Source organism: Streptomyces sp. NRRL S-37, from assembly GCF_000721605.1.
Taxonomy (GTDB): Bacteria; Actinomycetota; Actinomycetes; order Streptomycetales; family Streptomycetaceae; genus Streptomyces.
The window spans coordinates 110,845-165,572 of sequence record NZ_JOIZ01000011.1; the positions used below are offsets into that span (position 1 = coordinate 110,845).

Here is a 54,728-nt window from a genome sequence, read left to right on the forward strand (position 1 = left end):
ACACCCCCGGCAGGCGGTCCGGATCGACGTGGACCGCACCCGCCCCGACACAGCCCGAAGCGAGCACCGCCACGGCCGCGAGGAGCACGGTGACGAACCCGCCTCCGACCCCGCCCCTCGTCCTCACGGTTCTGCCCCCCATGTCCCCACACCCCGTCCCTGTGACCGGACGGCGGGTCCGCCGCCGAGCCCTTATTTGAACATGCTCAAAAACCAGGATGCTCCTCGGGGCCCGGCAGAGCACCGGCCCGGCGGGTACGGCACGAACCCGGCGCCGGGCCCGGCCTCGCTCGACGAAGCCGTTGCCCGCCCTGCCCGACGCCCCGGTGCGGCCTCACGTGACCTTCGCGGCCGTAAGGTCGATACTTCTCCCATGGGGGCTCCCCTCGGCACGCGGCCGACCCACCGGAGGAGATCCGACACCGCGTCACCGAAGCCGGCGTCAGTACCACGGGGGCCCGCCCGCGGCCGCCGTGGACCGCCAGGACCGATGCCTTACCGTACCCATTCCGACCAGCGACAATGCAGGTCGACGACCCACTTGCCGGCCTTCCCAGGAGGTACCCGTGAAGATGCTGATCAATGTCCCGGAGACCGTGGTCGCGGACGCGTTGCGGGGGATGGCGGCGGCCCATCCCGAGCTGGCGGTGGACGTGGAGAACCGGGTGATCGTACGCAAGGACGCGCCCGTGGCCGGGAAGGTGGGCCTGGTCTCCGGCGGGGGGTCGGGGCACGAGCCGTTGCACGGCGGGTTCGTGGGGCCGGGGATGCTGTCGGCGGCCTGTCCCGGCGAGGTGTTCACCTCCCCGGTGCCCGACCAGATGGTGCGGGCCGCGGCGGCCGTGGACAGCGGGGCCGGGGTGCTGTTCATCGTGAAGAACTACACCGGTGACGTGCTCAACTTCGACATGGCCGCCGAACTGGCCGAGGACGAGGGCATCCAGGTCGCGAAGGTGCTGGTCGACGACGACGTGGCGGTGACCGACAGCCTGTACACGGCCGGCCGGCGGGGCACGGGCGCGACCCTGTTCGTGGAGAAGATCGCGGGCGCGGCGGCGGACGAGGGGCAGCCGCTGGAGCGGGTGGAGGCGATCGCCCGGCAGGTGAACGAGAACTCCCGCAGCTTCGGGGTGGCGCTGAGCGCCTGCACCACGCCGGCCAAGGGCAGCCCCACCTTCGACCTGCCCTCCGGTGAGCTGGAGCTGGGCATCGGCATCCATGGCGAGCCGGGCCGGGAGCGGCGGCCGATGATGACGTCCGGCGAGATCGCCGAGGTCGCCCTCGACGCGATCCTGGAGGACCTCACGCCGCGCAACCCCGTCCTGGTCCTGGTCAACGGCATGGGTGCCACCCCGCTGCTGGAGCTGTACGGCTTCAACGCCGAGGTGCAGCGGGTGCTCGGCGAACGCGGGGTCCCCGTGGCCCGGGTCCTGGTCGGCAACTACGTCACCTCCCTCGACATGGCGGGCGCCTCGGTCACCCTGTGCCAGATCGACGAGGAGCTGCTGCGGCTGTGGGACGCGCCGGTGCGGACTCCGGGACTGCGCTGGGGCATGTGAGGGACGCTGAGGACATGACCACACGAGGAGTTCCCGTGCTCGACGCCGACTTCTTCCGCCGTTGGATGACGGCCACCGCCGCGTCCGTGGACCGCGAGGCGGAGCGGCTCACCGCGCTCGACTCGCCGATCGGGGACGCCGATCACGGCAGCAACCTGCAGCGCGGGTTCCGGGCGGTGAGGGACGCGCTGGACAAGGAGCCGCCCGCCACGCCGGGAGCGGTGCTGACCCGGGCCGGGCGGCTGCTCATCTCGACGGTGGGCGGTGCGTCCGGTCCGCTGTACGGGACGCTGCTGCGCCGCACCGGCAAGGCGCTCGGTGACGCCGCCGAGGTGGACGGGCGGCGACTGGCCGAGGCGCTGCGCGCGGGCGTCGACGCGGTGCGGCAGCTCGGCGGTGCGGCACCGGGCGACAAGACGATGATCGACGCGCTGGTGCCCGCGGTGGACGCCCTCGGCGACTCCTTCGCCGCCGCGCGCGACGCCGCCGAGGAGGGTGCCGTGGCGACGACTCCGCTGCGGGCGCGCAAGGGCAGGGCCAGTTATCTGGGTGAGCGCAGCATCGGGCACCAGGATCCGGGGGCCACGTCGGCGGCGCTGCTGATCGCCGCGCTCGTGGACGCGGAGGCCGGCGGTGAGTGACGAGAAGCCGGTGGGGATCGTGCTGGTGTCGCACAGCGCGGCGGTGGCCGCGTCGGTGGCGGAGCTGGCGCGGGGGCTGGCGGGCGCCGGCGGGGCGGTTCCCGTGGCGCCGGCGGGCGGCACCGAGGGCGGCGGGCTGGGCACGAGCGCCGAGCTGATCGCCGCGGCGGCCGCGTCCGTGGACCGCGGGGCGGGGGTGGCCGTGCTCGCCGATCTGGGCAGCGCGGTGCTCACCGTGAAGGCGCTGCTCGCCGAGGGTGACGAACTCCCCGAGCACACCAGGCTGGTGGACGCGCCGTTCGTGGAGGGCGCGGTGGCCGCGGTGGTCACGGCCGCCACGGGGGCGGACCTGGCGGCGGTGGAGGCGGCGGCCGTGGAGGCGTACACGTACCGGAAGGTGTGAGGAGGGCGGCGGCACCCGGCCGGTTCAGCCGTCCGCGTCCACGAACCGCCGGGCCAGCCGTTCCCCCGCCGTCACCGCGGCCCGGTGGTCCTCGATGGGGGTCACCCGGCTGTTCCTGAACACGATGTAGGTGACGCCGGAGGGGGTGCCGCCGCCGCGCGGGTCGGGGTCGATGCCGAGCGACTCGGCCATGGCGTAGGACGCCTCGCCGATGACGTCGGCGGGGCCGGTGTCGCCGACGACCCCGTAGCGCACGCGGTCGCGGTACACCACCGCCACGACCGATCCGCCGCGCACGCCGTGGGACCGGTGGTTCCACACGGTGCTGGGCGCGGGCACCACCACGTAGGGGGTCTCCTCGGAGCTCAGCGGGCGTCCGTCGGACTGGACGAAGGCCGTGGAGGAGGAGAAGTACGGGTCGGTGCGGGCGTTGCAGCGGGGACCGGGACGGCCGTCGCAGTCGATGTCCATGTCGGCCTTCCAGAACACGGCGTCGCGGGTGCCGCACACCGGGACGGTGGCCTTGGCGCCGTGGTCCTCGCGGTAGCGGCCGCGGGAGACGGGGACGCAGGTGCGCACCTTGGCCAGCAGGTCGGCGGCGGAGACGGGGGCCGTGCGCCGTGCGGCCGGTTCGCCGGCGGGCGCCTCGGCCGGCGTGGTGGCGGCGGGGGCCGGATCCGTGAGCCGTGCGGCCGGTTCGGTGCGTGTCCCGGCCCGCGTGGTGGCGGCGGGGGCCGGATCCGTGAGCCGTGCGGCCGGCTCGTCGGTGGGCGCCCCGTCCGGCGTGGTGACGGCGGAGGGCGGGGTCACGTGCCGCGGGGCCGGATCCGTGCGTGCCCCGGCCGGCGCGGCGGGGGTCGGGGCCGTGCGTCGTGCGGCCGGTTCGGTGCGGGGCTGGGGTGCGGTGGTGGGGGGTGCCGAGGGGGCCAGCAGGGCGACACCGGCCATGGCCAGGGTGAGCGACTGGACACGGGACACGATCAAGGGGGGCCTCTCGTCGGGGTCACGGGCGCACACTCACGGGCACTTTGCACCATTTCGTCCCGATATAGGGCCATGACGGCCTCGACAGGGCCGGACGGAGCACGATCGCACCAGCGACCGCGACAAGGGGCCGGGGCCCGGGTCCGGGTCGACCCGGGCCGTCCGGCCACCCGCGCCGGCGCGGGATCTGCGACGACAGCGGTCCGCGCCACGGGCCCGAACTCTCCTGCGGCAAAAGGCGGTTCGGCCCGTTCGGACTTCAGCATACGTAATGCGCGCGACCACTCCCCCACCCCACCCTCTTGATGTGATCGCGTCACCCCGGCCATATTGGTACGGACCATTGTCCGAGCGGTTTCGTGTACCGCCCCGGGAGGCAGAGTCGTGCGTGGCGTTCCCCCAGCCGTGTCCCCCCGTCGCCTCCTCGCGCTCGGCGGGGTTCTCCTGCTGCTCACCTCCTGCCGCTGGGGAGGCTCGGACGACCCCGGTGCCGGTGAACGGCCGCCCGGAGCGCCGACCGGGGTCACGGCCGAGGCGGGCAGCGCCACCAGCGTGCACGTCATGTGGAACGCGGTCGCCGCCGCCGACGCCGAGGTGAGCCGGTACGAGGTGTACCGGGGCACCACAAAGGTGAAAGAAGTGCCCGGTGCCGAGCACATGGTGGACGTCACCAGGCTCCGCCCCGCGACCACCTATGTGTTCACGGTACGGGCCCGGGACGCGGACGGACGGCTCGGACCGCGCAGCCGGGAGGTCCGGGCGACGACACCCGGGGCGACCACGGCCGACGTCACCGCCCCCACCCGCCCGGCGGAGCTTCGGGGCCGGACCGCCGGGAACCGGGCGGTCCAGTTGTCGTGGTCCGCCTCGAAGGACGACCGGGGTGTGGTGTCGTACACCGTCTACCAGGGCGGAACGAAGATCCACAGTGTGAGCGGGAACCAGACGGCCGCCGTGGTGACGGGGCTGCGGCCGGGCACCCGCTACTCCTTCACGGTCCGGGCCCGGGACGCGGCCGACAACCTCTCCCCGGCCGGCGCCGCCGTCCGCCTCGCCACCGCGGGCGGCGCGGACGGCCCGACCGGCGCTCCCACCGGTTTCCGGGCCACGAGCGAACGGTCCGACGGCGCCTACCACATCGTCCTGCACTGGGTGCCGCCGCGCGTCGACGGGGTGGTCACCGAGTACGAGGTGCGCCTGGACGGCCGCACCGCCACCTCGCTCGTCTACGGCGGTGACGCGCCGCGCGACCGGGCGACGTACCGCTTCTACGCCGGCCGGGAGGCCGGGGTCACCCACCGGGTGCGGATCCGGGCGATGCTGCCGGACGGCACCTGGGGCGGCTTCTCGGCGGAGCGCACGGTGACGACGGGCACCGGGCGCTGACCCGGCCCCGGGGTCGGCCGCCCGGAGGAAGCCGTCACCTGCCCGGATGCCGCCGGAGTGCGCGCCGGTCCGGGTGCCCGTTGGCTTGCCTCGTGGCAGCACGGGCGCTCCCCGACCTCGGCGGCGCAAGGGATGTACCGCCGGCCGTGCCGCCGGAAGGCAGTCCACATGCGCACCTCGAAGCCACTGCTCCGCTCCGGTCCGGTCGCGGCCGCCGCCGTCGCGCTCGCGCTGACCCTGGCCGGGCCGGCCGCCGCGGCCGGGATCTCCGTCAGCACCACCGGGTCGACGGTCTCGGTGAGCACCAGTTCGTGCACCCAGGTCAACGGCCACTGGGGCACCGCCTCGCTGCTCAGCAGCGGCCAGACGAGCTTCTCGCAGGGCCGTCAGGTGGCGCTGTCGGGGAGCGCTTCGGGACAGTCCGCCGCCTGGTCGAATGTCGCCCCGGGCACGTACACGGTGGTCGTGGTGTGCTCGAACGGCAGCACCGCGGGCACGCAGTCCGTCGTCGTCTCCACGGCTCCCAGCCCGTCGGTGTCGCCCACGGCCTCGCCGTCCCGCGGGGTGATGGGCGGCATCGGCGGCGGTTCGACGGACTACGGCACGGTCACGCTGGTGGCGGGCGGCGCACTGGTCGGTACGGGGATCGCCGCCACGGCCTGGTACCTGCGCCGCCGCGGCACCCCGCGCCACTTCTGACCGCGGGCGTGTGTCAGACACCCCCTGGACCCGGCGCCGGCCGCCGTCACGTCCGACGCGCTCCGGACGGGCGGCCGGCGTCGACCCCGCGGTGTCACGCCTCCCGTGCGACCGGGTCCCCGGGGCCGCCGGCGTCCGGCAACCGGGCGAACTCCGCCAGCGCGTGGTCGAGCCACTGGGTCCAGAAGGTCTCCAGGTCGATGCCGGCCCGCAGCACCAGATGGCGCAGCCGGTCCTCCGGTCCGTCCTTGCCGGGCGGGAAGTCGCGCCGCTCGATCTCCCGGTACTCCGCCAACTGGCGTTCGTGCAGCTCCCGGTGGCGCCGCAGGTCGGCCGCCAGGCCCGCGGTGCCGACCACGGCCGCCGCCCTCAGCCGCAGCAGCATCGCGTCGCGGTGCGGCTTGGGGTCCTGGGACGCGGAGGTCCAGCGGGCCAGTTCCGCGCGTCCCGCCGGCAGGACCTCGTACGCCTTCTTCTGCCCCCGGGCCGGCTGCTCGGAGGGGAGGGCCCGGATCAGGCCCTCGGCCTCCAGTTTCCCCAGCTCGCGGTAGATCTGCTGGTGCGTCGCGGACCAGAAGTAGCCGATCGACCGGTCGAACCGGCGGGTCAGCTCCAGCCCCGACGACGGCTTCTCGAGCAGGGCGGTGAGGATCGCGTGCGGGAGTGACATGGGCTCATCCTAGGGACGGGCCGCGCCCGGCCCGGACGCCGCCGGGCGGGCGGAACACCGGCGGCAGGGCCTACAGCGCCGCCGCCAGCTCGGTGCCCTGTTTGATGGCACGCTTGGCGTCCAGTTCGGCGGCCACGTCGGCGCCGCCGATCAGGTGGACGGGCCGTCCGGCGGCGACCAGTTCCTCGTACAGGTCGCGGCGCGGCTCCTGGCCGGTGCACAGGACGACGGTGTCGACCTCCAGGACGGTGCTCTCGCCGTCGACGGTGACGTGCAGTCCGGCGTCGTCGATCCGGTCGTAGCGCACGCCGGGGACCATGGTGACGCCACGGTGGCGCAGTTCGGTGCGGTGGATCCAGCCGGTGGTCTTGCCGAGTCCGGCGCCGACCTTGGAGGTCTTGCGCTGGAGCAGGTGGACGGTGCGCACCGGGGCGGGCCGTTCGGGAGCGGCGAGGCCGCCGGGGGCGCGGTAGTCGAGGTCGACGCCCCACTGGCGGAAGTACGTCTCGGGGTCCTCGTGCGCCTTGTCGCCGCCGTCGGTGAGGTACTCGGCGACGTCGAAGCCGATGCCGCCGGCGCCGAGGATCGCGACCCGGTCGCCGACGGGGGCGCCGTCGCGCAGGACGTCGAGGTAGCCGAGGACGCTTCTGTGGTCGACGCCGGGGATGTCGGGGACGCGCGGGGTGACGCCGGTGGCGACGACGGTCTCGTCGTACCCGGCCACGTCGTCGGCGGTGACGCGCGTGTCGAGGCGTACGTCGACGGCCAGTTCGGCGAGGCGGGTGCGGAAGTAGCGCAGGGTCTCGTCGAACTCCTGCTTGCCGGGGACCTTGCGGGCCACGTTGAGCTGGCCGCCGATCTCGCTCGCGGCGTCGAACAGGGTGACGTGGTGGCCGCGTTCGGCGGCGCTCACCGCGCAGGCGAGGCCGGCCGGGCCGGCGCCGACGACGGCGACGCGCTTGCGGCGGCGGGTCGGGGAGAGGACCAGTTCGGTCTCGTGGCAGGCGCGCGGGTTGACCAGGCAGGAGGTGATCTGCCCGCTGAAGGTGTGGTCCAGGCAGGCCTGGTTGCAGCCGATGCAGGTGTTGATCGCCTCGGGGCGGCCGGCGGCGGCCTTGGCGACGAAGTCGGGGTCGGCGAGCATCGGGCGGGCCATCGACACCATGTCCGCGCGGCCCTCGGCGAGCAGTCGCTCGGCGAGTTCGGGGGTGTTGATGCGGTTGGTGGTGACGAGCGGGACGGACACCTCGCCCATGAGGCGCTCGGTGACCCAGGTGTAGGCGCCGCGCGGGACGGAGGTGGCGATGGTGGGGATGCGGGCCTCGTGCCAGCCGATGCCGGTGTTGATGATCGTGGCGCCGGCGGCCTCCACGGCCTTGGCGAGGGTGATCACCTCGTCCAGGGTGGAGCCGTCGGGCACCAGGTCGAGCATGGAGAGCCGGTAGACGACGATGAAGTCCTCGCCGACCGCCTCGCGCACCCGGCGGACGATCTCGACGGGGAAGCGCATGCGGTTCTCGTAGGAGCCGCCCCAGCGGTCGGTGCGGTGGTTGGTCCGCGCGGCGGTGAACTCGTTGATCAGGTAGCCCTCGGAGCCCATGATCTCGACGCCGTCGTAGCCGGCCCGCCGGGCGAGGCGGGCGGCGCGGGCGTAGTCGTCGACGGTGCGCTCGACCTCGGCGTCGGTGAGCTCGCGGGGCGGGAAGGGGCTGATCGGCGCCTGGAGGGGGCTGGGGGCGACCAGGTCCCGGTGGTAGGCGTACCGGCCGAAGTGCAGGATCTGCATCGCGATGCGCCCGCCCTCGCGGTGCACGGCGTCGGTGACGGTCCGGTGCCGGTCCGCCTCGGCCTCGGTGGTGAGCTTCGCGCCGCCCTCGTAGGGCCGTCCCTCGTCGTTGGGGGCGATGCCGCCGGTGACGATGAGGCCGACCCCGCCGCGGGCGCGGGCGGCGTAGAACTCGGCCATGCGGGAGAAGCCGCCCTCGGCCTCCTCCAGGCCCACGTGCATGGAGCCCATGAGGACCCGGTTGGGCAGGGTGGCGAAGCCCAGGTCGAGGGGGGTCAGCAGGTGGGGGTAACGGCTCATCGGGCCCTCCGTGCGCGGTGTCGTGCCTGTAGTTGTAAGGCACGCGCACCGCCTTATGCAACTAGTTGCATAAGAGACGGAGGGCACACGGGGCCGGGAACGTCACCGGCTTTCGAGGCGTACGTGCAGCTCCTTCTCCTGGTCGCCGGGGACCGTGCTCAGGTCGTGCACCGTGAACAGGGAGCCCAGGGTCGTACGGAACCGGTCGATCGCCCAGTAGCCGCCGTGCGCGTCGGCGTCGACCGACGAGGCCAGCCGGACCTCGGGCCGGGCGCCCTCGTGCGCGTCGGCGACGTCGAAGGTGCCGAGCCAGACCGTCGGGCGGGTCTCGGAGAACTCCTCCGGTACGTCGTCGGAGCACCGGTCGGACGTGAAGCACGCGCACAGCGTGTCGAACACGATCCGGGCGTCGTCCTTGCTGCATCCGCTGATCTCGACCGAGACGGACTCCGGGTGCGGTCGCTCACTGCCCATCGTGATCGCTCCTCTCGTGGCCCACGCGTCCCCCGCCCCTCACTCAGCAAAGCACCACCCGGCGAAGAGCACTACCCGCGCCGCCGCCGCCGCCGCGGGACGGCTTCACGGGCGCCCGTCCCGATGGTGGGAGAAGCTGGAACCGGACGGCGGGAGCGGCGGAGAATCAGCCCCGCGCGCGGTAGAACAAGGGGTGGCGGCACGGTGACGACGTGCCGCGGGAAATCGGTGAAGGCGGGGCGTGCGATGAGTGCAGCGGGGTCACCCCCGGCCGACGGCGACGGGCCGGTGCGCGGGCCGGTGCGTCCCAGCGGGCTGCTCGACGTACTGCAGGTGGCCTCGGTGGTCCTGGACGCCGAGGGGCGGATCGTGCTGTGGAGCCCCCAGGCCGAGGAGCTGTTCGGGTACGGCGCACGGGAGGCGCTGGGCCAGTACGCCGCCCGGATCATGGTGCACGAGGAGCACCTGGACCTCGTGGTGAAGCTCTTCGCCGACGTCATGCGCACCGGACGGAGCTGGGCCGGGGCCTTCCCGATCCGCCGCAAGGACGGCGACACCCGGTTGGTGGAGTTCCGCAACATGCGGCTGCTGGACGTCCGGGGGAACGTGTACGCCCTCGGTCTGGCGGTGGACCGGTCGATCGTGCGCCGGCTGGAACAGGACGTGGCCCTGTCGTCCCGGATCGTCGCCCAGTCCCCCATCGGGCTGGCCGTGCTGGACACCGGTCTGCGCTACGTGTCGGTGAATCCGGCGCTGGAGCAGATCAACGGCATCCCGGCCGAGGAGCATCTGGGCCGCACGGTCCGCGAGGTGCTGCCGCTGGTGGACTCCGGGGAGCTGGAGGCCGGTGCGCGCCGGGTCCTGGACACCGGCCGGCCCGTCGTCGACCGGCCCATGACCGGCCGTACCCCGGCCGATCCGGACGAGGACCACGCCTGGTCGGTCTCGCTGTACCGCCTGGAGAACGCGCTCGGCACGGTGCTGGGCGTGGCCGTGTCGGTGGTGGACGTCACCGAGCAGCGCCGGGCGAACGCCGAGGCCGAGACCGCGCGGCGGCGGCTCGCCGTGATCGCCGACGCCACCGCCCGGATCGGCACCACCCTGGACCTGGACCGTACGGCCGGTGAGCTGGCCGACGTGGCCGTGCCGGAGCTGGCCGACGCGGTGGCGGTGGATCTGCTGGACGCGGTGGTGCGGGGCCGTCGCAGCACCCTCGGTCCCGCCGAGCCGGCGGTGATCCGGGCACTGGCGGTGCGCGCGGTGGACGAGGCGGCCGAGGTGCTGACGGCGGCCGACCCGCCGGGCCGGGTGACCCGGTACGCGCCGGACCGGATGATCACCGAGTGCGTGCGCACCGGGCTGCCGGTGATGGTGCCGCGGACCAAGGACGAGGACCTGGCGCGGATCGCCCGTTCCCCGGAGGCTGCCGCGCTGCTGGCGCGGGCGGGGGTCCACTCGTATCTGGCCGTGCCGCTGATCGCGCGCGGGGAGGTGCTGGGCGCCCTCGACCTCATCCGCACGCGCAACCCCCACCCGTTCGACGAGGACGATCTGCTGCTCGCGCGGGAGCTGGCCTTCCGCGCGGCCGTGCAGATCGACAACGCCCGCTGGTACCAGAACGCCCGCGACACCGCCCTCACCCTGCAGCGCAGTCTGCTGCCGAGCCACCCGCCCGTGACGGGCGGCCTCGAGGTCGCCTCCCGCTACCAGCCGGCGGGCGCCACCAGCGAGGTCGGCGGCGACTGGTTCGACGTGATCCCGCTGGAGGACGACAGGACGGCCCTCGTCGTGGGGGACGTGATGGGCAGCGGCATCCCCGCGGCGGCCACCATGGGGCGGCTGCGCACGGCCACCCACACCCTCGCCTCCCTCGGCCTCGATCCGGCCGTCCTCCTGGAGCACCTGGACCGGATCACCGGCGGCCTGGACCAGGCGATCGCCACCTGTGTCTACGTCGTCCACGATCCCCGTGAGCGGCGGTGCGCGATCGCCAACGCCGGGCACCTGCCGCCGGTCCGGGTGCGGGCCGGCCACGCGCCCGAACTGCTCGACCTGCCCACCGGCGTGCCGCTGGGGGTGGGCGGGGTGCCCTTCTCCACCACCGTCGTGGAGCTGGAACCGGGCGACCTGCTGGTGCTCTACACCGACGGTCTCGTCGAGACGCGCCGGCATCCGCTGGACGAACGCCTGGACCGGCTGCTGGCCCTGCTGGACCGCCCCGGCCACTCCCTGGAGGAGGTCTGCGACCTCCTCCTGCGCACCCTGCACGAACCCGACAACTTCGACGACGTGGCCCTCCTCATCGCCCGCGCGACGACACCGGGTCCCTGAGCGGTCCCGGGTGCCGTTCGGACCGGGCCGGCTCCGGTGGCCGGGGTCCCTTCCGCGCCCTTCGGTCGGTGGGGAGCTTCGCGGAGCCCCGGCGCCCGACGGCGACACGGTGAGGTGCGGTGCCGGGGCCCGCGCCTCCGGCAGGATCCAAACAACACCCCTGCTAAGACCTCACACCGATCACGACATGGGCGTACCGCTCGTCGGAGACGGCCAGGCGGGTCCGCAGGCCGGCGGCGGTGAAGGCGCCGACGGCCGCGGGGGCCTGCCGGCTGCTGGTCTCCACCAGGAGGCAGCCGCCCGGCGCGAGCCAGCCGGGCGCCCCGGCGGCGACCCTGCGCAGTACGTCGAGGCCGTCCGCGCCGCCGTCGAGCGCGACCAGCGGCTCGTGGTCGCGGGCCTCCGGGGGCAGCAGGCCGATCTCGTCGCTGGGCACGTACGGCACGTTGGCCGCGAGGATGCCGACGCGGCCCCGCAGCTCGCCGGGGAGCGCCGTGAACAGGTCGCCGGTGTGGACCTGTCCGCCGAGTCCGGCGACGTTGCGGCGGGCGCAGCGCACGGCGGCCGGGTCGATGTCGGCGGCGTGCAGCTCGACCGCGCCGAGTCCGGCGGCCAGGGCCGCGCCGACGGCACCGGAGCCGCAGCACAGGTCCACGACGACGGACGCGTCCGGCGCCTGGGCGAGTGCCTGTTCGACGAGGAACTCGGTGCGGCGGCGGGGCACGAAGACACCGGGTTCCACGGTGATGCGCCGGCCGTGGAACTCGGCCCAGCCGACGACGAGTTCGAGGGGCAGTCCGGCCGCCCGGCGCTCGGTCATCGGGGCGATGTCCTGGGGGGTGGGTGCGGCGGTGAGGATCAGCTCGGCCTCGTCCTCGGCGAAGACGCAGCCGGCGGCACGGAGCGCGGCCACGACGGCGTCCCGGGACGGGGGCGGCGGGACGGCGGAGGAGGAGGGCGACGGAGACGGCATGTGCGACAAGAGCGTTGAGCCTTTCGGGAGCCGAAGGGCGCTCTCGCGGTCACCTACTGGCGGTGGTCCGCGTCGCTTCGAGGGGAGAGCACCCGACCTGACACAGCGGTAATGGGTCTCACCTCCTCGGCGTCTTCCGGCTGGGGCGGTCCGCAGCCGGACGGCCACACTACCCGACGATCACCGCCGCCGTACGGCGTTTCCGGGTGCCGGGACCGGCCTGGCACCGCGCCGGTCGCGGACACCGCGTACGGTTGAACGCGGAAAACACTTGAGCACCAGTCGCAACGGAATCGCCGATCACGTGAACATCACCCGAGGCTTCACCGGCCGCCCCCGCGTGCACAACCCCGGACTGCCGCCGGGTCAGTACGACGCGGGCGACGAATGGCCCGTCCTGTCCGCCGAGGTCACGCCCGACCTGGCGCCCGCCGACTGGACCTTCCGGATCGACGGGCTGGTGGCGGAGCCCCGCACCTGGGACTGGAAGCAGGCGCACGCGCTGCCGGCCTCGGCGTACGAGGGGGCCATCCACTGTGTGACGAGCTGGTCGAAGTTCGGGGTGCGGTTCGGCGGCGTCTCCCTGGACGCGTTTCTCGACGTGGTCCGGCCCCATGGGTCGGCGACCCATGTGGTCGCGTACGCGCACACCGGCTACACCACCAGCCTGCCGCTCGCGGACGTGACCGGCGGCCGGGCCTGGATCGCCTGGGAGTACGACGGCCGTCCGCTGCCTCCCGAGCACGGCGGCCCGGCGCGGCTGATCGTGCCGCACCTGTACTTCTGGAAGAGCGCCAAGTGGATCGCGGGGCTGCGGCTCCTCGACCACGACGAGCCGGGCTTCTGGGAGGGCAACGGCTACCACGCGCGCGGCAACCCCTGGGAGGAGCAGCGGTACTCCGGTGACTGAGCGGACGACATCGATGACACCCATGGCACCGGCGTCACCGGCCGCACCGGGGCGCTTCACCCCACCGACGCGGTTCGCGGTGCCCGGGCGGATCGGCGTGAACGAGCAGACCGCGTCCGTGTGGCGGACGGCGACCCTGACGGAGATCCGCCGCGAGACCCCGCGGGCGTCGACCTTCCGGTTCGCCGTGCCCGGCTGGCCGGGGCATGTGCCCGGCCAGCACCTGCTGCTGCGGCTGACCGCCGAGGACGGCTATGTGGCCCAGCGCCACTACTCGATCGCGTCGGCGCCGGACGACTCCGGGCACCTCGAGCTGACCCTGGACCGGGTCGAGGGCGGCGAGGTCTCGGGCTGGTTCCACACCGTGGCCCGCCCCGGTGACCGGGTCGAGGTGCGCGGCCCGCTCAGCGGCTTCTTCGCCTGGCCGGGCGACCGGCCCGCGCTGCTGGTGGGCGCCGGCTCCGGAGTGGTCCCGCTGATGTCGATGGTGCGGTATCACCGGACCCGGGACATGAGGCTGCCGCTGCGCCTGCTGGTGTCGGCCCGCAGCCCCGAGGAGCTGATCTACGCGCGGGAGTTCGGCGCGGAGACGACCCGGGTGTTCACGCGCAGCGCCCCGGAAGGTGTGCCCGTGGGACGTATGGCGGCCGCACATGTGGCACCGCTCCTGGCCAAGCAGCCTCCTGGTGGGTGGGAGGCCTATGTGTGCGGCTCCAACTCCTTCGCCGAGCACGCCTCCAGGCTGCTCGTGGCGGCCGGCCAGCCCGTGGAGCGCATCCGTATCGAGCGCTTCGGCTGACCGGCGGCGTCCCCGCCGGGGCGGCCGCCGTTTCGCACAGCCCCGGCCGGACATCCGGCCGGGGCTGCTGCGTGGGTACCGCGCGCCGCGGCGTCCGAGCCGACGCCCCCCCTTCCCACCCCCTGAGGGCAACCGCTTTCCATGCCCACCACCTGGGACTTTCCCCGGAGCCTCTGGCGATGGCGCCGGTGATCCACGTACGGTGTCATCGCTTCGCACTGTCTCTTCACGAAGGCGGTCCTTGATGGCCCTGTTCGACCTCCCCCTCGACGAACTGCGCGGGTACCGCAGCGCGTCCACCGCGCCCGAGGATTTCGACGCGTTCTGGTCCAAGACGCTCGACGAGGCACGCGAGCACGATCTGGACGCCCGTTTCGAGCCGGTCGACACGGGGCTGTCGACGGTGCGCGTCTTCGACGTGGCGTTCGCCGGGTTCGGAGGCCACCCCGTCAAGGGCTGGCTGACGCTGCCCGCCGACGCCGACGCCGACACCCCGCTGCCGCTGGTGGTGGAGTTCATCGGCTACGGCGGTGGCCGCGGGCTGCCGCACGAGCACCTGCTGTGGGCGTCCACGGGCCGGGCCCACTTCGTGATGGACACCCGGGGCCAGGGCAGCGCCTGGGGCGCCGGCGGCGGTACGGCGGACCCGGTGGGCGGCGCTCCGGCGTACCCCGGTTTCATGACGCGCGGCATCGACGCCCCCGAGAACTACTACTACCGCCGGGTGTTCACGGACGCCGTACGGGCGGTGGAGGCGGCGCGGTCGCACCCGCTGACCGACGCGAGCCGTACGGTCGCCGTGGGCGCCAGCCAGGGCGGGGGCATCGCCATCGCGGTGGGCGGGCTGGTCCCGGACCTGGCCGGCGTCGCGCCGGACGTGCCGTTCCTCTGCGACTTCCCGCGCGCGACGACGCTCACCGACCGGCAGCCGTACCGGGAGATCGGCTCCTACCTCAAGACGCACCGCGGCCGCTTCGAGGACGTCCTGCACACGCTGTCCTACTTCGACGGCGTGCACTTCGCCGCCCGCGGCAGCGCGCCCGCCCTGTTCTCGGCGGCCCTGGAGGACCAGACCTGCCCGCCCTCGACGGTGTTCGGGGCCTTCAACGCCTGGGCGCACGACGACAAGGCGATCGAGGTGTACGACTTCAACGACCACGAGGGCGGCGGCCCCTTCCAGGAGGCGGCCAAGCTGCGCTGGATGCGCTCGTACGCCTGAGGGGACCGTACGGTTCCGGCCGAACTGCCGGACCGTTCTTCCCTGCTGGTGTAGACCAATGATAGGTGTGGTGGCCCAACGAGCCCGCACGGCTACGGACCGTCACCCACAGGAGGCGCGGCATGGCCCGCACCACCCCGCACGACCACTCGCCCGCCGAAGGGGAGCCCCTCTACCGGAGGATCGCCGCGGAGTTGCTCGGCGAACTGCGGGACGGAACGATTCCGCCCGGCGAACGCCTTCCCGGCGAGCGACGGCTGGCCGAGCACTTCGAGGTCAGCAGGGAGACCGTACGGCAGGCGCTGCAGGTGCTGCGCCGTGACGGACTGGTCGCCACCGACCGGCGGGGCAGCCACGCCACGCTGCCCGGCCCGCCGGTGGAGACGCCGGCGTCGTCCGGTTTCCCGCTCGGCGCGTGGTGCGCCGAGCGGGGCGCGACGACCAGGGCCACCGTGACCTGGGAGGCCCCGCCGCCCGGGCACGCCGAGGCCCTGGGAGTGGCCCCGGCCCGGCCGACGCTGGTGCACCGCTACCGGTCGGCGTCGGCCGACGGGCGGGAGCTGCGGACGGCGGTGACATCGTTCTCCGCCGTTGCGCTCGCGGAGGTCGAGGAGCTGGGCCGCTACCGCGCCCGGGCCGACGGCGCCGGTGCGGCGGAGCTGCGGCGGGCCTACGACTGGATGCGCCGGGCGGGCCTGACCCTGCATCACCGCGACACGATCACGCCGGTCGCGGGGACGCCGTCGGTCCGGGTCACCCGGCGGGTGCACGACCAGTACGCCCGCCCGCTGGAGATCACCGAACTCGTCATGGACGCCCGGGAGGATGCCCTGGTCTACGAGTTCACGGTCCCGGCGGCGGTCTGACCGGGCCCGGGGCGTCCGGCGACGACCAGCCGGACCCGCGGGCTGCCGTCCCGGCGCCGTCCGAACCCGGGCAGGGCCCACGACTCCACCCGGAACCCTGCCCGGGTCAGCTCGCGCCGCACGGCACCGAAGCGGAAGGCGCGGTAGTACATGACGAACGGCGGGCGCCACACCGCGTTGCGCACCCGCATCACGGCGTCGAAGCCCAGCAGCATCCCGTACGTGAGCGAGCCCGGCCGGGGCGGCGCGACCACGGGGAAGACGAAGCGTCCGCCCGGCCGGAGCACCGAGTGGACCTGGGCGAACAGCCCGGGCAGTTCACGCGGCAGGAAGTGGCCGAACGCGCCGAAGCTGACCACGAGGTCGAAGACCGGGCCGAACGGCAGTGCCCGCGCGTCCGCCCGCACCCAGCCGGTCACCGGCCCCGGCGGCCGGACGCGTTCCCGCGCGACGGTCAGCATGCCGGTGCTGAAGTCCACTCCGGTGACGCTCCCCCGGCACACCTGCCGCAGCACGTCGACGCCCGCGCCGGTGCCGCAGCACAGATCGAGCCCGGCCCCGAAGGGCCCTGCCCGCCGCAGCGCCTCCGTGGTGGCGTCGAGCACCGAGTCGGGCGTGCGGAAAGGGGTGTGGTCGAACTTCGGCGCGAGGAGGTCGTAGCCGTGTTCCACGGACGACAGCGCCTGGACGGCGAGTTCGCGCAGCCGAGGGCCTTCGGGACCGAACATCCGGTCAGCCTAGGGGAGCACGGCCGCGCACCACCGTCAGCACTCGCTCGCACCAGCGCAGGTTCTCCTCCTCGAAGGCGATTCCGCCCAGCAGGGTGAGGTACGGGCCGACCCGGTCGGCCTCGCTCAGGTACTGCTCCTCGGAGCGGCCGTCCAGCAGGCGTTCGCGCACGCGCGCGTAGCGGGCGAGTTTGCCGCGTGCCCACGCCATCCGTTCCTCGAGCAGCGCGGCCGTGGCCCCGGGGTCCGTACCGTCCATGGCCTGGATCTTGATCAGGAGTTCGTCGCGGATGGCGGTGGGCCGCCGGGGCGGCTCGGCGGCGAAGGCGCGCAGATCGTCGCGGCCGGCCTCGGTGAGGGTGAACATCCGCTTGTCCGGGCGCCGTTCCTGCCGTACCACCCGGGCCTCGACGAGCCCGTCCCCCGCCAGCCGCTCGAGTTCCCGGTAGAGCTGCTGGGGCGTGCAGGCCCAGAAGTTGGCGAACGAGACGTCGAAGATCTTGGACAGCTCGTAGCCCGAGGCCTCGCCCTCCAGGAGGGCGGCCAGGACGGCGTACTTCAGGGACATGTGGACACGTTAGCAGCGAGTGATTATTGTCATCCGCACCTATTCAACAAGTTGACTATGGGAGTCGCGATGCGCGCATTCCGGGAGGCGGTGGAGGCCCATGACCTCGACGCCGTCGTGGCGCTGCTGGCGGAGGACGTCGTCTTCACCAGCCCGGTCGTGTTCAAGCCGTACACCGGCAGAGCGGTCACCGGGGCGATCCTGCGCGCGGTGGCGGAGGTCTTCGAGGACTTCCGGTATGTACGCGAGATCGGCGACGCCGACGGCCGTGACCACGCGCTCGTGTTCACCGCGCGGGTGGGTGACCGCCGGATCGACGGCTGCGACTTCCTCCACGTCGACGACGAAGGACGCGTCGACGAGCTGACCGTGATGGTGCGTCCGCTGTCGGGCGCGCAGGCGCTCGCGGCGGCCATGGGGGCGCGGTTCGAGCGGATCGCCCAGGAGGCGCGGGAGAACCCCGCCTGAACCCGCACGGGAGCGAGACCCCGACACGGGCCCGCCGGTCGTCACCGGCGGGCCCGTCGTCCGTACGGACCGCGCTTTTCCGCATCCACCACCGCACCGGGTGGTACGGTGTAGTCAGCACCCGTGTTACGCCCCCTCTTGTCCGGGCGCCGGTGCCAGTTCTTCCTCGCACATCACTTCGGTTCGCCGCTTCCGCCCGTCGTGTCCGACCGGCGTACGGCTTTCCCGCACCACCCCGTCGGCAGGGTCTCCTCCCGCCGTGACCGGGGTGCTGTTCTCCGCCGCCCGGAGGCGCGTGTCCGCCCTCCCCACGCGGTTCCCCTCCTTCCCACCGCATTCCCGTCCGTCGTCCGCGAAAGGACCGGCCCCCATGACCACCACCGCACTCGACCACCCTCCCGTACGGCAGCGGCCCCAACTCGTCACCGGTGTCCTGGACATCGACGCAACCGGGAAGGGGTGGCTGCGCGCCGAGAGCTGCCTGCCCTCCCCCTCCGACCCGTCCGTCTCCCCCGCCCTGCTGCGCCGCCACGGCCTGCGCAAGGGCGCCCTCGTGGAGGGCGTGCGCGGCGACCGGCGCGCCCTGACCGAGGTCACCCGCGTCGAGGGCCGCACCCCCGGCGCACCGCACGCCCGGCGGCACTTCCGCGACCTGACGCCGCTTCATCCGCACCGGCGGCTGCGCCTGGAGCACCCGGCGTCCGGCCTCGCCGGGCGGGTCGCCGATCTGCTCACGCCGGTCGGCAAGGGGCAGCGCGGACTGCTCGTGGCGCCGCCCAAAACCGGCAAGACCGTCCTGCTCCAGCAGCTCGCGGCGGCCGTCGCCGGCAACCACCCCGAGTGCCGGCTGATGGTGGTGCTGCTCGACGAACGCCCCGAGGAGGTCACCGACATGCGGCGCTCGGTGCGCGGCGAGGTGTACGCCTCGACCTTCGACCGGCCCGCCAAGGAGCACATCGCGCTCGCCGAGCTGGTGATCGAGCGGGCCAGGCGGCTGGTCGAGGCGGGCGAGGACGTCGTCGTGCTCCTCGACTCGCTGACCCGGCTGTGCCGGGCGTACAACAACGCGGCCGCCTCCGGCGGCCGCACCCTCAGCGGCGGGGTCGACGCCTCCGCGCTGCTCGGGCCCAAGCGGTTCTTCGGCTCCGCCCGGCAGGCCGAGGAGGGCGGCTCGCTCACGATCCTCGCCTCGGCCCTGGTGGAGACCGGCTCCCGGGCCGACGAGTTCTATTTCGAGGAGCTCAAGAGCACCGGCAACATGGAGTTGCGGCTGAGCCGCGAGGCCGCCGCGCGGCGGCTGTTCCCCGCCGTCGACATCACGGGATCGGGCACCCGGCGCGAGGAACTGCTGCTCACTCCGGCCGAGTTGGCCGCCGCACGGGGACTGCGGCGCGCGCTGCGGTCGCGGGACGGGCTGGCCGATCTGGAGACCCTGCTGGGCCGGATGCGCGAGACCCCCGGCAACGCGGCGTTCCTGCGGCGCGTCCAGCCGACCCTGCCGGGCGGCTGAGGCGCCGTCGGCGTGCGGCATCCGGGTGCTCGCGGGCGGTCCCCGGCCGGGGCAGCACGGTGTCCGGGGGGTCCCTTCCTACGTTTGCGGTATGACTATCGGATTTACTTCGCGGGCTACCGTGTCGGCCTGCGTGCTCTGCGCGGCGGGCCTGCTGGTGACGGCGCCCGCCGCGGCGATCGCCGGCGTCGACCCCGGGCCGCGGGTGAGGGCCGGGGCGCTGCTGTACCGGCCCGGCACACACGTCCGCCCGCTCCCGGGGGCGCCCGAGGTCCCGGATCCGTCCGCCCTGTCGTGGCTGGTCGCCGACGCCCGCACCGGCGACGTGCTGGCGGCGCACGACGCGCACCGCCGGCTGCCGCCGGCCAGCACGCTCAAGACGCTGTTCGCGCTCACCGTGCTGCCGATCCTCCCGGCCGGCATCCGGCACCGGGTCGACGAGGAGGAGCTGGCGGACATCGGCCCCGGCAGCAGCCTCGTCGGGGTCGCGGAGAACCGTACGTACCGGGTGTCCGACCTGTGGAACGGGGTCTTCCTCAGTTCCGGCAACGACGCCGTGCGCGTGCTGGCCGCGCTCAGCGGGGGCTGGCGGGCCACCGCCGAGCGGATGCAGGCCAAGGCCCGCGCGCTGGGCGCCCGCGACACCCGGGTCAGGTCACCCGACGGCTACGACGCACCCGGTCAGGTGTCGTCGGCGTACGACCTGGCGGTGTTCGGCCGGGCGGGGCTGCGCAACGACGAGTTCGCCCGGTACTGCGCCCGGCACGAGGCGCTGTTCCCGGCCCGCGACGGCGGCTCGTACGGCATCGTGAACACCAACCGGCTGCTCACCGGCGCGGACGGCGTCGAACCCTACGAAGGGCTGATCGGCATCAAGAACGGCTACACCAGCGACGCCGGCAACACCCTCGTGGCCGCGGCACGCCGGGACGGCCGCACCCTCGTGGTGACGGTCATGAACCCCCGGTCGGGCGGCGGCCACGCGGTGTACGAGGAGGCCCGCACGCTGCTGGACTGGGGCTTCGAGGCGGCCGGGCACGTGACCCCGGTGGGCTCCCTGGACGCCCTGCGCCCCGGCCCGCCGGCCGGCCCGGAGGCGGAGCCCGTCACGGCCCCCGTGGCCCGGAGCCACGACACCCCGGGCCGCCCGGTCACCTGGACCATCGCCGGCGCCGCCCTCCTGGGCGCCGCGAGCGTGTCCCTGTACCTGCGCCTCAGATGGGGCCCGGTACCGACGGATCAAGGGTGACGAGAGCGCCCCGAGGGGGCGCGGGGAACCGCGCGGACACCTACACCCAGGCCGGTGAGGTCACAGACTCCAGCGCACGAACGACCCGCACTTCCCCGACCGGCCGCCCACCCCCGAGCAACATCTCACCCTCGAACCCCTTGAGCAGGGAGGCATCCACCCCCGCCCGCACCAGCGCCGCCGCGGCGACCGGCACCCGCGCCCGCCCCGCCCCGTCCGCGATCTTCACGGCGACCGCCCGCCCGTCGGGCAGCGCGGCCACCTGAACGCCCTCGAATCCGTCCTTCGCGAGCAGCCCCGGCACCGCCCGCATCAACGCGGCCACGTCCCGGCCCGATCCGGAGGCCATCTCCGCGTGCTCCCGCATCGCGTCGGCGACGCGCGCCTCCGGGGTGCCGGACGCGGCGGTGGTGATCCGCGCGGCGGCACGGGCGAGCCCCCGCAGGGAGACCGCGAACAGCGGCGCGCCGCAGCCGTCGACGGTGACCGTGGCAACGCGCTGCCCGGTGAGGTCCTCGACGATCTCGGCGATCGCCTGCTGGAGGGGGTGGGCGGGGTCGAGATAGTCGTCGAGGGACCAGCCGTTCAGCCGGGCCGTGTACAGCATGGCGGCGTGCTTGCCGGAACAGTTCTGGGCGAGCCGGGACGGCGGGCGGCCCTCGCGCACCCAGGTGTCCCGGACGACCGGGTCGAACGGCAGGTCGGGGACGTTGCGGAGGTCGTCCTCCGTCAGCCCGGCGAGTTCGAGGATGCGCCGGACGCCGGCGAGATGGCGTTCCTCGCCGGAGTGGCTGGCGGCGGCGAGCGACAGCAGTTCGCCGTCGAGCGGGAGCCCCGCGCGGACCATCGCCACCGCCTGGACGGGCTTGAGCGCGGAGCGCGGATAGCAGGCGGCCTCGATGTCGCCGAGCTGGAAGCCGGCCTCGCCGTCGGGGCCGAGGACGACGACGGAGCCGTAGTGGACGCCTTCGACGACCCCGCCGCGTATCAGGTGGGCGACGGGGGCGTGGAGGGGCTCGCGGATCAGAGGGGTGTCCGCGGGGATGGTGCTGTACATCACACTGCCTGGGGGGAGTCGTGGGCCGGCGTGCGCACGGAGCGCACGATGTCGGTGAGGGTGGTCTCGACGCGGTCGAGGTGGTGGGTCATGGCCTGGACGGCGTCGTGCGCGGAGCCGTCGGCCAGTGCCTCGACGATCGCCCGGTGCTCGCGGTCGGACTGCTCACGGCGTCCGCCGAGTTCGTTGAGGAAGGCGGACTGGCGGGCCAGCGCGTCCCGGATCTCCTCGATGACCCGGCGGAAGACCGGGTTCTGGGAGGCCTCGGCCACGGCGAGGTGGAAGAGGGTGTCCATCGCGACCCACGCCGCGGTGTCGGTCTCGCGCTCCATCCGGTCCAGCAGCCGGGTCAGCCGGTCCAGGTTCTCCGGGGTGCGGCGCTCGGCGGCGTACCCGGCGACCGGGATCTCGACGTGCCGGCGCACCTCGAGCAGGTCGCCGGCCGCGTAGTCGCCGAAGGTGGGGTCCTCGACGGCGTCGGCGACGACGAAGGTGCCCTTGCCGGTCCTGGACACGGTCAGGCCCATGGTCTGCAGGGCCCGCAGCGCCTCGCGCAGCACGGGCCGGGAGACCTCGAGGGCGCGGCACAGCTCCGCCTCGGAGGGCAGCTTGTCGCCGATCGCGTACTCGCCGCGCTCGATGGCGTCGCGGAGGTGGGAGAGGACCGCTTCCATCGCACTGACGCGCCGCGGACCCGCACCACCTGTCTGGCTGTCTGACAGGTTCACGGGGCGATGGTGCGGGGGTGGCGCGGGCACTGTCAAGCGGAGGGCCCGCGCCGGGAGGGTGGGGCCAGCCACACCCCCCGTCGGGGGGGTCCCCGCCACTCCCCTCCGGGGGCCAACGCCATTCCGCCCCGCGGAAATCGTTCACATACTCAAGAACATGGCCAATCCGACGGTACTCACCGCTGTCCCGCCCGCGCCCGCACGCGAAAAGGGAAGCGACTTTTCCGAATTGTCACGGCGCATAGCCGAAGCGGGTCTGCTGCGACGCCGCCCCCTCTATTACACGGTGCGTTTCGGGGCCGTGGGAACGGCGCTCGCCGGCGGTGTCACCGCTTTCCTCGTCCTGGGTGACAGCTGGAGCCAGCTGTTCGTCGCCGCCGCTCTGGCCCTGGTGTTCGGGCAGCTCGGACTGGCGGCGCACGATCTGGCCCACCGCCAGGTGTTCTCCCGCCGGCGCCCCAGTGAGACCGGCGGGCTGCTGGTGGCCAATGTGCTGCTGGGCATGAGCTACGGCTGGTGGATGAACAAGCACACGCGCCACCATGCGAACCCCAATCACGAGAAGAAGGATCCGGATGTCGCTCCCGACATCATCGTGTGGTCGCGGCGTCAGGCGAAACAGGCGAAGGGGCCGGCGCGATTCATCGGAAAGCACCAGGCGGCGCTTTTCTTCCCCCTGCTGACCCTGGAGGGCCTCAATCTGAGTTTCAGCAGTTTCAAGGCGCTGCGCAGCCCGTCGATGAAACGGCCGGTGCTGGAGGGAACGCTGCTCGTCGCCCATTTCGCCGTGTACTTCGGCGGTCTGTTCCTGGTCCTCTCCCCCGGCAAGGCGCTCGCGTTCATCGCCGTCCACCAGGGACTGTTCGGGATCTACCTGGGTTCCGTGTTCGCCCCCAACCACAAGGGCATGCCGATGATCGAGGAGGGCACCGAGCTGGACTTCCTGCGCCGCCAGGTCCTCACCTCCCGCAACGTCGACGGCGGGGTGTTCACCGACGTGTTCATGGGCGGGCTGAACTACCAGATCGAGCATCACCTGTTCCCCAGCATGCCGACGCCGGCCCTCGGCCGGGCCCAGGTCATCACCGAGCGGTACTGCGCCGAGCTGGGCATCCCGTACTGCCGGACGGGTCTGCTCGCCTCGCACCGCCAGGCCCTGCGTCACCTCAGGCAGGTCGGGGAGCCGCTGCGCGAGAAGCGCTAACCCCACACGGCGTGGGCGAGGGCCGCGCCGGCGAAGGCCGCGCCCAGGCCGGCGGTCACGCTCGCCGCCACGTTCACGGCGGCGTAGCCGCGTGCGCCGGTCTCGGCCAGGCGGAGGGTCTCGTAGGAGAAGGTGGAGTAGGTGGTCAGGGCGCCGCACAGGCCCGTGCCGAGGAGCAGCTGGAGGCGGGGGCCGGCCGCGCCCGCGGCCACCGCGCCGGTGAGCAGGCCCAGGACCAGGCTGCCGGCGACGTTGACCGTGAAGGTCCCCCAGGGGAACACCGAGTCGTGCCGGGACTGCACCGCACGGTCGGTGAGATAGCGCAGCGGGGCGCCGGCCATGGCGCCCAGCACCACGTACAGCCAGTTCACCGCGTCCCCTCGCCACGCAGGTGCCCGACGGCCTCGCAGCGGTCGAGGAGGACCAGGCCCTCGCCGACCAGCCCGTCGAGCTCCGGCAGGAAGGCCCGTACGCGCTCCTCGGTGTCGACCACGACGACCGCCACCGGCAGGTCCTCGCTGAGGGACAGCAGCCGGGAGGTGTGGACGACGGAGGAGGCGCCGAAGCCCTCGACACCGCGGAAGACACTGGCCCCCGCGAGCCCGGCCGCACGGGCCCGGTGGACGATCTCCGAGGAGAGGGGCCGGTGGTGCCAGGTGTCGTTCTCGCCGACGTACACGGTCAGGCGGAGGACGGTGCCGGTCAGCCGGGTCATGGCTGCCTCCTGGTCAGAACACGGCGGGTCGCCGAGGCGGCCACCCACACGGCGGCGAGCGCCGCGAGCGGGGTCACCGCGAGGTAGACGAGTCCGGCGCCCGCCTCGCCGCCGTCGAGCAGGGTGTGGACGTCGACGGCGTACGTGGAGAAGGTGGTGAAGCCGCCGAGGACACCGGTGCCGAAGAACGGGCGGAGCAGGGGGTGGGCGGCGCGGACCTCGGTGATGATCACCATGAACACGCCGATGACGGCGCAGCCGGTGACATTGACCCAGAGGATCGTCCAGGGGAAGCCGTGCGCCGGCCACCACAGGGAGGCCGCGTACCGGGCCGCCGCCCCCGCTCCCCCGCCGAGCGCGACGGCGGCGACGACGGGGGCCCGGTCGCGGAAGGCGGGGCGGGCCCGAGGGCTCTCGGTCTCCGTGGCTGTCACCGTCGTACGTCTCCCACTCGCTCGGAATCAGCGTAACGTCCCGGAACGCGGCGGGCCGCGCCACGGCCCCGCGCGCTACCAGCCCTTCTCGAACAGCCGTGCCACCTCGGCGATCCGCGCCTCGTCGCGCCGGTAGCGCGCGCGGGCGCCGGAGCCGTCGGTGTGCAGCAGGCCGAGGGCCGTGAGCAGCCGCAGGTGGGTGAGGGCGGCCGGACGGGGCAGACCGAGCCGTGCGGCGACGGCCTCCGCGGTCAGGCCGCCGCCCGCCGCGTCCTGTTCCCTCAGCAGCGTCAGGACGCGCAGTCGTGTCCCGTCGACGGGGGTCATCGGCATCTCGTGCACCTCCGCGCCGGGCCTCGCGCTCCGGAGCCCTTCCACTCTGCCGTGAGCGGGGGCTCCGTGTCCCGGTCCGACGGCGCCTTGTCCGGGACCCAACGGCCCTGCGGCCGAAGGCCGTTCGGCCCCGCCCCGGTCCGCGGGGCGGGGCCGGCGGGCTCAGCGGTGGCGGAACCAGGCCGTCGCGGGCAGCGCGCGGTCGTCGTAGCCGAACAGCGCCTGGTTCTCCCAGCCGTTGCCGGAGGACGGGTCGGCGGGGTCCCAGCCGTTGCCGGCGCGAGCGGTCCAGGTGGCCTCCCAGTAGAAGACGCCGAGTCCGCGGCCGTTCGGGACGGCCTCCACGATGCTCGCCACGTCGTTCATCCAGCGGGTCTGCCCGGTGGTGGACGCCGGGTAGCCGGGGACGAGTTCGGTGTCGAGGTCGATGATGTTCTCGAGGCCGTCCTCGCTGTCGAGGCGGAAGGGGTAGGCCGTCTCGGCGACGAAGACGGGCTTGCCGTAGCGGCCGGCCGCGTCGTCCAGGGTCGTCTGGAAGTCGTGCAGCGTGCCGTGCCAGTAGCCGTAGTACGACAGGCCGATGGCGTCGAACCTCACGCCGTGGGAGACCGCGTTGTCGAACCACCAGCGGGTGCCGTCGAGGTCACCGCCCTCGGCGAGGTGCAGCGCGGCGACCGTGGACGGGCTGACCGCCTTGACGGCGTCGTAGCCGGAGTTGAGCAGTCCGGCGAGCTGGGGCCAGTTGTCGGTGGAGCCCTCGTTCCACAGCGTGCCGCCGTTGATCTCGTTGCCGACCTGGACCATGTCGGCGGTGGTGCCCTGCCTCTTGAGGGCGTCGAGGACGTCGTAGGTGTGGTCGTGGACGTCCTTCTTCAGCTGCTCGTAGTCGTGTCCGGCCCAGGCGGCGGGCTTGTTCTGCTTGCCCGGGTCGGCCCAGGAGTCCGAGTAGTGGAAGTCGACGAGCAGCTTCATGCCCTGCGCCTTGATCCGTTTGGCCAGGGCGAGGACGTGCGCCTTGTCGTTGTAGCCGTCGGCCGGGTTCACCCAGACCTTCAGGCGGGCGTAGTTCATGCCGGCGGACCTCAGGATGGCGACCGGGTCGCCGGCGGTGCCGGACGCGGTCCGGTAGACCCCGCCCCTGGCCTCGCTCTTGGGCAGGGAGGAGATGTCGGCGCCCTTGACCGGCAGGCCCGAGGTGCCCCGGGTGAGGGTCAGGTCGTCGACGTTGATCCAGTTGCCGGCGTTCGCGTCGCTGGTGACGCCGACCGTACACCGGCCGCCGGTCACGCGGACCGGCACGACGATCCGTATCCATCCGGTGTCGGAGACCGGCAGGTCGGTGCGCTGTTCGGCGCCGCCGCAGTTCTTCAGGGCGAGGTACGCGGCGTTCTGGCCGCCGCCGGAGCGGACCCAGGCGGTGAGCCTGTAGTCGCCGCCCGCCAGGCCGGACAGGTGCTGGTACGTCTCCACCTTGTAGGCGGAGGACGACCAGTGGGAGAGGCGGTGGCCGCCGTCGCGGCCGCCGGGCTCCGTGTACGAGGCGGCCGTGTCGCCGTGTTCGGACCAGCCGGCCGGGGTGGCGGTGCCGGAACCGTCGTTCTCGAAGCCGCCGTTGGTGAGGGTGCTCGCGGCCGTCGCGCTCTGGGCGGGCAGGGCGGTGAGGGCGAGTCCGGCCACGAGCGGCGGCAGCAGGGCGCGGAGTGTGCGTCCGGGATGGAACATGGGCGTTCGTCGTCCCTTCGACGTGGGGAGGGGGCGCCCCGCGCCCGGAGGGCGGGGGCGGGGCCCCTCCGCCCGCGGCTGTGCGCTCGCGCGGGCGGAGGGGAGTCGCGGCTCAGCCGTCGAGCCGGACGACCCGGACGGCTCCCGCCGGGACCGCGAGGCGGCCCGCGGCGCGTTCACCGGTCAGCAGCTCGGTACCGGGGGTGTCCAGCGGCACCTTGGCGTCGGTGGCGGTGTGGTTGATCGCGAACAGGAAGGTGCCCGGCTCGCCCGTGCGGCGCACCACTTCGACGTCGCGGGGCAGGTCGGCGCGCGGGGCGATCCGGGCGTCCTCGGCGGCCCGGCCGAGCAGGAGGGCGAGGCCCTCGGCGCCGAGCCGGGTGGAGACGTACCAGGCGGTGCCCTCGCCGAGGCGGTGCCGGGTGACGGCCGGGCGTCCCCCGGTCAGGCCGTCGGCGTACGTCCACACCGTCTCGGCGCCGCGCGGCACCACGAACTCCGTCCACACGTCGGCGTCGAGTTCCGCGCCGTCGGGGCCGGTCAGGCGGACCCGTTCGCCCTGGAGCAGGGGGGAGAACTCCTCGACGGTCAGGCCGAGGACGTCGCGCAGGGCGCCCGGGTAGGGGCCCTCGTGCACGGCGTCGTGTTCGTCGACGATGCCGGAGAAGTACGACACCACGAGGGTGCCGCCGTTCTCGACGTACTCCCTGAGGTTGTTCCCGGCCGTCTCCGTCATCAGGTACAGGGCCGGTACGACGACCAGGGGATACCTCGACAGGTCGGCCTCGGGGTGGGCGAAGTCGACGGTGAGGTGGTGGTCGTAGAGGGCCTCGTACCAGGCGTCGGCGCGTTCGCGGGCGTCGTGGTCCTGGCTGGGACGCCAGTCGAGGTTCTGCGCCCACCAGGAGTGCCAGTCCCACAGCACGGCGGCGTCGGCCTCGGTGCGGGTGCCCCGGATCGAGGCCAACGAGTCGATCGCCGCGCCGAGTCCGGTCACCTCGCGGAAGACGCGGGTCTCGGTGCCGCCGTGCGGCAGCATCGCGGAGTGGAACTTCTCGGCGCCGCGCCGGGACTGGCGCCACTGGAAGAACATCGCGCCCTCGGAACCGCGGGCCACGTGGGCGAGGGAGTTGCGGGCCATCTGGCCGGGGGCCTTGGCGGGGTTGCGGGGCTGCCAGTTGACGCCCGAGGTGGAGTGTTCGAGCAGCAGCCAGGGGGCGCCGCCGGCGACGGAGCGGGTGAGGTCGGCGGCCATGGCGAGGTTGACGTGGGTGCGGCGGCCGTCGGTGATCAGGTAGTGGTCGTTGGTGACGAGGTCCACCTCGCGGCCCCAGGCCCAGTAGTCGACGGAGTCGCACTGACTCAGCGCGGTCATGAAATTGGTGGTGACCGGGACGCCGGGTGAGAGGCGGTGCAGGATGTCCCGCTCGGCGGTGAAGTTCTCGCGCATGGTGGCGTCGGCGAACCGCCGGTAGTCCAGCGCCTGGGCCGGGTTGCCGGCCGTCGGGGTCCGGCGCGGCGGGTTGATCTCGTCGAAGGCGGCGTAGCGCTGGCCCCAGAAGGCGGTCCCCCAGGCCTCGTTGACGGCGTCGACGGTGCTGTACTCCCGCTCCAGCCAGCGGCGGAAGTGAGCGGCGCAGGAGTCGCAGTAGCAGGCGGAGACGGGGACGCCGTACTCGTTGTGGACGTGCCACATCGCGAGCGCGGGGTGGTCGCCGTAGCGCTCGGCGAGTTTCGTGGTGATGTTCGCGGCGGCGGCCCGGTAGTCGGCGTTGCTGTGGCAGATGGCGCCGCGGGAGCCGAACTCCAGGCGTACGCCGTCCTCGGTGACGGGCAGCGCGTCGGGGTGGGCGCGGTAGAACCAGGCGGGCGGCGCCACGGTGGGCGTGCCGAGGTCGACGCGGATGCCGCCCGCGTGGAGCAGGTCGAGGCTGCGGTCGAGCCAGCCGAAGTCGTACGCGCCGGGCGCGGGTTCCAGCAGGGCCCAGGAGAAGATCCCGGCGCTCACCATGGTGACGCCGGCCTCCCGCATCAGCCGGACGTCCTCGTCCCAGACGCTTTCCGGCCACTGCTCGGGGTTGTAGTCCCCACCGAAGGCGAGCCCGGTGAGGCCCCTGGGGGTGGTCTCCGGCATGGATTCTCTCCCGATGTGTCGATCTTCTGGGAACGTGCACACACGTTTTCGGCGGCGCGGAGCCAACATAACCGCACAGCAACAAGCATTGACAAGTGTCCGGGATGTTTCTCTACTGTGAACGCTCACAGATGCATGGCTGGTCTTCGCAGCAGGCGAGGGCCCCAGGTCAGGGGAGAGTTCCATGCCGTACACGAAGCGCCGTCGCCTCGTGAGTTCCGCCGTCGCCGTCACGCTCGGCGCCACCGCGCTCGCCGCCTGCGGCTCGTCGTCCGACGACGGCGAGGCCCAGTCGGGCCCGGTCTCACTGACGTACTGGGCCTGGGCCCCCGGCATGGACAAGGTCGTCGACCTGTGGAACAAGGGGCCGGGCAAGAAGGAGCAGATCACCGTCACGGTGAAGAAGCAGGCGTCCGGCGACACGCTGGTCACCAAGATCCTCACCGCGCACAAGGCCGGCAAGGCGCCCGACCTGGTGCAGGCGGAGTACCAGGCACTGCCCACGCTGGTCAGCAATGACGCGCTCGCCGACATAGCGGACACCGTGGGCGACGCGAAGAGCAAGTTCGCCGAGGGCGTCTGGCAGCAGACCACCCTCGGCACGGACGCCGTCTACGCGGTCCCGCAGGACATCGGACCGATGATGTTCTACTACCGCGCGGACCTGTTCAAGGAGTACGGGCTCTCCGTCCCGGCCACCTGGGAGGAGTTCGCCGAGACCGCGCGCGAGCTGAAGAAGAAGGCCCCCGACAAGGACCTGACCACCTTCTCCGCCAACGACTCCGGCCTGTTCGCGGGCCTCGCCCAGCAGGCCGGCGCCCGGTGGTGGACCACCTCCGGCGACAAGTGGAAGGTCGGCATCGACGACGCGGCGACGAAGAAGGTCGCCGCGTTCTGGGGCGGCCTGGTGAAGGAGGGCGCCGTCGACAACCAGCCGATGTACACCCCGGCCTGGAACAAGGCGCTCAACACCGGCAAGCAGATCGCGTGGGTGAGCGCGGTGTGGGCGCCGGGCACGCTGACCACGGCCGCGCCCGACACCAAGGGCAAGTGGGCGATGGCCCCGCTCCCCCAGTGGAACGAGGGCGAGAGCAGCACCGGCAGCTGGGGCGGTTCCTCCACCGGTGTCACCACCGACTCGAAGAACAAGGAGGCCGCCGCGAAGTTCGCCGCCTGGCTGAACACCGACGCCGACGCGCTGAACGCGCTGGCGAAGGAGAGCGGCATCTACCCAGCCTCCACCTCGGCCCAGCTCAGCGGCGCCTTCGCCAGCCCGCCGGAGTACTTCGCCAACCAGCCCGACTTCTACGAGAAGGCCGCCGCGATCGCGAAGACCACCGCACCGTCCGCCTGGGGACCGAACGTCAACGTCGCCTACACGACGTTCAAGGACGCCTTCGGCGCCGCCGCGAAGAACAAGTCGGACTTCACCGCCGCCCTGGACACCATGCAGCAGGACACGGTCGCCGACCTGAAGAAGCAGGGCTTCGGGGTCGCGGAGTGAAGTCCCCGGCCCGCCGGACGCCGTATGGGGTCGAGGGGGCCCCGTACGCCCACCCGTCTCCCACCACCGCCCTCAAACGAGTGCGAAGCGCCCCCTACCTTTTCCTCGTCCCCGCGACCCTCTTGTTCCTCCTGTTCTTCGCGCTGCCCATCGGGTACGCCGTCTGGCTCAGCTTCCGCAAGGTGCAGGTGTCCGGCCTCGGGCTGGGGGCCGGTGCCCGCACAGAGGTCTGGGCCGGCCTGGAGAACTACACCGGCGCCCTGTCCGACAGCGAGCTGCTGGACGGCGCGCTGCGCGTGCTCGGTTACGGCTGCATCGTGGTGCCGGTCATGCTGGGTCTGGCGCTGCTGTTCGCGCTGATGCTCGACTCCGAGAAGGTGCGGCTCGCCCCCTTCACCCGGCTCGCGATCTTCCTGCCGTACGCGGTCCCCGGCGTGGTGGCGGCCCTGCTGTGGGGCTTCCTGTACCTGCCGGACGTGAGCCCGTTCCACTTCGTGCTCGACAAGTTCGGTCTGCCGCAACCGGATCTGCTGGACGGCGGGCCGCTGTACCTGGCACTGTCGAACATCGCGGTCTGGGGCGGCACCGGCTTCAACATGATCGTCATCTACACCGCGCTGCGGGCCGTCCCCGCCGAGGTGTACGAGGCGGCCAGGCTGGACGGCGCCACCCCGCTGCAGATCGCGCTGCGGATCAAGATCCCGATGGTGGCGCCCTCGCTGGTGCTGACCTTCTTCTTCTCGGTCATCGCGACGCTCCAGGTGTTCAGCGAACCGACCGTCCTCAAGCCGCTCACCAACTCCGTCTCCACCACCTGGAGTCCGCTGATGAAGGTGTACCAGGACGCCTTCGGCACCGGCGACATCCACGCGGCCGCCGCCCAGGCGACCCTCATCGCACTCGCCACCCTGGTGCTGTCCTTCGGCTTCCTGCGGGCGACGAACCGGCGCGACAAGCAGGAGGCCGCACGATGAGCTCCCTCGCCCTGCCCAAGACCGAGCCCGCGGCCGGCACCGCCCGCGGCCCGGCGCGCCCCCGCCGGACCGCGCTGGTCCCGACCGTGACGCTGCTGCTCGGCGCGCTGTACTGCCTGCTGCCGGTCGCCTGGGTGGTCATCGCGTCCACCAAGTCCGGCTCGGAACTGTTCTCCACCTTCACGTTCTGGCCGGGCACCGGCTTCGCCGACAACCTCTCCGACCTCAACGCCTACCGTGACGGCGTCTACTGGCAGTGGATGGGCAACTCCGCCCTGTACGCCGGAGCGGGCGCGCTGCTGTCGACGTGCGTGTCGGCGGTCAGCGGCTACGCGCTGGCGGTCTACCGCTTCCGGGGCCGCGAGACGCTGTTCAACGTACTGCTCGCGGGTGTGCTGATGCCGCCGGTGATCCTCGCCGTCCCGCAGTACCTGCTGCTGGCGCAGGTGGACCTCACGGACTCCTACCTGTCGGTGCTGCTGCCGCAGATCCTCTCCCCGTACGGCGTCTACCTCGCGCGGATCTACGCCGCGGCCGCGGTGCCGGCGGACGTGGTGGAGGCCGGGCGGATGGACGGCGCGGGCGAGTGGCGGATCTTCACCCGGGTCGCGCTGCCGATGATGCTGCCCGGCCTGGTGACGGTCTTCCTGTTCCAGTTCGTGGCGGTCTGGAACAACTTCCTGCTGCCGTACATCATGCTCAGCGACGACGAGAAGTTCCCGATCACCCTCGGCCTGCACACCCTGCTCGAACAGGGCGCCAACACCCCGGCGCTGTACACCCTGGTGATCACGGGCGCGTTCCTCGCCGTGTTCCCGCTGGTCGCCCTGTTCCTGGTCGTCCAGCGGTTCTGGAGTCTGGATCTGCTCTCCGGGGCCGTAAAGTCATGACCATGAGCAACACGGGGGGCAGGCGCAAGCCGCCGACGATCCACGACGTGGCGCGCGAGGCCGGTGTCTCGCGCGGCACCGTCTCGCGGGTGCTCAACGGCGGCCACTACGTCAGCCCCGCCGCGGCCCAGGCGGTCGACGCCGCCATCCGCAAGACGGGCTACGTCGTCAACCGGCACGCCCGCTCGCTGATCACCGGCCGCTCCGACTCGGTGGGCTTCCTGCTCACCGAGCCCCAGGAGCGGTTCTTCGAGGACCCCAACTTCAACGTCCTGCTGCGCGGGTGCACACAGGCGCTGGCCGCGCACGACGTGCCGCTGCTGCTGATGCTGGCCGGCACGGACGACGAACGGCGGCGCATCACCCGGTACATCACCGCCGGGCACGTCGACGGGGTGCTGCTGGTGTCCAGCCACTCCGGCGACCCGGTGGCGGAGGAGCTGCGGGCGGCGGGGGTGCCGCTGGTCGCGTGCGGCAAACCGATCGGGCTGGGCTCGAAGGTCGGTTACGTGGCCGCCGACGACCGGGACGGCGCCCGCGACATGGTGCGGCACCTGCTGGCGCTGGGCCGGCGGCGGATCGGGGTGGTGACCGGTCCGCTCGACACCCCCGGTGGTGTGGAGCGCCTGGCCGGGTACCGGGAGGTGCTCGCCGAGGCGGGCGTCGAGGCCGACGAGCGGCTGGTCGTCTCCGGTGACTACAGCCGGGCCAGCGGTGAGGCGGGCGCCGAGCGGCTGCTGGCGCGGGCCCCGGACGTGGACGCGGTGTTCGTCGCCTCCGACCTGATGGCGCAGGGCGTGCTCACCGCGCTGCACCGGGCGGGGCGCCGGGTGCCCGAGGACGTCGCGGTCGGCGGCTTCGACGACTCCCCCGCGGCCGTCGCCGCGAGTCCGCGGCTCACCACGATCCGCCAGCCGTGGGACCGCATCAGCACGGAGATGGTGCGGGTGCTGCTGGCACAGATCGGCGGCGAGGACCCGGCGGCGGTGATCCTGCCGACGGAGCTGGTGAAGCGGGACTCGGCGTAGGCCCCGTACGGGGCCCGGCCCGGCGGAAGCACGGTCCCGGGTCCCGCTCGGGGCGGGGCGCCGGCGGCCTCCGTACAGGGTCCGGACCGCGGCCTCGCCGGTCCGTTCCAGAACGTGCCCGCTCGGCCTGCCGAAAAGGGCCGCCGTCGCACGTTTGTTGCGCATTCATTGAATGTCGGACAAGTGTTACCGTTCGGGTATGGCAGCGGAGACGACCGGGGCGCGGCTCGAGGAACGGTGGCGTGACATCCTCGCGGTGCACGCGCGCACCCTGGGCGAGATCGACCGCGCGCTGCATCCGTACGGTCTGGGCGCCTCCGACTTCGAGGTGCTCGACCTGCTCGCGACCGCGACGTCCCCGGACGGCGAGCAGTGCCGGGTGCAGAACCTGGTGGGCCGCGTCCACCTCAGCCAGAGCGCGCTGTCCCGCCTCATCGCCCGCCTGGAGAAGGACGGCCTGGTGGAGCGCAGCATGTGCCTGGAGGACCGGCGCGGGGTGTACGTGCAGCTCACACCGGAAGGGCGTGAGCTGCACGCCGAGGTGCTGCCGGTACAGCGCGCCGCACTCGCCCGCGCCCTGGGCGCATAGGGCCCGGGCCCGGCCTACGGGCGGGCCAGCAGCGTACGCACCCCCTCCGAGGTGAGCGTCAGACGGTGCTCGGAGCTGCCGTCGATGGTGAGGGACAGGTCCTCGGCCGGCCATTGGGCGGCGAGTGCGCCGAGCGGGACGAGCCGGTAGCGGGAGACGAACGGCAGCAGTCCGGCCATCTCCAGTTCGGACGTGAACACGGGCACCACCTGGGTGCCGCCCGGCTGCTCCAGCACCGGAAGGGCGACCGCGCCGGGGTCGGCGGCCTCCTCGTCGCCCGCGTCGTCCGGGACCGGGATCAGCACGTCGCTGTTGGCGAGGGCGTCCAGCGCCGTCGTGTCCTCGGTGTTCTCCGACAGGGCGTCCAGGGCCCGCTGCGCGGGCGTGGGGGCGTTGTTCTCGTGCGCGGGTGTTTCCATGACAGATTCCCTGGTAGCGGCGGTCGTACGGCCTTCCCGGGACAAGATCCGGCCCGGGCGCGATGCTGCACGCGTACCCGTTCGCATGTCACGCAACCCTGCGATTCCCGGTCCGTCCACCGGCCTTCCGGCACCCCCTCCGGCCCCGATGATCCGCATGGCTATCATATGAGCACCCTCTAGCTCGAAAGATGATCCTGTGACTGTCAACGAAGACTCGTTCACCAGCTGGAAGCACCGCGAGGAGATCGCGGAGTCGATGATCCCGATCATCGGGAAGCTGCACCGCGAGCGGGACGTCACCGTCCTGCTGCACAGCCGCTCCTTGGTGAACAAGTCGGTGGTCAGCATCCTCAAGACCCACCGCTTCGCCCGGCAGATCGCCGGCGAGGAGCTCTCGGTCACCGAGACGCTGCCCTTCCTCCAGGCGCTCACCACGCTCGACCTCGGCCCCTCACAGATCGACATCGGCCTGCTCGCCGAGGCCCACCGCGCCGACGACCGGGGCCTGTCCGTCGAGGAGTTCACCGCCGAGGCCGTCGCCGGCGCGACCGGCGCCGACAAGATCGACCGCCGCGAGCCGCGCGACGTCGTCCTCTACGGCTTCGGCCGCATCGGCCGCCTCCTGGCCCGGCTGCTCATCGAGAAGTCGGGGTCCGGCAACGGTCTCCGACTGCGTGCGATCGTGGTCCGCCGGGGCGGCGAGCAGGACATCGTCAAGCGGGCCTCGCTGCTGCGCCGCGACTCCGTGCACGGCCAGTTCCAGGGCACCATCACCGTCGACGAGGCGAACAGCACGATCACCGCCAACGGCAACACCGTCAAGGTGATCTACGCGGGCGACCCGACGGAGATCGACTACACGGCGTACGGCATCAAGAACGCCATCCTCATCGACAACACCGGCAAGTGGCGCGACCGCGAGGGGCTTTCGCTGCACCTGCGTCCCGGCATCGACAAGGTGGTGCTCACCGCGCCCGGCAAGGGCGACGTGCCCAACATCGTGCACGGCGTCAACCACGACACCCTCAAGCCGGACGAGCGGATCCTGTCCTGCGCGTCCTGCACCACCAACGCGATCGTGCCGCCGCTGAAGGCGATGGCGGACGAGTACGGGGTACTGCGCGGGCACGTGGAGACGGTGCACTCGTTCACCAACGACCAGAACCTGCTGGACAATTACCACAAGTCGGAGCGGCGCGGCCGTTCGGCGCCGCTGAACATGGTGATCACCGAGACGGGTGCCGCCTCGGCCGTCGCCAAGGCGCTGCCCGACCTCGGGGCGACCATCACCGGCAGCTCGATCCGGGTGCCCGTGCCGGACGTCTCGATCGCGATCCTCAACCTCCAGCTCGGCCGCGCGACCGACCGCCAGGAGGTCCTGGAGCACCTGCGCAACGTATCGCTGACCTCGCCGCTCAAGCGCCAGATCGACTTCATCAGCGCGCCCGACGCGGTCTCCAGCGACTTCATCGGCTCGCGCCACGCCTCGATCGTCGACGCCGGCGCGCTGAAGGTCGAGGGCGACAACGCGATCCTCTACCTCTGGTACGACAACGAGTTCGGCTACTCCTGCCAGGTCGTCCGGGTCGTCCAGTACGTTTCCGGGGTGGAGTACCCGACCTACCCGGCCCCGGCGGTCTGACCCGGAAAGCCGGCAAGCGGAACGGACGCGACGACGGGGCGGGGGCGGGCGGGATGCCCGTCCCCGCCCCGGTCTGCCCGCTGTACCGGCGGTAAGGGGCAGATCGGTAACGATCACCCCGTTCGGGTTGCCGGACCACGTGGAGTTCCTAGTCTTCCGGCATGGCCCTCTTCAGCAGTCGCACCGGTAAACGCCCCCGTATCGTGCCCGCCCTCGACGACGCCGAGCTGGCGCGCGTGCTGGGGCGGTTGAGCAAGCGGAACGGGGGCGGCAGGGCCGCGGACGTGACCCTCGTGTCCTCCTTGCTGGAGGAGACGGGGGACGACTGGGACCGTCGCGGTCACCGGATGTCCGTCCTGGCCGAGGCGACGGCCGACGCGGAGATCGCGGCGGCGTGGCTGGGCCGGGAGCCGCAGAACGCGGACGCCCTGGTGTTCCACTCCTGGACCGGGCTGGTGCGCGGTCTGCGGGACGGACACCTGGAGGACGCCGGGCAGTTGGTCTCCCAGTGCCACCAGGCCGCCGAGCGAAGACCGGAGGATCCGCTGCCGTGGGTGGTCCTGCTCGGGGTGTCCCGGATCGAACGCTACGGCCAGAACGACGTCAACGCCGTCTGGCGGGAGGCCACCGGGCGCGACCGCTGGCACCGTGAGGCGTATCTGCAGATGCTCGCGTACCTGTCGCCGGAGGAAGGCGGGTCCAGCGCGGCCGTCCTCGACTTCGTCGACGTGGTGCGCACCCGTATCCCGGCCAACGCGGCCTGTGCGGCGGTCGAGTTGACCGCCGCCGTGCGGCAGTACCAGGGGCTGCTGGCGCAGGGCGGGGTGCGGGCCATGACGGCCGGCCAGCTGTGGGAGGGCGGACAGATCACGGCCGCGCTGGACCAGGCGGCCGCGCTGTGGGCGAAGCCGGGTTTCTTCCAGCACGCGGCGGCGCAGGCCGATCTGAACGTGCTGGCGTACGCCCTGTGCGCGGCCGGCCGGGCCGTCGACGCGCACCCCGTCTTCCAGACGCTGCAGGGCACGGTCACGCCCTGGCCGTGGAACGCCGACGGACCCGCGCTCCAGCGGTTCGAGCAGCACCAGGCCAAGGCGGAACGGGGACGGCAGGGCGGCGTCGGCGGAGGGTGACGTCCGCCGGCCGCCGCTCCCCCGTCAGTTCCGTGCCAGGACGGTGGTGACGGCCTCCCGCAGCACCGCCGCCGGATCCGGTACGGCTCCTTCGGAGCGCCAGGCGACGAAGCCGTCGGGGCGGACCAGTACCGCGCCGTCCTCGGTGATCCCGTGCGTCCGGGCCCAGTCGGCACCGTCCTCGGGGATCAGTTCCGCGTCGGGTCCTTCGCCCACCCGGTACGCGTCGAGCGGTACGGACAGGTCCTTCGCGGCCTTCGCCGCCGCGGTGTGCCAGTCGCAGGCGCCGTTCGCGGAACTCAGCAGTACGCACGACCGCTCGTACAGGTCGAGCGTGGAGATCCGGGTGCCGGAGCGGTCCAGCCACACGTGCGGGGCGCGGCTGCCGGGCTCGCCGGTCAGCATCACCCCGTCGGGGATGACCGGCGTCGCCGGGTCGGCGCCCAGGACCGCGCCGCGCGGGTAGCGGTAGCAGAGCGCCACGTTGAGGATGCCGCCCGGCTTCATCCCGGGACCACCGGGACCACCGGGACCACCGGGACCGCCGGCTCCAGGGCCGCCGGGACCACCGGGACCACCGGGACCGCCGGGACGACCGGCTCCGGCTCCGGCTCCGGGGCCACCGGCTCCGGGACCGCCGGGGGCTGGGGCTCCGAGGGCGGGCGCGCCGGGGGCGGGGGTGTAGCCGGGGTGGCTGTGCTCGCTCGAACGGGAGGAGGCACGGGCGCTGGTCGCCTCCGCGACGGGCCGGCGTTCGGCGTCGTAGGACTCCAGCAGGCCGGGCGCGGCCCAGCCGCCGAGCACGGCGGCCAGCTTCCAGGCGAGGTTGTGGGCGTCCTGGATGCCGGTGTTGGAACCGAACGCCCCGGTGGGCGACATCTCGTGGGCCGAGTCGCCGGCCAGGAACACCCGGCCGTCCGCGTACCGTTCGGCGACCCGCTCGGCGGCGTGCCAGGCGGCCCGGCCGGTGATCTCCACGTCGAGGTCCGGCACGCCGACGGCCTTGCGGATGTGGGCGACACACCGCTCGTCGGTGAACTCCTCGAGCGTCTCGCCGTGTTCGGGGTGCCAGGGGGCGTGGAACACCCAGTGCTCCCGGTTGTCGACCGGCAGCAGGGCCCCGTCGGCCTCCGGGTTGGTCAGGTAGCAGACGATGAACCGCCGGTCCCCGACGACTCCGGCGAGACGGCGGGAGGTGAACGTGAGGCTCACGTTGTGGAACAGGTCGCCCGGGCCGTTCTGCCCGATGCCCAGCGCCTCGCGGACGGGGCTGCGCGGGCCGTCGGCGGCGACGAGGTAGTCCGCCCGGATCCTGGTGTGCTCGCCGGTCTCCCGGCTCTTGACCAGCACCGTCACACCCTCGGCGTCCTGGTCGAAGGAGAGCATCTCCGTCCCGAAGCGCAGGTCCCCGCCGAGTTCGCGGGCCCCTTCGAGGAGCACCGGTTCCAGGTCGTTCTGGCTGCACAGGCACCACCCGCTGGGGCTGAAGCGGGCGAGCCCGCCACCGGGGTCGATCTCCTGGAGCAGCCACTCGCCCTCGTCGCCCGCCAGGCTCGGGGTCTGCCAGATGCCGTGGTTCTCCGCCAGGACCGAGGCGGCCCGGCCGATGCGCTGCTCGAGCCCGGCCGTCCGGAACAGCTCCATGGTGCGTACGTTGTTCCCCCGCCCGCGCGGGTGGATCGACGTGCCCGCGTGGCGTTCGACGAGCGTGTGCGGCACGCCGAGGCGCCCCAGGAAGAGGGACATCGACAGGCCCACCAGGGAACCGCCGACGATGAGGACCGGCGTGCGGTGATCCGCCCGGCCGGCCGTATCCGATCGATTCATTGAAACGCCTCCAGCGTCGCCCTCGACGGGCTGTGGGATGGGACGCACCTTTCATGCCCGGTACGGGCCCGCTCGCGTCCCGGCGGCACCCGGATGGCACGCGGTTCACCCACCTGCCCCGTGTCGCTCGCGCACACCGGAAAGTCGCGTCAACGATCGACTCATGGCGACCTCCGGATCTTCGGACACGGCGGTCGTTGCCCGACCTTCCGAAGAAGAGGAGAGGTGCGCCGGATGACCATGTCGGCACGCATTTCGCAGTCTGCGTTCGACGGCTCGAGGTTGCGGGTGATCCTGCTCCTGGACCTGTACGAAGGAGCCCAGGAACAGTTCCTCGAGGCGTACGAGCACATGCGCAACAAGGTCGCCTCCGTTCCCGGCCACATCAGCGACCAACTGTGCCAGTCGATCGAGAACCCCTCGCAGTGGCTCATCACCAGTGAATGGGAGAGCGCCCTGCCGTTCCTCGCGTGGGTGAACAGCGAGGAGCACATCCAGATCGTCCGGCCGATGCACAGCTGCGTCCGGGACACCCGGTCGATGCGTTACAGCGTCCTGCGCGAGACCCATCCGGACCAGCCGCTCACCGCCGAGGCAGCGCGGGCGGGCCTGCAGAAGGCGGCACGCGTGGGCGCCGGGATCACCCGCCACGCCCTCACCTTCACCGTGAAGCCGGGCTCCGAGTCCAAGGTCGTGGACATCCTGGCCAATTACGACGCACCCGAGACGCGCATCAACGGCATCACGCGGCTGCACCGCACCTCCCTCTTCATGCACGGCAACCGCGTCGTGCGGGCGGTGGAGGTGGAGGGCGACCTGCTGGCCACCCTGTGTCACGTGGCCAGCCAGCCCGAGGTCCAGGCGGTGGAAGAAGCCATCAACCCCTATCTGGAGCAGGACCGGGACCTGTCCGACTCCGACTCCGCGCGGGTGTTCTTCACCCGGGCGGCGCTCCCGGCCATGCAGCACGTGACGGCCGGCCGTCCGGAACCCGGCGGCCTGCGACGGCACATGCTGTACTACCCGGCCGTGGCGGACCACGGTCTGGACATGGCCCGGTTCCTCGCCCACCAGGACGAGGCCGCGGCGAGCGACCCGGACAGCCCGGTGTACGCGAGCACCGTCTTCCAGCGCGACGACGTCGTGGTCCGCATGATCGACGTCATCGGCGAGCTCGATCTCGACCCCGCCGCCGCCCTCGGCGTCAAGGGCCCGGGCAAGGCGGCCGAGCTGGAGCGTCTCCTGGACGGCGCTGCGATCGGCGTCGAGGGCTCCCTGGACTCGGAGCGCACCCTGCACCGGCTCCTGGCGCACGCCGACATGATGCCCGTCACCGACCGCAGCTCCGCGGATTCCTGACGGTCCACCGCGGTGACGTCCGCGGCCGCGGACGCCCGGACGTCACCGGCACACCCGGAGGTAACAACCATGTCCAAGCAGCATCCACGCATCGTGGACCTGAGCGAGACGGAACCCAACCGGCGGCGCGGAGGTGACCTCAGAACCCTGCTCACCCCGGCCACCGTGGGCTCCACCAGCGGCTTCATGGGCCTGGCGATCATCAAGCCCGGCGAGCGCATCGGCGAGCACTACCACCCGTACTCCGAGGAGTTCGTGTACGTGGTCAGCGGCGCGCTCGAAGTGGACCTGGACGGCGAGCCGTTCGCGCTCCGCGCCGAGCAGGGACTGATGATCCCCATCGACATGCGGCACCGCTTCCGCAACGTCGGCGACCAGGAGGCCCGCATGGTGTTCCACCTGGGCCCGCTCGCCCCGCACCCGAGTCTCGGTCACGTCGACACCGAGGAGACCGAAAGCGCCCCCGCCGGGCCGCAGTTGACGGTCGGTGGTCCCGAAAAAGGCCGGACGGCCGAGCCGAGCGAGGCCATAAAATGACCCGCCGGGTGGCCGTCACCGGTACAGGTGTGGTCGCTCCCGGCGGCATCGGAGCGACGGCGTTCTGGGATCTTCTGGCAGCCGGCCGCACCGCGACCCGCGGCATCTCCCTGTTCGATCCGGCGGGCCTGCGCTCGCGCATAGCCGCCGAGTGCGACTTCGACCCGTCCCAGCACGGCCTGGACGCGGACCTGTGCCGGCACGCGGACCGGTACATCCAGTTCGCCGTGGTCGCCGCCGCCGAGGCCGTGCGCGACTCCGGACTCGACACCGGGACCGCGGACCCGTGGCGCACCGCGGTCTCGCTGGGCAGCGCGGTCGGCGGCACCACCCGGCTGGAACACGACTACGTGCTGGTCAGCGAGGGCGGACGGCGCTGGGACGTGGACCACCGGCAGGCCGAGCCGAAGCTGCACCTGGCGTTCTCGCCGAGCACCCTCGCCTCGGTCGTCGCCGAACGGTTCGACGCCCGGGGCCCGGTGCAGACCGTCTCCACCGGCTGCACCTCCGGGCTCGACGCGGTCGGCTACGCCTTCCACACCATCGCCGAGGGCCGGGCCGACGTCTGCATCGCCGGGGCGTCGGACTCGCCGATCTCACCGATCACGATGGCCTGCTTCGACGCCATCAAGGCGACGTCGCCCAACAACGACGACCCCGAGCACGCCTCCCGGCCCTTCGACGCCCACCGCGACGGCTTCGTGATGGGCGAGGGCGCGGCCGTACTCGTCCTGGAGGAGTACGAGCACGCGCGGGCCCGCGACGCGGAGATCCTCTGCGAGATCAGCGGCTACGCCACCTACGGCAACGCCTACCACATGACCGGTCTGACCAGTGAGGGACTGGAGATGGCCCGGGCGATCGACACCACGCTCGACCAGGCCCGCATCGACCCCACACTGATCGACTACGTCAACGCGCACGGCTCCGGCACCCGGCAGAACGACCGGCACGAGACGGCCGCCGTGAAGCGGTCCCTGGGCGCGCACGCTTACAAAACGCCCATGAGCTCCATCAAGTCGATGGTGGGGCACTCGCTGGGCGCGATCGGCGCGATCGAGGTGGTCGCCTGCGTCCTCGCGCTGAAGCACCAGGTGGTGCCGCCCACGGCGAACTACGAGACCCCCGACCCCGAGTGCGACCTGGACTACGTACCGCGCACCGCCCGCCCGCGGAAGCTGAACCACGTGCTCTCCGTCGGCAGCGGATTCGGCGGCTTTCAGTCCGCGGTGCTGCTGTCCGGGCCGGGTGGGAGGACACGATGAGCAATCGGCGCCCCGGGCGCGCGGCCGTCACCGGCATCGGTGTGATCGCGCCCAACGGACTGCGGACCGACGCCTACTGGAAGTCCGTCCGCGAGGGCCTCAGCGTGCTGGACCTGATCAGCCGCGAGGGCTGTGACCATCTGCCGCTGCGGGTGGCGGGCGAGGTCCGGGCCTTCGACCCGGCGGCCCTCATCGAGGACCGGTTCCTGGTGCAGACCGACCGGTTCAGCCACTTCGCGATGGCCGCCGCCGCCCTCGCCCTCGACGACGCCGGACTCGGCGGCGAACCCGCCGATCCGTTCTCGGTCGGCGTGGTCACCGCGGCCGGCTCGGGCGGCGGCGAGTTCGGCCAGCGCGAGCTGCAGAAACTGTGGAGGAAGGGCTCCAAGTTCGTCGGCCCCTACCAGTCCATCGCCTGGTTCTACGCCGCGAGCACCGGCCAGATCTCCATCCGCGGCGGCCTCAAGGGGCCCTGCGGAGTGGTGGCGAGCGACGAGGCGGGCGGTCTGGACTGCCTCGCGCACGCGAGCCGGGCCCTGGGCCGCGGCACCGACGTCATGGTCGTGGGGGCCACGGAGGCGCCGCTGGCCCCGTACTCGATGGTGTGCCAGCTCGGCTACCCCGAGCTCAGCACCCTCGACGACCCCGACCGGGCCTACCGTCCGTTCACCGAGAAGGCGTGCGGCTTCGTACCCGCCGAGGGCGGCGCGCTGCTCGTCGTCGAGGACGAGTTCCGTGCCCGTGACCGCGGGGTGCCCGTACGGGCCGTCGTGGCCGGCCACGCCGCCACGTTCACCGGGGCCTCCCGCTGGGCGGACTCCCGGGAGGGCCTGGCCCGCGCGATCCGCGGCGCCCTTGACGAGGCGGGCTGCGCGCCGGAGGAGATCGACGTCGTGTTCGCCGACGCCGTGGGCGTCCCCGCGGCGGACCGCGCCGAGGCGCTGGCGATCGCCGACGCGCTCGGCGCGCACGGCACCCGCGTCCCGGTCACGGCGCCCAAGACGGGCTTCGGCCGCGCCCACTGCGCGGCGCCCGTGCTGGACACGGTGGCCGCGGTGCTCGCCCTGGAGAACGGCCAGGTGCCCCCGACGCCCAACGTGTTCGACATCTGCCACGACCTCGACCTGGTGATGTCGCGGGCTCGCCCGGCCGAGCTGCGCACCGCCCTCGTCCTCAGCAGGGGACTGATGGGCTCCAACGCGGCGCTGGTCGTGCGCCGCGGTGACGATTCCGCCCGGTAGGAACGGGCGGGGAAGGAGCAGTCACCCATGATCACCACCGAAGTGACCTTCGACGAGCTGGCCACGCTGATGAAGCAGGCGGCCGGCATCACCGTCGACCCCGAGGAACTGAAGGGCTCCGCGGAGTCCCCCTTCGACGTCTTCGGTCTCGACTCGCTCGGCCTGCTCGGCATCGTCGGCGAACTGGAGAACCGGTACGGCGCGTCGCTCCCCCCCGACTCGGAGCGCTGCCGGACGCCGCGGGAGTTCCTGAACCTCGTCAACAGCACCCTCACGGCTGGAGCCTGAACGTGGCCGGACACACCGAGAACAGCATCACCATCGACGCTCCCTTCGACCTCGTGTGGGAGATGACCAACGACCTGGAGAACTGGCCGCGGCTGTTCAGCGAGTACGCGTCCGTGGAGGTCCTCTCCCGCGAGGGGGACACGACGACGTTCCGGCTCACCATGCACCCGGACGAGAACGGGAAGGTGTGGAGCTGGGTGTCGGAGCGCACCCCGGACCGGGAGAGGCGGACCGTCCGCGCCCGCCGGGTCGAGACGGGCCCGTTCGCCCACATGGACATCGTGTGGGAGTACGCGGAACTGCCGGGCGGTGTGCAGATGCGCTGGATCCAGGACTTCGCGATGAAGCCCGACGCCCCGGTCGACGACGACTGGATGACGGACAACATCAACCGCAACTCCCGTACGCAGATGGCCCTGATCCGGGACCGGATCGAGCAGGTCGCCCGTGACAGCGAGAGCGCGTCCGTCGCGTCCTCGCGCTGAGCGCCGGCCCGCCGGCCGAAGGAAGGACAGTCCCATGCACCACGCCCTCATCGTCGCCCGGATGAAGCCCGGTTCGGCGCCGGACATCGCCCGCGTGTTCGCCGACTCCGACCGGGGGGAACTCCCCCACCTGATCGGGGTCGGCCGGCGCAGCCTCTTCCAGTTCGGGGACGACCTGTACCTGCACCTCATCGAGTCCGAGCAGGACCCGGCGCCCGCGATCGCGAAGGTCGCCGGACATCCCGAGTTCCGCGGCATCAGCGAACGGCTGGAGGCGTACGTGAGCCCGTACGACCCGGCCACGTGGCGCAGTCCCAAGGACGCCATGGCGCGGTGCTTCTACCGCTGGGAGAGCGGCGCCCGTCCCTGAGCGCACACCCCGAGGCCGCCGGTCCCGCGTCAGTCGCGGAGCCGGCGGCCTCGGGGTTGTCCGGGGTGGCCCGGGTCAGCCGGGGACGGTGCACTCGAAGGCGTGCAGATAGGCGTTGACCGGGGTGACACCGTCGATGACGAGGCCCGCGCCGGTCAGCCGGTCGACCATGCTCCGCCGGGTGTGCTTGGCGCCGCCGACGTTGAGGAGCAGCAGCAGGTCCATGGCGGTGGTGAACCGCATCGACGGGGTGTCGTCGACGAGGTTCTCGATGACGACGACGCGGGCCCCGGGCCGTGCCGCCGCGCGGACGCCCGCGAGCACCCGGCGGGTGCTGTCGTCGTCCCATTCCAGGACGTTCTTGATGATGTACACGTCCGCCCGGACGGGGACGCCCTCGCGGCAGTCCCGGGCCACGATGTCGACGCGGCCGGCGAGCGAGCCGCCCCGGCGCAGCCGGGGGTCGGCGTTCTCGACGACGCCCGGCAGGTCGAGCAGGGTGCCGTGGAGGTGAGGGTGTTTCTCCAGGAGGCTGGCCAGGACGTGTCCCTGGCCGCCCCCGATGTCCACGACGGAGGAGGCGTCGTCCAGGTCGAGCAGCAGGGCCACGTCGCGCGCGGACTGCTCGCTGGAGGTCGTCATGGCCCGGTTGAACACATGGGCGGACTCGGGGGCGGACTCGTTGAGGTAGGTGAAGAACTCCTGGTGGTACACGTCCTCGAAGACGCCCTGTCCGGAACGCACCGCCTCGTCGAGCCGCGGCCAGACGTTCCAGGTCCACGGTTCGGTGCACCACAGGGCGATGTAGCGCAGGCTGTGCGGGTCGTCCTCGCGCAGCAGCCGGGACATCTCGGTGTGCTCGAAGGTGCCGTCGGGGTTCTCGGCGAAGACGCCCTGGCAGGTCAGGGCGCGCAGCAGCCGCCGCAGGGTGTGCGGCTGGGTCTTCACCGCCGTCGCCAGGTCGTCGACGGTCATGGGGGTGTCGTCCAGCGCGTCCGCCACGCCCAGGCGGACGGCCGCGCGTACGGCGGCGGCGCACGCCGCCCCGAAGACGAGCTCCCGCAGCCGCATGGGCGGCGGGGGAGCCGGATCAACGGTGGTCATCCGTTGCCTCGCTTCCGCTGTCGTGCAGTGGGGGGGTGGGGCGAGCGGGTCAGCACATGCCCGCGGGCTCGGAGAGCGTGCAGGTGTTGCGGCTGAACGTGTTGTTCTCGGCGGTGTCCCGGTCGGCCAGGTCGGCCGGACTGTTGCCGGTCACCAGGTTGTCGCGGATCTCGTTGCGCTCGCTGGGCGCGCCGACGAGGCTCTTGAAGAGCACGATGCCGCCGGAGAGCGGGGAGGTGCCCTTGTTGTCCTCGACCCGGTTGTAGGCGACCAGGGTCTCCTCGGCGCCGGTGAGGACGATGCCCGAGCCCTGCAGGAAGGGCAGCCGGGGCGTCTTGGGGCAGTACTTGTTGTTGGCGTGGACGTAGTTGTACGTCACCCTCAGGTCGCCGGCGCGCGGCTTCGACTCGTCGCCGACCACGAAGACGGCGGCGCAGTTGCCGGTGGCCTCGTTGTGATGGACGGTCAGGTTCCGCAGTCGGCGCACGGTGACGCCGACGCGGTTGTCGGCCACCCGGTTGTAGCTGATCACGGTTCTCTCCGCGTCCCGGGCGCCTTCCTCGGTGTCGACGGTGTTGGCGACGAACAGTCCGGCGTCGCCGTTCTTCCGGACGAGGTTGTGGCTGAGCGTGCTGTGCACGGAGCGTTCCTCGGCGATGCCCCACTGGCCGTTCTTCTCCGCCAGGACGTACTTGACCTCCAGCCCGTCGGTGCCGGTGGCCCACAGCCCGTTCTTGGCGTATCCCCGCAGTGTCAGGGACCGTACGGTGACGTTCTCGACGGGGCTCTTGTCGGTGCCGGTCACGCAGATGCCGTTGCCCGCCTTGGCGCAGGCGTTCTTGCCGGCTTTCGCGGCGGGCGCCAGGACGGTGCGTCCGGCGCCGTGACCGCGCAGGGTGATGTCCGGCTTCCTGATGTCGACGCTCTGCCGGTAGGTGCCGGGCGCGAGGAGGACGGTGTCCCCCGGCTTCGCGGCGTCCACGGCCTTCTGGACCGACTGGCCGGGCTGTACGCGGTGCACGGTCGGATGGTGGGCCGACGGGGCGGCGCCCAGTCCCGCGGCCACGGCGGCGGCGGTACAGGCGAGAAGGGCGATGTGTCGTTTGTTCATGAGCCGAAGCTATGAGCGGGGTTGGGGCCCCGCCACCGGTGATCACCCGGGTGGGCCGATGCTCCCCGCCCCACGGGTGATCACCCGGCCGGCTCGTCTCCCGTGGCCGGGTGGCGGCGTACCCGCCGGCGGTGTGCCGGGGGGGGACGGGCGGGTGGTGCGCGGGAAACGGGGCGGGCCGCCCACCGTGCGGTGGGCGGCCCGCCCCGTCGTGTGTTCCGCCGGCTCAGGCGACCGGGGCCGTCCGGTCCTCGTCCGGCGTGGTGTCCGCGGTGGCGGCCTCCTCGGCGAGGCGTTCCATGCCGCTGGTGGTCTTCAGCGGCTTCTCCTTCAGGAAGACCACGGCGACCAGCGCGAGCAGCGCGAACGGTGTGGCGACGAGGAACAGGTCGGCGGTGGCGACACCGTAGGCGTGCTCCACGATCTCCCGCATCGGGGCGGGCAGCGTGCTCATGTCCGGGACGCTGTGCCCGCCGCCCGAGCCGCCCTCGGCCCCTGCGGCGACGCCCGCCTTCTCCATTCCCTTGGCCATCTCGTCGGCAACCCGGTTGGCGAGGATCGCGCCGAGGACGCTGGTGCCGATGGTGCCGCCCATGCTGCGGAAGAAGGACAGCACGGAGGTGGCGGCGCCCAGTTCGGCCGCGGGGACGTCGTTCTGCGCGGCGAGCACCAGGTTCTGCATCAGCATGCCGACGCCGACGCCGAGGACGGCCATGTACAGGCTGAGCAGTCCGAAGTGCGTGTCCGCGTCGATCAGGGAGAGCAGCGCGAGGCCGGCGGTCATGACGACCGCGCCCGCCACCAGGTAGCTCTTCCACTTGCCGGTCCGGCTGATCAGCTGTCCGGCGACGGTGGACGACACCAGCAGGCCCAGGATCATCGGCAGGCTCATCAGACCGGCGACGGTCGGCGACTTGCCCAGGGAGACCTGGAAGTACTGCGAGAGGAAGACGGTCCCGCCGAACATGGCGACACCGACCAGGAGGCTGGCCACCGTGGTCAGGGTGACCGTGCGGTTCCTGAAGATGCCGAGCGGGATGACCGGCTCGTCGGTACGGGCCTCGACGAGGACCGCCAGGGCCAGCAGCAGCACGCCGCCGGTCACCAGTGCGGCGGTCTGCCACGACGCCCAGTCGAACTGGTTGCCGGCCAGGGAGACCCAGATGAGCAGTGCGCAGACACCGGCGACGATCAGGAAGGCGCCGAGCCAGTCGATCTTCACCTGGCGCTTGACGGTGGGCAGCCTCAGCGTGCGCTGCAGCAGGAAGATGGCCAGCAGCGCGAACGGCACGCCGATGAAGAAGCACCAGCGCCAGCCCAGCCAGTCGGTGTCCACCAGCACGCCGCCGATCAGCGGTCCGGCCACGGTGCCGATGGCGAAGACGGCACCGAAGATGCCGGAGTACCTGCCCAGTTCCCGGGGCGGGATGACGGCGGCCATGACGACCTGCGCGAGTGCGGTCAGACCGCCCGCGCCGATGCCCTGCACGACCCGGCTGAAGATCAGCAGCGTCGTGTCGTGGGAGAAGCCCGCCAGCAGCGAACCGATCACGAACATCAGCAGCGAGAACTGGAGCAGCAGCTTCTTGTTGAACAGGTCGGACAGCTTGCCCCACAGGGGCACCGTCGCGGTCATGGCCAGCAGTTCGGCGGTGACGACCCAGGTGTAGGAGGACTGGCTGGCCCCCAGGTCGGCGATGATCGTCGGCAGCGCGTTGGAGACGACGGTGCCCGCCAGGATGGCGACGAACATGCCGGCCATCAGGCCCGACATGGCCTGGAGTATCTGCCGTTGGGTCATGGAGGTGGAAGGCGCGTCGGCGGGCGCCGGGGGTGAGGTCACGGGATCTCTTTCGGACGATGGTCGAACGGTCACGCGCGGGGCGGGCACCGGCGGGTGCCGGCACCCTCGGGGCGCGGGACGGACAGCGTGGGGGGGCGGCCGCGGCGGGAAGCCGGGCGGCCGGCGGTGAGGGCCTACGCGGGAGGTGCCGGGAGGCCGGCGGCGAGGAGGGCGAACACCTCCTGGAAGACGTCGAGGAAGGCGGCTTCCTCCGGCCGGGCGGACCAGTGCTCCATGCTGGTCCGCACCGCGGCGCCCGCCACCGCGGCCAGCAGCCGCGGGTAGAGGTCGAGCGCACCGCGCCGTTCCTCGTCGGTCGCGCGGGCGGGTGGGGACACGGACGCCGTCGGCCCGCCGGCGCGGATGCGCGCGGCGATGGCCTCGGCCAGTCCGGTCTCGTCCGCCATGTGCGCGCCGAGCGTACGGACCAGCAGGTGCGGCGAGGCGTGCACCACCTGGGCGTGCAGCCGCCACAGCTCGTGCTGCTGCTCCGCCTCGGTGAGTTCCGCGGCCAGGGCCTCACGCAGGGCCTGGAGCGGGGAGAGCTCGGCCGGCGCGTCGAGCACGGCCTGCCGCATCCGCGCGCCTGCGTCCGCGTCGATCACGACGAAGGCGTCGTCGCGGGTGTCGAAGTAGTTGAAGAAGGTCCGTACGGACACCCCGGCCGCCGCGCTGATCGCCTCGACGGTGACCTTCTCCGCACCGTGTTCGGCGGCCAGCCGTACGGCGGCCTCGGCGAGAGCGGCACGGGTGGCCCGCTTCTTCCGCTCCCGCAGCCCGCCCTGCGCGGCACTCTTCTCCGACATACCTTGCATGCTATGCAAAGATGCACGCCGTGCAAAATTAGCTCCGGCCGGCTCCTGCCCGGCGCACGACGGCGTGAAGGCCGTCCCCGGTGCCCCGCGTGGGGAACACCGCCCCGATACTCGTCATGGCGGGGCACCGCGAACCAGCCCGGAAGGACGGACGATGGCGAACTCACGGTCCGGGGAGACGGTCATCGGGCGGATCGTCCGCGTCCTGGAGACGTTCGACACCGACAGGACCGTGCAGACGGCGGCGGAGATCGGACGGCGCGCGAGGCTGCCGTCGTCCACGGCGCACCGGATCGTGGCCGATCTCGTGGAGTGCGGGCTGCTGGAACGGGACGAGGAGCAGCGGGTGCGGCTGGGCATGCGGCTGTGGGAGCTGGCACTGCGCGGCTCCCACGCCCTACGCCTGCGGCAGGCGGCCCTGCCGTTCATGGAGCGGGTGCAGGCCCGGGTCCGGGAGCACACCCAGCTCGCGGTGGTGGAGAACGGCGAGACCCTCTTCGTGGAGCGCCTGTCCCATCCGCGCGCGGGCGCGAACATCACCCGGATCGCCGGACGCCTCCCCCTGCACGCCTCTTCGTCGGGGCTGGTTCTGCTCGCCCACGGCCCTCAGGAGCTGCGCGAGCGGGTCCTCGCCGGGCCGCTCGAGGCGGTCTCGCCGGAGACCGTGACCGACCCCGTGCTGCTGCGCCGCGTCCTGGCCGGCGCCCGGCGGGACGGCGTCGTCGTGGCTCCGGGGACGGTCGAGGCCGTCTCCACGGGCGTCGCCGTGCCGGTGCGCGAGGGACGCGGGCGGGTGGTCGCCGCGCTGTCGGTCGTCCTCCCCCGCTCCGCGCCGACCGGCCCCGCGGCCGAGGTGCTGCGCTCCGCCGCCGCGGGCATCTCGGCGACGCTCGGCGCGCACCGCCCGTAGCCGGCGGTCCGGCCGGGAGCCCGGGGATCCGGTTCCCGTTCAACGGGAAGGACCGTCGTCAACGGGGACGGACCGGCGCCAGACTCCGTCCCACCCCGTCGGCCGTCGAAGGAGACGACATGCCCGTACGCACCCGAGTCGCCGTCATCGGAGCAGGCCCCGCCGGTCTGCTGCTGTCCCATCTGCTCGGCCGCCACAGCATCGAGTCGGTCGTCATCGACTCCCGCAGCCGCGAGGAGATCGAGACCACCATCCGGGCCGGCATCCTGGAGCAGGGCACCGTCGAGATCCTCAGCGAGACGGGGGCCTCGGACCGGGTCCTCACGGCCGGGCAGAGACACGAGGGCATAGAGCTGCGCTTCGACGGCGAGGGCCACCGGATCGACTTCGCCGCGGCCGTCGGCCGGGCGGTGTGGCTCTATCCGCAGCACGAGGTGCTGAAGGACCTGGTCGCCGCGCGCCTCGCCGCCGGCCAGGACCTCCGTTTCGAAGTGACCGCCGAGCGCGTGGAGGACGCGGAGACGGACCGGCCGCGCGTCGTGGCCAAGGACGCCGGGGGCGCCGCCGTCGAGATCGAGGCCGAGGTCGTCATCGGCGCGGACGGCTCCCGCGGGGTGACCCGCGAGGCCGTCACGGGCCCGTACGGCGGCTACTTCCGGGAGTACCCCTTCGCCTGGTTCGGCATCCTGTGCGAGGCGCCGCCCAGCGCCGGGGAGCTGATCTACAGCAACTCGCCGGACGGCTTCGCCCTCATCAGTCAGCGCGGTCCCGGTGTGCAGCGCATGTACTTCCAGTGCGACCCGGCGACCGAGACCGGGGCGTACACCGAGGAGCGGCTGTGGGAGATCCTGCGGTCGCGCGTCCCCGGCATCACCCTCAACGAGGGCCCGGTCTTCCAGCGGGACGTGCTCCGCTTCCGCAGCTTCGTCGCGCGCGAGATGCGCCGGGGCCGGGTGGTGCTCGTCGGCGACGCGGCCCACACCGTGCCGCCCACCGGCGCCAAGGGCATGAACCTCGCCGTCGCCGATGTCGTCCTGCTCACCGAGGCGCTGCGCGCGCTGCTGCTCGACGGGGACGAGTCCCTCTTCGACGCCTTCCCCGACACCGCGCGGAAGCGCATCTGGAAGGCACAGCACTTCTCCTGGTGGATGACGAACATGCTGCACCCGCGGCCCGGGGCGGGCGACTTCGACCGCATGCGCCAGATCGGCGAGCTGCGCTCGGTCGTCGAGTCGGACGCCGGCCGCGCGTACCTCGCCGAGGGCTACACCGGCTGGCCGCTCGGCTGACCGCCGGGGCGGCTGACGCGGGCGGGTGACGAGAGCCCGCCGGTCACGGGCCGTGGACGACTCCCCCGGCAGGCCGTACGGCGATCGGCGGGCCGTACGCCACCGCGCGACCGTGCGCGTCGACGGCCGGGGCGTCGGGACCGCTGGAACCGGCCCGGACGCCTGATCCACCGGCCGCGCCCGTGCGTCCGTCGGGCGTCGAGCGAGCGCCTCGTCCATGGACTCCTCCCGCTGGCGGCGCAGGAGTCCGTGGAAGGCGTGGGCGCCGTGCGGACAGGCCGTCGGACCGCCGGGATCGTGGACGGGACGGCGGCTCCGGCGGACGACGGCCGGCCGGCGGTGTGGCCCCCGCGCCGGCCTACGTCTCCCCGGCCGCCGCGCCGAGGGCGTCCAGGACCGGGCGGATCAGCGGGTGTTCCTCGGCGCCGCGGCGGACGGCGGCGAAGACGCGGCGGGTCGGGGCCGTCCCGTCGACCGGGCGGACGACCACGCCCGTGAGGTCCATGCCGCGCAGCGCCGAGCGGGGCACCAGGGCGACGCCGACGTCCGCCGAGGCGAGGGCGACCACCGCGCGGAAGTCGTCCGAGGAGTGCTCCAGGCGGGGCTGGAACCCGGCGCTCTCGCAGGCCAGCACGACCACGTCGTGGCAGGGATTGCCGGGGTACGGGCCGATCCACGGGTCCTTGGCCAGCTCGGCGAGCGGCACCTCGGCGGTGTCGGCCAGGCGGTGGGTGACGGGGACGACCGCGTCGAAGGGTTCGGCGTACAGCGGTACATGGGCCAGGCGCGGGTCGTCGGCGGGCGGCGCCCCGCGGTACTCGACCGCCACGGCGACGTCGACCTGCCGGTCGAGGACCATCAGGAGACTGGCGTCCCCCTCGGCGTCCTGGACCCGGATACGGATGCCGGGCGCCGACCCGGCGAGGCGGGCCACCGCGGGCGCGACGACCTGGGCGATCCCGGTGGCGAACGCGGCGACCGTGACCGTGCCGGCCTCCCCCGCCCCGTAGGCGGCCAGTTCCGCCTCTGCCCGCTCCAGCTGGGCGAGGACGGCGTTGGTGTGGCCGAGCAGGATCTCTCCGGCCGGGGTCAGCCGTACGCCCTTGGCGCCGCGCTCGACGAGACGGTGGCCGGTCTCCTGCTCCAGGGCGGCGAGCTGTTGGGAGACGGCCGAGGGGGTCAGATAGAGCGCGGCGGCCGCCGCCGTGACCGTGCGGTGGTCGGCCACCGCACGGAGGATGTGGAGCCGCCGTGCCTCGATCATGAAGGCGATTGTCTCAAATCGCTCGGTGTGTTCCGCTCAGGCGTCGAGCTCCGCCCGGGCCGCCGTGAAGGCGTCCACCGCGCGGTTCACGTCCTCGGTGGAGTGGGCGGCGGAGAGCTGGACGCGGATGCGGGCCTGGCCCTGCGGCACCACGGGGTAGGAGAAGCCGATCACGTACACCCCGCGCTCCAGCAGCAGCTCCGCCAGGCGTCCCGCGCGGGCCGCGTCGCCGATCATCACGGGGGCGATGGCGTGGTCGCCGGGGAGGACGTCGAAGCCCTCCTCGGTCATCCGGCGGCGGAACAGCGCGGTGTTCCCGGCCAGCCGGACACGCAGGTCGTCGGCCGACTCCAGCAGGTCGAGGACCTTCAGCGAGGCGGCGGCGATCACCGGGGCGAGCGTGTTGGAGAACAGGTAGGGGCGGGAGCGCTGGCGCAGCAGGGCGACGATCTCCGCGCGGGCGGCGACGTAGCCGCCGGACGCGCCGCCGAGCGCCTTGCCGAGGGTGCCGGTGATGATGTCGACGCGGTCCATGACGCCGTGCAGCTCGGGGGTGCCGCGCCCGCCGGGGCCGACGAAGCCGACGGCGTGCGAGTCGTCGACCATGACCATGGCGCCGTGCCGGTCGGCGAGGTCGCAGATCTCGGCCAGCGGGGCCACGTAGCCGTCCATGGAGAAGACGCCGTCGGTGACGATCAGCGTGCGGCGGGCGCCGCCCTCCGCGGCCTCCTTGAGCTGCCGCTCCAGGTCGGCCATGTCGCGGTTGGCGTAGCGGAAGCGGCGGGCCTTGGAGAGGCGGATGCCGTCGATGATCGACGCGTGGTTCAGGGCGTCGGAGATCACCGCGTCCTCGGGGCCGAGCAGCGTCTCGAAGACACCGCCGTTGGCGTCGAAGCAGGAGGAGTAGAGGATCGTGTCCTCCTGGCCGAGGAACGCCGAAAGGCGTGCCTCCAGCTCCTTGTGCACCTCCTGGGTGCCGCAGATGAAGCGCACGGACGCCATGCCGTAGCCCCAGCGGTCCAGGGCCTCGTGGGCGGCGGCGACCACCTCGGGGTGGTCGGCGAGGCCGAGGTAGTTGTTGGCGCAGAAGTTGAGCACCTCGCCGGGGCGGCCGCCGGCGGTGACGTTCACGGTGGCGGACTGGGGGGTGCCGATGACGCGCTCGGGCTTGTGCAGTCCGGCGGCGCGGATCTCGTCGAGGGTGGTGCGCAGGTCGTCGCGCACGGAGTCGAACATGTCGGGAAGCTCCTGGAGAGGAAGATGACTTACGCGGTTGGCTTACGCGATTGACTTACGCGGTCCAGTCGAGGATGACCTTGCCGCCCTTGCCGCCGGCCGCGTCCTCGAAGGCGGCCTCGAAGTCGCGGTGGGAGTAGCGGCCGGTGATCACGGGGGCGAGGTCCAGGCCGCCCTCCAGCAGCACCGACATGGCGTACCAGGTCTCGAACATCTCACGGCCGTAGATGCCCTTGATGGTGATCATGGAGGTGACGATCCGGGACCAGTCGACGGGGAACTCCTCGGCCGGCAGGCCGAGCATCGCGATCCGGCCGCCGTGCGTCATGTTGGCGATCATGTCGCGCATGGCCTCGGGGCGGCCGGACATCTCCAGGCCGATGTCGAAGCCCTCGCGCAGGCCGAGGGTGTGCTGCCCGTCGGCGATGGTGGACTCGGCGACGTTGAGCGCCAGGGTCGCGCCGATCTTGCGGGCGAGTTCCAGGCGTTCCTCGCTGACGTCGGTGATCACGACGTTGCGGGCGCCCGCGTGCCGGGCGACGGCGGCGGCCATCAGACCGATCGGTCCGGCGCCGGTGATCAGGACGTCCTCGCCGACGAGCGGGAAGGACAGCGCGGTGTGCACGGCGTTGCCGAACGGGTCGAAGATCGCGGCGACGTCGAGGTCGACGGGGACCCGGTGCACCCACACATTGGTGGCGGGGAGCACGACGTACTCGGCGAAGGCGCCGTCGCGTCCGACGCCGAGGCCGACC

55 protein-coding genes (2 of these 55 only partly in view) are annotated in these 54,728 nt (G+C 72.7%); 30 read left to right on the forward strand and 25 right to left on the reverse strand.

What is annotated here, in order from left to right; genetic code table 11:
- Positions 1-142, reverse strand: the 5' end (the start) of a protein-coding gene (locus IH50_RS0118020; protein ID WP_037872517.1) for a hypothetical protein. 296 nt of this gene lie to the left of the window's left edge; the window shows 142 of its 438 coding nt (coding positions 1-142); the start codon lies at positions 140-142; its stop codon lies beyond the left edge, outside the window.
- A gap of 424 nt (positions 143-566) precedes the next feature.
- Between IH50_RS0118020 and dhaK the strand changes: the two genes are divergently transcribed.
- From dhaK to IH50_RS0118035, 3 genes are read left to right on the forward strand one after another with little or no spacing between them, the layout of a single operon-like run.
- Positions 567-1,559 (forward strand): dihydroxyacetone kinase subunit DhaK, encoded by a 993-nt coding sequence (gene dhaK / locus IH50_RS0118025; protein WP_030862772.1) that lies wholly within the window; start codon positions 567-569, stop codon positions 1,557-1,559.
- 35 nt (positions 1,560-1,594) lie between these two features.
- The gene (gene dhaL / locus IH50_RS0118030; RefSeq protein ID WP_030862776.1) at positions 1,595-2,200 is read left to right on the forward strand and encodes a dihydroxyacetone kinase subunit DhaL; all 606 of its coding nucleotides are present in this window, start codon (positions 1,595-1,597) and stop codon (positions 2,198-2,200) included.
- Positions 2,193-2,603 carry a PTS fructose transporter subunit IIA gene (locus IH50_RS0118035; RefSeq protein ID WP_030862778.1) on the forward strand — a complete coding sequence of 137 codons (411 nt, stop codon included), beginning with the start codon at positions 2,193-2,195 and terminating at the stop codon, positions 2,601-2,603. Before dhaL ends, IH50_RS0118035 begins: the two co-directional genes overlap by 8 nt.
- Before the next feature lie 24 nt (positions 2,604-2,627).
- Here the strand turns inward: IH50_RS0118035 and IH50_RS0118040 are convergent, their stop codons facing one another.
- The gene (locus IH50_RS0118040) at positions 2,628-3,581 is read right to left on the reverse strand and encodes a glycoside hydrolase family 75 protein (RefSeq protein WP_030862780.1); all 954 of its coding nucleotides are present in this window, start codon (positions 3,579-3,581) and stop codon (positions 2,628-2,630) included.
- Between the two features lie 390 nt (positions 3,582-3,971).
- Between IH50_RS0118040 and IH50_RS0118045 the strand changes: the two genes are divergently transcribed.
- The gene (locus tag IH50_RS0118045) at positions 3,972-4,973 is read left to right on the forward strand and encodes a fibronectin type III domain-containing protein (RefSeq protein ID WP_030862783.1); all 1,002 of its coding nucleotides are present in this window, start codon (positions 3,972-3,974) and stop codon (positions 4,971-4,973) included.
- A gap of 168 nt (positions 4,974-5,141) precedes the next feature.
- The gene (locus tag IH50_RS0118050) at positions 5,142-5,672 is read left to right on the forward strand and encodes a hypothetical protein (protein ID WP_030862786.1); all 531 of its coding nucleotides are present in this window, start codon (positions 5,142-5,144) and stop codon (positions 5,670-5,672) included.
- A gap of 94 nt (positions 5,673-5,766) precedes the next feature.
- Here the strand turns inward: IH50_RS0118050 and IH50_RS0118055 are convergent, their stop codons facing one another.
- The 3 genes from IH50_RS0118055 to IH50_RS0118065 all read right to left on the reverse strand — a co-directional run bounded on the left by IH50_RS0118055 (position 5,767) and on the right by IH50_RS0118065 (position 8,902).
- On the reverse strand, positions 5,767-6,342 hold the full coding sequence (locus tag IH50_RS0118055; protein ID WP_030862789.1) for a PadR family transcriptional regulator: 576 nt from the start codon (positions 6,340-6,342) through the stop codon (positions 5,767-5,769).
- A 70-nt stretch (positions 6,343-6,412) separates the two neighbouring features.
- Positions 6,413-8,428 (reverse strand): FAD-dependent oxidoreductase, encoded by a 2,016-nt coding sequence (locus IH50_RS0118060; protein WP_030862792.1) that lies wholly within the window; start codon positions 8,426-8,428, stop codon positions 6,413-6,415.
- 102 nt (positions 8,429-8,530) lie between these two features.
- Entirely contained in the window at positions 8,531-8,902 is a 372-nt protein-coding gene (locus IH50_RS0118065; RefSeq protein ID WP_030862795.1) for a hypothetical protein, read from the reverse strand.
- A gap of 246 nt (positions 8,903-9,148) precedes the next feature.
- Between IH50_RS0118065 and IH50_RS0118070 the strand changes: the two genes are divergently transcribed.
- Positions 9,149-11,233, forward strand: coding sequence for a SpoIIE family protein phosphatase (locus IH50_RS0118070; protein WP_030862798.1), 2,085 nt, complete (start codon positions 9,149-9,151; stop codon positions 11,231-11,233).
- A gap of 163 nt (positions 11,234-11,396) precedes the next feature.
- Here the strand turns inward: IH50_RS0118070 and IH50_RS0118075 are convergent, their stop codons facing one another.
- On the reverse strand, positions 11,397-12,206 hold the full coding sequence (locus IH50_RS0118075) for a putative protein N(5)-glutamine methyltransferase (RefSeq protein ID WP_030862801.1): 810 nt from the start codon (positions 12,204-12,206) through the stop codon (positions 11,397-11,399).
- A gap of 304 nt (positions 12,207-12,510) precedes the next feature.
- Between IH50_RS0118075 and IH50_RS0118080 the strand changes: the two genes are divergently transcribed.
- The 4 genes from IH50_RS0118080 (at position 12,511) to IH50_RS0118095 (ending at position 16,000) form a co-directional block, all read left to right on the forward strand.
- Entirely contained in the window at positions 12,511-13,116 is a 606-nt protein-coding gene (locus IH50_RS0118080) for a sulfite oxidase-like oxidoreductase (protein WP_030862804.1), read from the forward strand.
- A gap of 22 nt (positions 13,117-13,138) precedes the next feature.
- The gene (locus IH50_RS0118085; protein WP_030862808.1) at positions 13,139-13,915 is read left to right on the forward strand and encodes a ferredoxin reductase; all 777 of its coding nucleotides are present in this window, start codon (positions 13,139-13,141) and stop codon (positions 13,913-13,915) included.
- A 244-nt stretch (positions 13,916-14,159) separates the two neighbouring features.
- A complete protein-coding gene (locus tag IH50_RS0118090) occupies positions 14,160-15,134 on the forward strand; it encodes an acetylxylan esterase (RefSeq protein ID WP_030862810.1) in 975 nt (324 codons plus the stop codon).
- A 122-nt stretch (positions 15,135-15,256) separates the two neighbouring features.
- Entirely contained in the window at positions 15,257-16,000 is a 744-nt protein-coding gene (locus IH50_RS0118095) for a GntR family transcriptional regulator (RefSeq protein ID WP_030862815.1), read from the forward strand.
- Here the strand turns inward: IH50_RS0118095 and IH50_RS0118100 are convergent.
- Both IH50_RS0118100 and IH50_RS0118105 read right to left on the reverse strand, forming a co-directional pair.
- Entirely contained in the window at positions 15,970-16,728 is a 759-nt protein-coding gene (locus IH50_RS0118100; protein ID WP_030862817.1) for a class I SAM-dependent methyltransferase, read from the reverse strand. The two genes, IH50_RS0118095 and IH50_RS0118100, sit on opposite strands and share 31 nt — an antisense overlap.
- 4 nt (positions 16,729-16,732) lie before the next feature.
- The gene (locus IH50_RS0118105) at positions 16,733-17,296 is read right to left on the reverse strand and encodes a PadR family transcriptional regulator (RefSeq protein WP_030862821.1); all 564 of its coding nucleotides are present in this window, start codon (positions 17,294-17,296) and stop codon (positions 16,733-16,735) included.
- 69 nt (positions 17,297-17,365) lie between these two features.
- Here IH50_RS0118105 and IH50_RS0118110 point away from each other — a divergent pair, with 69 nt between their 5' ends.
- The 3 genes from IH50_RS0118110 to IH50_RS0118120 all read left to right on the forward strand — a co-directional run bounded on the left by IH50_RS0118110 (position 17,366) and on the right by IH50_RS0118120 (position 20,523).
- Complete coding sequence (locus IH50_RS0118110) at positions 17,366-17,764, forward strand: nuclear transport factor 2 family protein (protein WP_030862824.1); 399 nt, start codon at positions 17,366-17,368, stop codon at positions 17,762-17,764.
- Between the two features lie 259 nt (positions 17,765-18,023).
- Positions 18,024-19,274: a transcription termination factor Rho gene (gene rho / locus IH50_RS0118115; RefSeq protein ID WP_107062080.1), complete on the forward strand. Its 1,251-nt coding sequence runs from the start codon at positions 18,024-18,026 to the stop codon at positions 19,272-19,274.
- 91 nt (positions 19,275-19,365) lie between these two features.
- Entirely contained in the window at positions 19,366-20,523 is a 1,158-nt protein-coding gene (locus IH50_RS0118120) for a D-alanyl-D-alanine carboxypeptidase family protein (RefSeq protein WP_051767359.1), read from the forward strand.
- A 40-nt stretch (positions 20,524-20,563) separates the two neighbouring features.
- Here the strand turns inward: IH50_RS0118120 and IH50_RS0118125 are convergent, their stop codons facing one another.
- Both IH50_RS0118125 and IH50_RS0118130 read right to left on the reverse strand, forming a co-directional pair.
- A complete protein-coding gene (locus tag IH50_RS0118125; RefSeq protein ID WP_030862833.1) occupies positions 20,564-21,580 on the reverse strand; it encodes an asparaginase in 1,017 nt (338 codons plus the stop codon).
- Complete coding sequence (locus IH50_RS0118130) at positions 21,580-22,308, reverse strand: FadR/GntR family transcriptional regulator (RefSeq protein ID WP_078914007.1); 729 nt, start codon at positions 22,306-22,308, stop codon at positions 21,580-21,582. The genes IH50_RS0118125 and IH50_RS0118130 overlap by 1 nt, the downstream gene beginning before the upstream one ends.
- Before the next feature lie 157 nt (positions 22,309-22,465).
- On the opposite strand from IH50_RS0118130, the gene IH50_RS0118135 reads away from it, so the two are divergent.
- A complete protein-coding gene (locus IH50_RS0118135) occupies positions 22,466-23,512 on the forward strand; it encodes a fatty acid desaturase family protein (protein WP_030862837.1) in 1,047 nt (348 codons plus the stop codon).
- Here IH50_RS0118135 and crcB (IH50_RS0118140) read toward each other — a convergent pair.
- The 6 genes from crcB (IH50_RS0118140) to IH50_RS0118165 form a co-directional block, all read right to left on the reverse strand.
- Complete coding sequence (gene crcB / locus IH50_RS0118140; protein WP_030862840.1) at positions 23,509-23,883, reverse strand: fluoride efflux transporter CrcB; 375 nt, start codon at positions 23,881-23,883, stop codon at positions 23,509-23,511. The two genes, IH50_RS0118135 and crcB (IH50_RS0118140), sit on opposite strands and share 4 nt — an antisense overlap.
- Positions 23,880-24,227, reverse strand: a complete 348-nt coding sequence (locus IH50_RS0118145; protein WP_030862843.1) for a DUF190 domain-containing protein — start codon at positions 24,225-24,227, stop codon at positions 23,880-23,882. Before IH50_RS0118145 ends, crcB (IH50_RS0118140) begins: the two co-directional genes overlap by 4 nt.
- The gene (gene crcB / locus IH50_RS0118150) at positions 24,224-24,661 is read right to left on the reverse strand and encodes a fluoride efflux transporter CrcB (protein ID WP_030862847.1); all 438 of its coding nucleotides are present in this window, start codon (positions 24,659-24,661) and stop codon (positions 24,224-24,226) included. The genes IH50_RS0118145 and crcB (IH50_RS0118150) overlap by 4 nt, the downstream gene beginning before the upstream one ends.
- A 75-nt stretch (positions 24,662-24,736) precedes the next feature.
- A complete protein-coding gene (locus IH50_RS0118155) occupies positions 24,737-24,994 on the reverse strand; it encodes a helix-turn-helix domain-containing protein (protein ID WP_030862850.1) in 258 nt (85 codons plus the stop codon).
- A gap of 162 nt (positions 24,995-25,156) precedes the next feature.
- Complete coding sequence (locus IH50_RS0118160; RefSeq protein WP_030862852.1) at positions 25,157-26,716, reverse strand: glycoside hydrolase family 53 protein; 1,560 nt, start codon at positions 26,714-26,716, stop codon at positions 25,157-25,159.
- Positions 26,717-26,828: 112 nt separating this feature from the next.
- A complete protein-coding gene (locus IH50_RS0118165; protein WP_030862857.1) occupies positions 26,829-28,850 on the reverse strand; it encodes a beta-galactosidase in 2,022 nt (673 codons plus the stop codon).
- Between the two features lie 184 nt (positions 28,851-29,034).
- Here IH50_RS0118165 and IH50_RS0118170 point away from each other — a divergent pair, with 184 nt between their 5' ends.
- The 5 genes from IH50_RS0118170 (at position 29,035) to IH50_RS0118190 (ending at position 33,835) form a co-directional block, all read left to right on the forward strand.
- Positions 29,035-30,354 (forward strand): ABC transporter substrate-binding protein, encoded by a 1,320-nt coding sequence (locus IH50_RS0118170; protein ID WP_030862860.1) that lies wholly within the window; start codon positions 29,035-29,037, stop codon positions 30,352-30,354.
- The gene (locus IH50_RS0118175; protein ID WP_199822103.1) at positions 30,351-31,328 is read left to right on the forward strand and encodes a carbohydrate ABC transporter permease; all 978 of its coding nucleotides are present in this window, start codon (positions 30,351-30,353) and stop codon (positions 31,326-31,328) included. The genes IH50_RS0118170 and IH50_RS0118175 overlap by 4 nt, the downstream gene beginning before the upstream one ends.
- Positions 31,325-32,218, forward strand: a complete 894-nt coding sequence (locus tag IH50_RS0118180) for a carbohydrate ABC transporter permease (RefSeq protein WP_030862865.1) — start codon at positions 31,325-31,327, stop codon at positions 32,216-32,218. The genes IH50_RS0118175 and IH50_RS0118180 overlap by 4 nt, the downstream gene beginning before the upstream one ends.
- On the forward strand, positions 32,215-33,246 hold the full coding sequence (locus IH50_RS0118185) for a LacI family DNA-binding transcriptional regulator (RefSeq protein ID WP_030862867.1): 1,032 nt from the start codon (positions 32,215-32,217) through the stop codon (positions 33,244-33,246). Before IH50_RS0118180 ends, IH50_RS0118185 begins: the two co-directional genes overlap by 4 nt.
- Before the next feature lie 199 nt (positions 33,247-33,445).
- Positions 33,446-33,835, forward strand: coding sequence for a MarR family transcriptional regulator (locus IH50_RS0118190; RefSeq protein ID WP_030862870.1), 390 nt, complete (start codon positions 33,446-33,448; stop codon positions 33,833-33,835).
- A 14-nt stretch (positions 33,836-33,849) separates the two neighbouring features.
- On the opposite strand, the gene IH50_RS0118195 is transcribed toward IH50_RS0118190, so the two are convergent.
- Complete coding sequence (locus IH50_RS0118195) at positions 33,850-34,254, reverse strand: SseB family protein (RefSeq protein WP_030862873.1); 405 nt, start codon at positions 34,252-34,254, stop codon at positions 33,850-33,852.
- Between the two features lie 199 nt (positions 34,255-34,453).
- On the opposite strand from IH50_RS0118195, the gene IH50_RS0118200 reads away from it, so the two are divergent.
- Both IH50_RS0118200 and IH50_RS0118205 read left to right on the forward strand, forming a co-directional pair.
- Positions 34,454-35,899 carry a glyceraldehyde-3-phosphate dehydrogenase gene (locus IH50_RS0118200; protein WP_030862875.1) on the forward strand — a complete coding sequence of 482 codons (1,446 nt, stop codon included), beginning with the start codon at positions 34,454-34,456 and terminating at the stop codon, positions 35,897-35,899.
- 161 nt (positions 35,900-36,060) lie between these two features.
- Positions 36,061-37,029, forward strand: a complete 969-nt coding sequence (locus tag IH50_RS0118205; RefSeq protein WP_030862878.1) for a hypothetical protein — start codon at positions 36,061-36,063, stop codon at positions 37,027-37,029.
- Positions 37,030-37,053: 24 nt separating this feature from the next.
- Here the strand turns inward: IH50_RS0118205 and IH50_RS0118210 are convergent, their stop codons facing one another.
- Positions 37,054-38,856: an FAD-dependent oxidoreductase gene (locus IH50_RS0118210; RefSeq protein ID WP_030862881.1), complete on the reverse strand. Its 1,803-nt coding sequence runs from the start codon at positions 38,854-38,856 to the stop codon at positions 37,054-37,056.
- A gap of 234 nt (positions 38,857-39,090) precedes the next feature.
- On the opposite strand from IH50_RS0118210, the gene IH50_RS0118215 reads away from it, so the two are divergent.
- From IH50_RS0118215 to IH50_RS0118245, 7 genes are all read left to right on the forward strand, one after another.
- Positions 39,091-40,215, forward strand: a complete 1,125-nt coding sequence (locus IH50_RS0118215) for a SchA/CurD-like domain-containing protein (protein WP_030862883.1) — start codon at positions 39,091-39,093, stop codon at positions 40,213-40,215.
- A gap of 69 nt (positions 40,216-40,284) precedes the next feature.
- A complete protein-coding gene (locus tag IH50_RS0118220; RefSeq protein ID WP_030862886.1) occupies positions 40,285-40,752 on the forward strand; it encodes a cupin domain-containing protein in 468 nt (155 codons plus the stop codon).
- Entirely contained in the window at positions 40,749-42,017 is a 1,269-nt protein-coding gene (locus tag IH50_RS0118225) for a beta-ketoacyl-[acyl-carrier-protein] synthase family protein (RefSeq protein ID WP_030862888.1), read from the forward strand. Before IH50_RS0118220 ends, IH50_RS0118225 begins: the two co-directional genes overlap by 4 nt.
- Positions 42,014-43,258, forward strand: coding sequence for a ketosynthase chain-length factor (locus IH50_RS0118230; protein ID WP_030862891.1), 1,245 nt, complete (start codon positions 42,014-42,016; stop codon positions 43,256-43,258). The genes IH50_RS0118225 and IH50_RS0118230 overlap by 4 nt, the downstream gene beginning before the upstream one ends.
- 27 nt (positions 43,259-43,285) lie before the next feature.
- Positions 43,286-43,546 carry an acyl carrier protein gene (locus tag IH50_RS0118235; RefSeq protein ID WP_030862894.1) on the forward strand — a complete coding sequence of 87 codons (261 nt, stop codon included), beginning with the start codon at positions 43,286-43,288 and terminating at the stop codon, positions 43,544-43,546.
- 2 nt (positions 43,547-43,548) lie between these two features.
- Entirely contained in the window at positions 43,549-44,031 is a 483-nt protein-coding gene (locus IH50_RS0118240) for an SRPBCC family protein (protein WP_030862897.1), read from the forward strand.
- A 34-nt stretch (positions 44,032-44,065) separates the two neighbouring features.
- Complete coding sequence (locus tag IH50_RS0118245; protein ID WP_030862899.1) at positions 44,066-44,401, forward strand: TcmI family type II polyketide cyclase; 336 nt, start codon at positions 44,066-44,068, stop codon at positions 44,399-44,401.
- Between the two features lie 75 nt (positions 44,402-44,476).
- Here IH50_RS0118245 and IH50_RS0118250 read toward each other — a convergent pair whose 3' ends face one another.
- From IH50_RS0118250 to IH50_RS0118265, 4 genes are all read right to left on the reverse strand, one after another.
- Positions 44,477-45,505 (reverse strand): methyltransferase, encoded by a 1,029-nt coding sequence (locus IH50_RS0118250; protein WP_030862902.1) that lies wholly within the window; start codon positions 45,503-45,505, stop codon positions 44,477-44,479.
- Between the two features lie 49 nt (positions 45,506-45,554).
- Complete coding sequence (locus IH50_RS0118255) at positions 45,555-46,616, reverse strand: right-handed parallel beta-helix repeat-containing protein (RefSeq protein ID WP_030862905.1); 1,062 nt, start codon at positions 46,614-46,616, stop codon at positions 45,555-45,557.
- A 226-nt stretch (positions 46,617-46,842) separates the two neighbouring features.
- Positions 46,843-48,417 carry an MDR family MFS transporter gene (locus IH50_RS0118260; protein WP_420709071.1) on the reverse strand — a complete coding sequence of 525 codons (1,575 nt, stop codon included), beginning with the start codon at positions 48,415-48,417 and terminating at the stop codon, positions 46,843-46,845.
- Between the two features lie 176 nt (positions 48,418-48,593).
- Complete coding sequence (locus IH50_RS0118265; RefSeq protein ID WP_030862911.1) at positions 48,594-49,274, reverse strand: TetR/AcrR family transcriptional regulator; 681 nt, start codon at positions 49,272-49,274, stop codon at positions 48,594-48,596.
- A 154-nt stretch (positions 49,275-49,428) separates the two neighbouring features.
- Here IH50_RS0118265 and IH50_RS0118270 point away from each other — a divergent pair, with 154 nt between their 5' ends.
- Together IH50_RS0118270 and IH50_RS0118275 are read left to right on the forward strand one after the other, a co-directional pair.
- Positions 49,429-50,184, forward strand: coding sequence for an IclR family transcriptional regulator (locus tag IH50_RS0118270; RefSeq protein ID WP_030862914.1), 756 nt, complete (start codon positions 49,429-49,431; stop codon positions 50,182-50,184).
- Between the two features lie 119 nt (positions 50,185-50,303).
- Positions 50,304-51,473: a 4-hydroxybenzoate 3-monooxygenase gene (locus IH50_RS0118275; RefSeq protein ID WP_030862916.1), complete on the forward strand. Its 1,170-nt coding sequence runs from the start codon at positions 50,304-50,306 to the stop codon at positions 51,471-51,473.
- A gap of 358 nt (positions 51,474-51,831) precedes the next feature.
- Here the strand turns inward: IH50_RS0118275 and IH50_RS0118280 are convergent, their stop codons facing one another.
- The 3 genes in view from IH50_RS0118280 to tdh are tightly spaced (at most 55 nt apart) and all read right to left on the reverse strand, a layout consistent with a single transcriptional unit that may run on beyond the window.
- Positions 51,832-52,737 carry a LysR family transcriptional regulator gene (locus IH50_RS0118280; protein WP_030862919.1) on the reverse strand — a complete coding sequence of 302 codons (906 nt, stop codon included), beginning with the start codon at positions 52,735-52,737 and terminating at the stop codon, positions 51,832-51,834.
- 36 nt (positions 52,738-52,773) lie between these two features.
- A complete protein-coding gene (locus tag IH50_RS0118285) occupies positions 52,774-53,973 on the reverse strand; it encodes a glycine C-acetyltransferase (RefSeq protein ID WP_030862922.1) in 1,200 nt (399 codons plus the stop codon).
- Between the two features lie 55 nt (positions 53,974-54,028).
- Positions 54,029-54,728, reverse strand: partial view of an L-threonine 3-dehydrogenase gene (gene tdh, locus IH50_RS0118290; RefSeq protein ID WP_030862925.1) — the 3' portion only. Its footprint extends 329 nt past the window's final position; 700 of the gene's 1,029 nt are visible here — the last part of the coding sequence; its start codon lies off the right edge, out of view — the gene reads right to left on this strand; its stop codon occupies positions 54,029-54,031.

What these genes read in the sequence shown, in the direction of transcription:
- IH50_RS0118050 (WP_030862786.1), top strand. Translation starts at nt 5,142, where the DNA reads ATGCGCACCTCGAAGCCACTGCTCCGCTCCGGTCCGGTCGCGGCCGCC.
- IH50_RS0118260 (WP_420709071.1), bottom strand. Translation starts at nt 48,417, where the DNA reads ATGACCCAACGGCAGATACTCCAGGCCATGTCGGGCCTGATGGCCGGC.
- IH50_RS0118155 (WP_030862850.1), bottom strand. Translation starts at nt 24,994, where the DNA reads ATGCCGATGACCCCCGTCGACGGGACACGACTGCGCGTCCTGACGCTG.
- IH50_RS0118215 (WP_030862883.1), top strand. Translation starts at nt 39,091, where the DNA reads ATGACCATGTCGGCACGCATTTCGCAGTCTGCGTTCGACGGCTCGAGG.
- IH50_RS0118110 (WP_030862824.1), top strand. Translation starts at nt 17,366, where the DNA reads ATGCGCGCATTCCGGGAGGCGGTGGAGGCCCATGACCTCGACGCCGTC.
- IH50_RS0118055 (WP_030862789.1), bottom strand. Translation starts at nt 6,342, where the DNA reads ATGTCACTCCCGCACGCGATCCTCACCGCCCTGCTCGAGAAGCCGTCG.
- IH50_RS0118075 (WP_030862801.1), bottom strand. Translation starts at nt 12,206, where the DNA reads ATGCCGTCTCCGTCGCCCTCCTCCTCCGCCGTCCCGCCGCCCCCGTCC.
- IH50_RS0118100 (WP_030862817.1), bottom strand. Translation starts at nt 16,728, where the DNA reads ATGTTCGGTCCCGAAGGCCCTCGGCTGCGCGAACTCGCCGTCCAGGCG.
- IH50_RS0118265 (WP_030862911.1), bottom strand. Translation starts at nt 49,274, where the DNA reads ATGCAAGGTATGTCGGAGAAGAGTGCCGCGCAGGGCGGGCTGCGGGAG.
- IH50_RS0118095 (WP_030862815.1), top strand. Translation starts at nt 15,257, where the DNA reads ATGGCCCGCACCACCCCGCACGACCACTCGCCCGCCGAAGGGGAGCCC.
- IH50_RS0118090 (WP_030862810.1), top strand. Translation starts at nt 14,160, where the DNA reads ATGGCCCTGTTCGACCTCCCCCTCGACGAACTGCGCGGGTACCGCAGC.
- IH50_RS0118170 (WP_030862860.1), top strand. Translation starts at nt 29,035, where the DNA reads ATGCCGTACACGAAGCGCCGTCGCCTCGTGAGTTCCGCCGTCGCCGTC.
- IH50_RS0118245 (WP_030862899.1), top strand. Translation starts at nt 44,066, where the DNA reads ATGCACCACGCCCTCATCGTCGCCCGGATGAAGCCCGGTTCGGCGCCG.
- IH50_RS0118210 (WP_030862881.1), bottom strand. Translation starts at nt 38,856, where the DNA reads ATGAATCGATCGGATACGGCCGGCCGGGCGGATCACCGCACGCCGGTC.
- IH50_RS0118255 (WP_030862905.1), bottom strand. Translation starts at nt 46,616, where the DNA reads ATGAACAAACGACACATCGCCCTTCTCGCCTGTACCGCCGCCGCCGTG.
- IH50_RS0118190 (WP_030862870.1), top strand. Translation starts at nt 33,446, where the DNA reads ATGGCAGCGGAGACGACCGGGGCGCGGCTCGAGGAACGGTGGCGTGAC.
- IH50_RS0118235 (WP_030862894.1), top strand. Translation starts at nt 43,286, where the DNA reads ATGATCACCACCGAAGTGACCTTCGACGAGCTGGCCACGCTGATGAAG.
- IH50_RS0118135 (WP_030862837.1), top strand. Translation starts at nt 22,466, where the DNA reads ATGGCCAATCCGACGGTACTCACCGCTGTCCCGCCCGCGCCCGCACGC.
- IH50_RS0118065 (WP_030862795.1), bottom strand. Translation starts at nt 8,902, where the DNA reads ATGGGCAGTGAGCGACCGCACCCGGAGTCCGTCTCGGTCGAGATCAGC.
- IH50_RS0118165 (WP_030862857.1), bottom strand. Translation starts at nt 28,850, where the DNA reads ATGCCGGAGACCACCCCCAGGGGCCTCACCGGGCTCGCCTTCGGTGGG.
- IH50_RS0118160 (WP_030862852.1), bottom strand. Translation starts at nt 26,716, where the DNA reads ATGTTCCATCCCGGACGCACACTCCGCGCCCTGCTGCCGCCGCTCGTG.
- IH50_RS0118120 (WP_051767359.1), top strand. Translation starts at nt 19,366, where the DNA reads ATGACTATCGGATTTACTTCGCGGGCTACCGTGTCGGCCTGCGTGCTC.
- IH50_RS0118145 (WP_030862843.1), bottom strand. Translation starts at nt 24,227, where the DNA reads ATGACCCGGCTGACCGGCACCGTCCTCCGCCTGACCGTGTACGTCGGC.
- IH50_RS0118105 (WP_030862821.1), bottom strand. Translation starts at nt 17,296, where the DNA reads ATGTCCCTGAAGTACGCCGTCCTGGCCGCCCTCCTGGAGGGCGAGGCC.
- IH50_RS0118220 (WP_030862886.1), top strand. Translation starts at nt 40,285, where the DNA reads ATGTCCAAGCAGCATCCACGCATCGTGGACCTGAGCGAGACGGAACCC.
- IH50_RS0118060 (WP_030862792.1), bottom strand. Translation starts at nt 8,428, where the DNA reads ATGAGCCGTTACCCCCACCTGCTGACCCCCCTCGACCTGGGCTTCGCC.
- IH50_RS0118070 (WP_030862798.1), top strand. Translation starts at nt 9,149, where the DNA reads ATGAGTGCAGCGGGGTCACCCCCGGCCGACGGCGACGGGCCGGTGCGC.
- IH50_RS0118250 (WP_030862902.1), bottom strand. Translation starts at nt 45,505, where the DNA reads ATGACCACCGTTGATCCGGCTCCCCCGCCGCCCATGCGGCTGCGGGAG.
- IH50_RS0118280 (WP_030862919.1), bottom strand. Translation starts at nt 52,737, where the DNA reads ATGATCGAGGCACGGCGGCTCCACATCCTCCGTGCGGTGGCCGACCAC.
- IH50_RS0118085 (WP_030862808.1), top strand. Translation starts at nt 13,139, where the DNA reads ATGGCACCGGCGTCACCGGCCGCACCGGGGCGCTTCACCCCACCGACG.
- IH50_RS0118270 (WP_030862914.1), top strand. Translation starts at nt 49,429, where the DNA reads ATGGCGAACTCACGGTCCGGGGAGACGGTCATCGGGCGGATCGTCCGC.
- IH50_RS0118275 (WP_030862916.1), top strand. Translation starts at nt 50,304, where the DNA reads ATGCCCGTACGCACCCGAGTCGCCGTCATCGGAGCAGGCCCCGCCGGT.
- IH50_RS0118195 (WP_030862873.1), bottom strand. Translation starts at nt 34,254, where the DNA reads ATGGAAACACCCGCGCACGAGAACAACGCCCCCACGCCCGCGCAGCGG.
- IH50_RS0118125 (WP_030862833.1), bottom strand. Translation starts at nt 21,580, where the DNA reads ATGTACAGCACCATCCCCGCGGACACCCCTCTGATCCGCGAGCCCCTC.
- IH50_RS0118205 (WP_030862878.1), top strand. Translation starts at nt 36,061, where the DNA reads ATGGCCCTCTTCAGCAGTCGCACCGGTAAACGCCCCCGTATCGTGCCC.
- IH50_RS0118185 (WP_030862867.1), top strand. Translation starts at nt 32,215, where the DNA reads ATGACCATGAGCAACACGGGGGGCAGGCGCAAGCCGCCGACGATCCAC.
- IH50_RS0118285 (WP_030862922.1), bottom strand. Translation starts at nt 53,973, where the DNA reads ATGTTCGACTCCGTGCGCGACGACCTGCGCACCACCCTCGACGAGATC.
- IH50_RS0118230 (WP_030862891.1), top strand. Translation starts at nt 42,014, where the DNA reads ATGAGCAATCGGCGCCCCGGGCGCGCGGCCGTCACCGGCATCGGTGTG.
- IH50_RS0118225 (WP_030862888.1), top strand. Translation starts at nt 40,749, where the DNA reads ATGACCCGCCGGGTGGCCGTCACCGGTACAGGTGTGGTCGCTCCCGGC.
- IH50_RS0118180 (WP_030862865.1), top strand. Translation starts at nt 31,325, where the DNA reads ATGAGCTCCCTCGCCCTGCCCAAGACCGAGCCCGCGGCCGGCACCGCC.